Below are 55301 nucleotides of genomic sequence, written 5' to 3'. Positions count from 1 at the left end.
GGAGCGAAACGAGCGAAGACAGCGACGGCACGACTGGCGGGGCAATGCCCGCGGCGGCGTGGAAGAAGTGCTCGACCGGCGCGACGGCGTCGGCCAGCGGCAGCCCGAGTGTGGGAACGAGAAGCTGCCCGAACAGATCCAGGGTCGCGCGCTGCGGCGGGCCGGAGAACTGCTGGCGGTCCTGCTCCGCGCGGAACACCGCGCCCGCGTCGGCCAGCCGGGACTGCAGCCGTGTGTGCCGGCGGATGCAGTCGCCGACGATGTCGACGAGCTCGGCCGCGCGGCGCTTGCGGTCGAGGTCCTCGGTCTCGTCGCGGGCGGTGGTGATGTTCTTGAGGATGGCGTTCTCGGCGCGGAACCGGGCCTCGATGTGGCTCAACGCGCTGTCGAGCAGCTCCGGGACCTCGCGTTCCCAGTCGACCGACCGGACGTCGCGGCGGGTGGCGTCGAGCTTCGCGCGCAGCGTCTCGCCGTACTGGACGGTCCGGTAGCGGGCCTGCTCGGCGGCCAGCTTGGCGTCCGCGAGACGGCCTCGGTTGATGAGGTTCTCCAGCTTGACCTCGGCGGCGATCTGCGCCGACTCGACGTCGGTGTCCAGGGCCCCGACGAGGACGTTGATCGCCTCGTCGGTCGCGCGCAGGTAGACCTCGCCGTCCCGGGCCGCCAGTTCGACGAGCAGCTTGAAGTCGAACTGGCGCCGCTGGTAGCCGCCCGGGCCCATCGAGCCGTAGACGCGCCGGAAGCCGCGGTCGGTGGTGCCGACGTTGATCAGGTTGTCGAGGACCCACTTGGCCACGCGGACGTGCTCTTCGGGCATCCGCGACGGCGCCTGCGCGGCGATGAACGGCAGCAGCCGGTCGATGACCTCGTCGTGGCCGGCGCCGGTGTCGAAGTCCATCGCGATGGTGACCTGGTCGATCGTGTGCAGCGCGATCTCGGCCATCTGGTAGATCGTGGCGTCGGCCCAGTCGAGCTTCGCCTTCCGCGCGTCCAGGTCGTGCAGCGGCGCGGTGCAGGCCAGCGCCTTGAGCCGGCGCGTCAGCCCCTCGTCGGCCAGTCCCATCGCGGCCCTGTCGTCGTCTCGCACAGCAGGCCAGGCTAGTCGGCCACCCTCTGCACACGCGCGGGTGACGGGCTAACGTCGCTCACATGCGTGAGATGAGCCGTTCAGAGTGGTGGCAGTTCGCGTCCGAGGGCACCCGGACGGGCAAGCTCGGCCTGGTGCGGGCCAACGGCGCCCCGATCGTCACCCCGATCTGGTTCCTGCTGGACGAGACCCCGGACGGTGACGAGCTGGTCTTCACCACCGGCACCGACACCCTCAAGGGCAAGGCGATCGCCCGCGACCCGCGGATCTCCCTGGTCGTCGACGACCAGGAACCGCCGTACTCCTACATCCAGTTCACCGCCGAGGCGCGGCTGACCCACGACTACGACGAGATGCTCGCCTGGGCGACCAGGCTGGGCGGCCGGTACATGGGCGCCGAGCGCGCCGAGGAGTACGGCAAGCGCAACGCCGTCCCCGAGGAGTCGCTGGTCCGGGCGAAGATCACCAAGGTGATCGCGCGGGCCGAAATCGCCGGCTGACCTCGTTTTCGCGGTATCCTCGCCCGCGGGGGTGGGGGTCATGCTTTCGGGTGAGGACAGCAGACGTGACGCCGTCAAGGCGATCATGAGCTCCGGCCGGCGCGAGCTGGTCGCGGAGCTGGAACGCCTCGACGGCGGAGCCCGGTTCGGCCGGGGCCGCGCGAGCCTGCTGGAAGACGGCGACGTCTTCGAGCGCGCCGGGATCAGCGTGACGACCGCGGACGACGGCGGGTTCTTCACCAGCGGGCTGTCGGTCGTGGTCCACCCGCGCAGCCCGTACGTTCCCGGGTTCCAGGCGCACTTCCGGTACTGCGAGTCCGAGGACACCTGGTGGTTCGGCGGCACCGTGGAGCTCCTCCCGTGCTACGGCTTCGCCGAGGACGCGGCGCACTTCCACCGGGTGCTCAAGCAGCACTGCGACACACTCGACCCGGCCTTCCACGCGCAGGCGAAGCGCACCGCCGACGACCGGTTCCGGCTGCCGCACCGCGACGAGCCGCACGGGCTCGGCGGCATCGCCTTCGACCACCTGCGCCCGGCCGGCCCGCACGGCTGGCGGCGCGGAGCGGCGTTCACGGCGGCGGGCATCGCCACGATCGCCCCCGCGTACCTACCGATCGTGCGACGGCGGCGGGACCTGCCGCACGGCGACCGCGAGCGGCAGTGGCAGCTCCACCGCCGCGGCCGGTACGTCGAAGCCGCGCTCTTCCGCGCCGCGTCCGCCGGGCGCGCCGACGCCGAGGCGATCCTGCTGGCACTGCCGCCGATGGCACGGTGGGAGTCCGGGTTCACGCCGGAGCCGGGGAGCCCGGAAGCGGAGCTGGCGGCGTTCCTCGTACCGCGCGACTGGGCGGGCGAAACCGCCGCGACGGTCGGCTGACGCTCCGGCTCCGGCTCCGGCTCCACCGGACGGACAAGGCACCGCTGAGCGGGAAACCCTTCTTCACCAAGGGTGAGCGCCCGTGTCGAGTATTGACACGGCCCGCTCGAAGGGTGTGAGATCCCTCCTATAGATAGGAAACTTTCCTAACTATTAGGTCCGATTCCGGTGGTCCGCCGACCAGTTCCGCCCCGGTCACCCCCTGTCCCCCGACCCACGCAGGAGGCTCCCAGTGGCACCCCGTCCACCGTGGCGCGTGGTACTGGCCGGTACCGCCGTCGCGGCGCTCGGCCTCACCGCGCTCAGTCCGGTAAGCGCTTTCGCTGCCGATACCGACTACGAGTCCGAGAGCGCCGTCATTTCCCAGGGCGTCGTCGAGTCGAACCACGCCGGCTACTCCGGTACCGGGTTCGTCAACTTCGACAACGTCGTCGGCAGCTACGTCGAATACTCCGTGAACGCCGCGCAGGCGGGCACGCACACCCTGACCTTCCGCTACGCCAACGGAACCGCCGACAACCGGCCCGTGAAGCTGGTCGTCGACGGCGGCGACAAGGGCACCGTCGACTTCCCCGGCACCGGCGCGTGGACGACGTGGAAGACCGCCACCGCGAGCGTGCAGCTGACCGCCGGGGTCAACAAGATCCGCACCACGGCGACCACCGCGAACGGCGGCCCGAACGCCGACAAGCTGACCGACACCTTCGTCGCGCCGACCGACGGCGAACCGCCGACGCCGCCGTCGAACCTCAAGGCGAGCGACATCCTCCCCACCGCCGCGACGTTCTCCTGGACCGCCGCGACCGACAACGTCGGCGTCGTGCGCTACGAGATCAACCGCGGTGGCAACATCCTCAAGACCGTCGACGGGAACACGACGTCGGCGACGGTGACCAACCTGACCCCGAACACCGCCTACGACATCTCGGTCGGCGCGTTCGACGCGGCGGGCAACCCGTCGCAGCAGAGCAACGTGGTCACCTTCACCACGCCGCCGAGCGACGACACCACCCCGCCGAGCGTGCCGGGCAACCTGCGCTCCACCGGCGTCACCGCGAACAGCGTTTCCCTGGCGTGGAACGCTTCCACCGACAACGGCGGCACGGTCGCCGGGTACGACGTCTTCCAGGGCGCCACGAAGGTCGCGACCACGACGTCGCTCGGCACGACCGTGACGAACCTGAACCCGAGCACCTCCTACACCTTCACCGTCAAGGCGCGCGACCCCGACGGCAACAGCTCCGCGGCGAGCAACGCGGTCACCGCCAAGACGTCCGCTCCGGGCGGCGCAGGGGGCATCCCGGAGTACGACAAGGACATCGCGAAGGTCGACCTCGGCTGGGCGGTGGACTTCCTGCCGAACGGCAACGCGCTGGTGACCGAGCGGGACCGGTTCGAGGTCCTGCTGGTGACGCCGTCCGGCCAGAAGACCACGCTGGGCAAGGTGCCGGGCGCGGTCGGCACCAACGGCGAAGGCGGTCTGCTGGGCCTGGCGATCTCGCCGAACTGGTCCACCGACCACGCGATCTACCTGTACCACACGGCGTCCGGCGACAACCGGATCGTGAAGATGACCTACGACGGCACCACGCTCTCCTCGACGTCGACACCGGTGCTGACCGGGATCGCGAAGAACCGCTACCACAACGGCGGGCGGATCAAGTTCGGTCCGGACGGCAAGCTGTACGCCACCGTCGGCGACGCGAAGAACAGTGACAACGCGCAGAACAAGAGCTCGCTCAACGGGAAGATCCTCCGGCTCAATCCGGACGGTTCGGCGCCGAGCGACAACCCGTTCTACGCCACCGGCGGCAACGCCCGGTACGTCTGGAGCTACGGCCACCGCAACCCGCAGGGCCTGGCCTGGGACTCCCGCGGCCAGCTGTGGGCGGCGGAGTTCGGCGAGAGCAGCCAGGACGAGCTCAACCTGATCCAGAAGGGCGGCAACTTCGGCTGGCCGAGCTGCGAGGGCACGCAGGGCAGCTGCAGCGGCTTCATCGCCCCGAAGAAGACGTGGTCGACGTCGCAGGCCGGGCCGTCGGGCGTCGAGATCGTCAACGACTGGATCTACATCGCCGGCGTCACCGGCGAGCAGATGTTCGCGACGCAGATCAACGCGGCGGGCACCGGCGTCGGCACCGTGTCGACCCTGTTCTCCGGCCGCTGGGGCCGGCTGCGCTCGGTCACGAAGTCCCCGGACGGCGGGCTGTGGCTGACGTCGACGAACAACGACAAGAACGGCGGCACGCCGTCGGTGCTGGACAACGTGATCGTGCGGCTGAAGTTCCCCGGCGGGACCACGCCGGGTGGCTTCAAGCTGACCAGCTCCGCCTTCGCCGACAACGCCACCATCCCGGACAAGTACACCTGCGCCGGGGACGGCACGGCGGGCCAGGACCCGTCGCCGCCGCTCGCGTGGGGCGAGTCCACGGGCGCGAAGGCCTACGCCATCGTGTTCGCCGACGTCGCCAACAGCGGCAACAAGCTGCACTGGGCGATCTGGGACGTCCCGGCGGCCACGAAGTCGCTGCCGGAGGGTCTCGGGGCGGGCTACACCGTGCCGAACCAGGGTGGCGCCAAGCAGAAGGCGATGGGCAGCGGGGCGAACGCGCAGAAGTTCTTCGGCCCCTGCCCGGGCGGCTCCAGCCACCCGTACACGTTCACGCTCTACGCCCTGAACACCGCGACGGTCCCCGGCCTGAGCTCGTCTTCGACGATGGCCCAGGTGGAGACGGCGATCAAGGGCGCGTCGACGGCCAGCGTGGTGCTGCGCGGCAAGTCCAGCGCGGCTGCGGCCTAGAAGCCGCGGCAGGGGTGACCGGAGCGGCGCCGGTCACCCCTGCCGCCCTCACCCCTGTTCGGCGACGCTGCGCAGGTGGGCGTCGACGTCGAAGCCGTGTTCCTCAAGCCGCCGACGGGCCAGCAGGAGCTCGTCGGGGGTGAACAGGTCGGCGTACTCCGTGCGGAGCATGGTCGCCTCGGAGCTGCGGCCGAGCTGGTTCTTCTCCCAGAGCACGGTGAACCCGCCCGCGGTGCCGGCGCCGCGCAGCAGCAGCCGCGCCGCCTCGACGCCGCCGTGCTCGCGGACCATCCGTTCGAACTGGGCCGGCCGGTATCCGTAGTCCTTCGCCAGGACCCGGCAACCGTCGAGCAGATCCTCGGTGAACCGCGCGGCCAGGCGTGGATCGGCCGGGACAGGGACGGCGGGCTCGGGCATGGGACACCTCTCGACGGGATGGCTTCCCTGATTAATCGCGAACCGAATCGGTTTCGCTACGCCGTTCGGGAAACCCGTCGGGGAATACCACTCTGCGTGTCATGAACAACGGACAAAAGCCGCAAACGGCAATTGTCGACGACCCCCGCCAGGGTCACCAGCCGAACAGGCCCTCCATGATGCGCGCACACCGGGAAGTCATCGCCACGGCGTCTTCGTCCGGACGGTCGATCCACCAGCTGATCAGCGAGTCGACCACGCCCGTCCAGACCTGCGCGATGGCTTCGATGTCGACGGGGTCGGCGAGCCCGCGCGACGTCATCAGCTGCGTCGCGCCGAGCAGGGCGAACGCGTCCAGGCGCCGCCGGTAGTCCGCCGCCGCGGTCGCGATGCCGCCCGTCGCCGGCACCGTCGCGTCGCGCAGCAGGCGCCACGCGTACCGGTCGTGGTCGAACGTCGTGAAGATCGCCGAAAGCACCTTCAGCGGCATCTGGTCGGGGTCGCCGCCGGCCGCCATGGTCGTCGCGACGCCCTCGGTGAGGCGGTCGCCCGCGCGGTGCAGGCAGGCCAGGTAGAGGCCGTCCTTCGAGCCGAAGTACTGGTACAGCAACGGCTTCGTGACTCCGACCCGGCGCGCGATCTCGACCATCGACGCGCCCGCGTAGCCCGCCCGGCCGAACTCCTCGGTGCCGGCCACGACGAGCTGGGCCTCGCGCTCTTCGCGGGGCATCCCCTTGGTCCCGACCGCCCTTGACTCCGTCACGCCGGAGAGCCTACCGTGCGTAAAGTGACTCTGGGGTAAGTTACCGTCAGGTCAGATCAAAGGAGACGACGTGGCCGAGTTCCTGGCGCACCTGCGCGACCCCGTGCTGTTCGCGATCCCGGTGTTCGTGCTGTTCGTGGCGATCGAGATCGTCGCGGTGCACGTGCTCGGGCACGACGACAACGTCCTCGGCTACAGCCCGGCCGACACCCGCACGAGCATGCTGATGGGCACCGTCGCGGTCGGCGTCAACGCGCTGTTCCGGCTGGTGATGCTCTTCGTGTTCGCCGCGCTGTTCGAGCTCGCGCCGGTCAAGCTCGACCCGCGCGACTGGTGGACGTGGGTGCTCATGCTGCTCGGCCAGGAGCTGGTCTTCTACGCCTACCACCGCGCCAGCCACCGCGTGCGGCTGCTGTGGGCCGGGCACCAGGTGCACCACTCCAGCGAGCACTACAACTTCTCGACAGCGCTGCGCCAGAAGTGGACCCCGTACTTCCAGCTGCCGTTCTGGTCGGTGCTGGCGCTGTGCGGGATCCCGCCGTGGATGATCCTGACCGGGCTCTCGATCGACCTCGTCTACCAGTTCTTCGTGCACACCGAGAAGATCGGGAAGCTGCCGCGCTGGTTCGAGTACGTCTTCAACACCCCGTCCCACCACCGCGTCCACCACGGCAGCGACGCCGAGTACCTCGACGCGAACTACGGCGGGATCTTCATCGTGTGGGACCGGCTGTTCGGCAGCTTCGTGCCCGAAGGCAAGCGCCCCACCTACGGGCTGACGAAGAACATCGAGACGTACAACCTGCTCCGGGTCGGCTTCCACGAGTACGGCTCGATCCTGCGCGACCTCCGCGCGGCCCGGACGTGGCGCGAGCGCGCGGGCTACCTGCTCGGCCCGCCCGGGTGGCAGCCCGCCGGGACCCGCGCGCTCGCGAACGCCGAGTGACCACCCGGGTGTAACACGGTGACCGGCTGTCCGACTGGAGGAGGTGCGACCCGCCGGGCCCACGGCGGGCTCCGACGAGACGGCAACCGGGAGCACAGTGACGATCGCCATCACCTTCGAAGGCAGTACCGGCCCCGACGATCTCCCGGGATGGCTGGCCCTGGAAGAGGATCTGCGCGGCCGGCTCCGGACGACGTCCGGCCGGGCGACCCCCGAAACCATGGGCTGGGACGTGGTGGTCGCGGCGGCGGTCGCCGCGGTGCCCGTCCTGGCGCGGTCGGTCTGCGGGTACCTGGTCGAACGCGACCGGCTGCGGAAGGGTGACCTGCTTCTCTCCTACACCACCGAAGACGGCCGAGAGGTGCACGTCCGCCTCACCCGCGCCACCGAGCCGGCCGCGCTGGCCGAGACCCTCCTGGCGCACCGGTCGGTGACCATCAGCGAGAACGCCGATGCGCCTTCCCGTTCCTGAGTCCTCGCACGCCGTCCTCATCGGCACGACCACGTACTCGGGCTCGTTCGCCGAACAGCCATTGCCGGCCGTGGCCAACAACGTCGCGGACCTCGCGGCCGTGCTCACCGACGAGCAGTACGGCGGTTTCCTCGCGGAGAACTGCACGCCGGTGCTGGACGAGGACGACCGCAACGCGATCCTGCGGGCGGTCCGCGCCGCCGCGGCGCGGGCCACCGACGTCCTGCTGGTCTACCTCAGCGGGCACGCCGCGCCCAAGGAACTGTCGAGCAGCGAGCTTCACCTGCCCCTGCCGAGCACGGACGACCTCGGCGAAGACTTCTGGTGGAACCACGCGCTGCCGTACTCCGACATCCGCCGGATCGTCCGGGACAGCCAGGCGGCGTGCCGGATGATCATCATCGACACCTGCTTCAGCGGCCGGGCACTGGCCGAAGCGATGGGCAAGGCGGACGGGGAGGCGTTCGTCATCTCCGGCTCGTACGTGCTGGCCTCGGCCGGCAGCAACATCCACGCCGTCGCCCCGGCCGGAGCCCGGCACACCGCGTTCACGGGCGTCCTCATCGACCTGCTGACCAACGGCATCGACGACCCGTCGCCCGAACTTTCGCTGCCCCGGATCTTCCCCCGGCTGCGCCAGGCCCTGCTGGCGGCCGGGTACCCGGAGCCGGACCACACCGCGACCAAGACGGTCGACCAGAAGGCCGTGGTCCGCAACCGGGCCGCGCTCATCGCGCGCGACCTGGCGCCCGACGTCGTCACCGACCTGGGCAGCGACGTCAACACGATCATCGTGCGCGGCCTGCGGCGCCTGGAAGACCTCTACGGCCAGGGCACCCGCTCGGTGCGCGACCGGGTCCGGTCGGAGGTCCTGCGGTTCCTCGACCACGACAGCAAGATCGTCTCGCAGGAGGCCGGGCGCCTCTACGACCTCATCCGCGCTTGGGAGGACGCCCCGGGCGCGGACGACGAGCCGAAGCGCCCCGGGCGCGTACGCCGGGCGCTGGCCGACCCGTGGCTGGGCGCGTCGGCGGTGGTCCTGGCGCTCGTCGCGGGCACGGTCCTGTGGTTGACCGGCCTGTCCGCCGGGCTCGCGGGCGCGGTGGCGGCCCCGCTCGGGCTGCTCGGCTACGCCACCGCGATCGCGGTCGCCGTGGTCTCCACTCCTCCCGAGAAAGACTGACACGAATGCACAAACGCTCACTCGCCCTGACTTCGGCGGTGCTGGCGATCGCGGCGGCCACGACCACCGCGGCGATCACCTTGCACCCCGGCTCGGCCCCCGACCCCACGCCGACCGCCGCGGCCCGGCCGTCGGCCGCGCCCCTGGTCGCCGTCTCCGGACCCGAACTGTGGCCCGTCGCCGGCAAGACCCTGCGGGTCGGGTTCAACGGCGAGATCCCGGGGTGGAGCTACCCGGGCACCGACCCGAAGGGGTTCGACGTCGACCTGGCGGACTACCTCGCCGAGCAGTTCCACTTCACGGTCGTGCCGGTGGCGCTCACCCCGTACGACCGGGAAGGCGCCCTGCTGCGCGGCGACGTCGACCTGGTCATCGCGAACTACTCGATGGACGGGACCAGCACGACCGACCCCACGAAGAACCGCCGGGACCTCATCGACTTCGCCGGGCCCTACTTCGTCGACCGGTCGGGTCAGATGGTCGACCGCGACAAGCTCGCGGCCATCACCGGCCAGACCAGGCTGCTCGACTCCGAGCACACCTGCGTGACCAAGGGGACCACGGCCGCGGACAAGCTCGGCGCCCGGGCGAAGGACACCCTCGCCGAGTGCCTGGACCCCTTCCTCGACATCGACGACCGGCAGTTCGACGCCGTGGAGACCGACGAAGCGATCCTCCTCTCCGTCGCCAACTTCAAGAAGGCCAAGGTCGACCCCGCCTACTGGGAAAACGGTTCCCTGGTCAACCCGAAGGAGTTCTACGGCGTGGGCATGCGCAAGAGCGACTCGAAGGCGTGCATCCAGTTCACCACGAAGATCCGGGAATTCGTGGACTCGGCGGCCTGGCAAGCCTCCTACGACGCCCTGCACATCGAGACGACCATTCGGCACCAGCCGGAGCGCACGGACCACGCGTACTGCTGACGGCGCCGGCGTGGCGATCGCCCGCCGCGAGGGTTCCCGCGGCGGGCGACCACCAGACCTCGCTACGCGGTGTCCTGCAGGTCCAGCTCGTTCTCCGGGCGCAGTGTCACCGGCAGGCTCGCCAGTGGCGGGCGCTGCGGGGACGTCAGGTCCGTCAGCACCAGTTCCCGCTCGACGCCGTCCGCGGACGTGCCGCGCTGGAACTGGGCCAGGATCGTCGCCGGCGGGATGGCCGTCACCAGGCGGCCGTAGCGTTCCAGGCGGTCGAACAGGGTTTGCATGATCTGCCCCGACATCCGGCCCAGTGCCTGCGTGCTCTGGTGGCGGTGCACGCGGTGGCCCAGGTCGACCTGGGCGAGCGCGTCCAGGCCGCGCAGTTCCAGCAGGTCGATCAGGTGGCCGATCTCGACGCCGTAGTTCACGACGAACGGGATGCTCTCGAGCACCTCGCGCCGGCCCGCGTACTCGCCCGCCAGCGGCTGGACGAAGCCCGACAGCTCGGGCCAGAACATGTTGATCAGCGGCCGCGCGACGAGCTCGGTGACGCGGCCGCCACCCTCGGGCTCGCTGCCCGCCGCGCCGTTGAGCGGGCGGTGGTAGAAGCCCTTGACGTAGGCCACCGACGGGTCGGTGAGCAGCGGGCCGAGCAGCCCGGTGACGTAGTCGGTGGTGAAGTCGTAGAGATCGCCGTCGACGAAGACCACGAGGTCGCCGGTCGTCGCCGCGACGCCCTTCCACAGGGCCTCGCCCTTGCCCTGCAGACCGTCCAGGGCCGGGAACACGGCGTCCTGCGCGACGACCCGCGCGCCGGCCGCGGCGGCCACCTCGGCGGTGGCGTCGGTCGAGTGGCTGTCGACGACCAGGATCTCGTCGACGAGCCGGTGGTGTTCGCAGAGTTCTTCGCGGATGGCGGTGACGATCGCGCCGACCGTCGTTTCCTCGTTGCGCGCGGGGATGACCACCGAGACGGTCGTGCCGCGTTTGGCCTCGACCAGCTGGTCCGCGGTCCAGTCGTCGGCCCTGCTGCTGCGCCGGGCGAGCCAGGTGCCGACCTCCGGCGACACCTGCAGCTGCGCGCGGTCATTGCTGTTCCGGCTCGTGCGCATGCGTTCCCCTTCCCTCGTTCGGCGTACTCCCTCCCGACCGAGGTTCGACGCGCCGCGTTTCGGCGACCACTCCCCCGCGCTACCGGGGTGTTACGAGTTGGGCCGGACGGCACCGATCCCGTTAACCGCACCGACCGAAAACCGGCTGACCAGCAGGGCCGGCTCCCTTAGGCTCACCACCGCCGAACCCGGCGAGACCGAGGGAGAAACCGTGATCGAGCCGGTCCGGCCGTTCCGCTGGGACCTCGTACGCCCGGACCACCTCGGGTCCCTTCTGGACGGCGTGCCCGAGCCCGGCCTGTGGTTCCTCGACGACCTCGCCGACTGCGCCGCGAAGGTGCTCGCGCGGTCCGGGGATGGTGAGCTGTACTTCGTCGGCCGGTCCGGCGACTCCGTGTTCGACCTGCTCGGCGGCGCGCTGCCCGACCCGGGCCGGCTGCACCTGCTGCCGCTCTCCACCGGGCTCGTGGGCGGCCTGTGGGGCGGCCTCGCCGCGACCGAGGTCGCGCAGCTGCGGGCGAACCTCGCCGCGCACGGTCTCGCGCCGGACCTGCTCGCCCGCGGCGCGAAGCCGATCGTCCTCGTCGACGTGGTGTCGTCCGGGCGGACGTTCGAACAGCTGCTGGACATCCTGCGCGACTGGGCCGCCGACGAGCGGGCGGACTGGCCCGCGATCCGCCGCCGGCTCCGGATCACCGGCCTGACCCGGCGGACGCACACCAGCCCGAACACCCGGCGGTGGCAGCAGCACACCGCCTGGGCACACGAGGTGACGATCCGGAACGTGTCCGTCGAGCCCACCTTGTTCGGCTACCTCGCGGACCACCAGCAGAAGCTCACCCGGTCGTTCGGGCGCTTCTCGTGGGCGGCCGGAGACGTGCGCTCCCCCGGCCACGACCACCGCACCCGGCGAGCCCTCGCCGAAGCGGTCGCGATCGTCGAGGCCGGCCGCTCACCGGCGGTGCGAGCACAGCTGGCTCATGCGCTGAGCCGCGAACCCGCGATCGCCGAACCCTGGCTGCGGGACCTCGTCAGGCGTCTTCCTCTTCCTCGAGCATCTCCGGGGTGACCGCGGACTCCGTGTCCGGGATGTTCAGGTCCTTGGCGCGCTTGTCCGCCATCGCCAGCAGGCGGCGGATGCGGCCGGCCACCGCGTCCTTCGTCATCTGCGGGTCCGACAGCTGGCCCAGCTCCTCCAGGGACGCCTGCCGGTTCGACAGGCGCAGCTTGCCCGCCGCCAGGAGGTGGTCCGGGGCCGTGTCGCCGAGGATCTCCAGTGCTCGCTCCACCCGGGCCGCCGCCGCCACCGCGGCGCGGGCCGAGCGGCGCAGGTTCGCGTCGTCGAAGTTGGCCAGGCGGTTCGCCGTCGCGCGGACCTCGCGGCGCATGCGCCGCTCCTCCCACTGCAGGACGCTCGTGTGCGCGCCCAGGCGGGTCAGCAGCGCGCCGATCGCGTCGCCGTCGCGGACCACCACGCGGTCGGCGCCGCGGACCTCGCGCGACTTCGCCTGGATGCCCATCCGCCGCGCCGCGCCGACGAGCGCCAGCGCCGCCTCCGGGCCCGGGCAGGTCACTTCGAGCGACGACGAGCGGCCCGGTTCCGTCAGGGAGCCGTGCGCGAGGAACGCGCCTCGCCACGCTGCCTCGGCGTCGGCCACTCCCCCGGACACCACGGCCGCGGGCAGCCCGCGCACCGGACGGCCGCGCTGGTCGATCAGCCCGGTCTGGCGGGCCAGGCCCTCACCGTCCTTGACCACGCGCACGACGTACCGGGTGCCCTTGCGCAGCCCGCCGCTGGCCGTGATGACGTGGACGTCCGAATGGTGGCCGTACAGCTCGTGGATCTCCTTGCGCAGCCGTCGCGCGACCGAGCCCGTGTCCAGCTCCGCTTCCACGACCACGCGGCCGGCCACGATGTGCAGGCCGCCGGCGAAGCGAAGCAGCGACGCGACCTCCGCCCGGCGCGGCCCGATCTTCGTGATCTCCAGCCGGCTCAGCTCGTCCTTCACCGCGGCGGTCATCGCCATTACTGCCCCTCCCTGCCTTTCGCTCCTCCCCCGTGCTCCCCGCCCCTGCCGAGACCGAGAGCCTCCCGCATGCATCGCGCGAGCGCATCAGGATCATGCCGTCCCGCCACTTCCGGGTCGCCCACCGCCCCCAGGTGGGCGCGCCCGCCGAGCCGTTCCGCCGCGCGCCGGAGATTTGCCGGGTCGGGGACGGAATCGCGGTCCGCGATCACGGCGTCGACCCGCAGATCGGGCGCGTGCTCGAAGAGTACGTCCAGGTGCCGCTCCGGCGAGAACCCCGCGGTTTCCCCCGGCTGGGGGACAAGGTTGAGCACCAGCACCTTCGTCGCGGCGGTTTTCACGAGCGCGTCGTGCAGGCCGGGAACCAGCAGGTGCGGGAGGACGCTCGTGAACCAGGAGCCCGGGCCGAGGAAGACGACGTCGGCGTTCAGCACCGCCTCCACCGCTTCCTCGCACGCCTGCGGCGGCCGCCCCGAGTGCCCGGGCGAGTGCAGGCTGACGCGCTGGACCTGCCCCGGCGTCGACGCCACCGCGACCTGCCCGCGGATGGTGCGCAGCGCCGCCGGGTCCTCGCTGTCGAGGCCGCTGACCTGGCCGACGATCTCCAGGGGCTCCGGCGACATCGGCAGTACTCGGCCCGAGACGCCCATCAGGCGGCAGGCCTCGTCGAGCGCGGCGACCGGGTCGCCGAGCACCTCGAACAGCCCGGCCAGCAGCAGGTTCCCCACCGCGTGCCCGGCCAGCGCGCCGTCGCCGCCGAAGCGGTGCTGGAACACCTCGGCCCACAGCGTGCCGCCGTCTTCCGCGGCGAACGCGGCGAAGGCCTGCCGGAGGTCGCCCGGCGGCAGCAGCCCGAGCTCGCGCCGCAGCCGGCCGGACGATCCGCCGTCGTCGGCCACGGTGACGATCGCGGTGACGTCGGGGGTCACCCGCCGCACCGCGGACAACGTGGCGTGCAGCCCGTGGCCGCCCCCGAGGGCGACCGCCCGCACGTTATTCACGACCAAGGTCGCGGTGCACCACCTTCACGGCCATACCGTCCTCTTTGGACAGACGCTGGGCGAGCTCCACGGACAGCGCCACGCTGCGGTGCTTGCCGCCGGTGCAGCCGACGGCGAGCGTCAGGTACCGCTTGCCCTCGCGCTTGTAGCCGGCGCCGATCAGCCGCAGCAGCTGGTGGTAGCGGTCGAGGAACTCCTCGGCGCCCTCCTGCGAGAGGACGTAGTTGCGGACCTCACCGTCGAGGCCCGTGTGTTCGCGCAGCTCCGGGATCCAGAACGGGTTCGGCAGGAACCGGACGTCCATCACCAGGTCGGCGTCCATCGGCAGGCCGTACTTGTAGCCGAACGACAGCACGGTGACCCGGGTCTGGGTGCTCGCCTCCGACCCGAACGCGTCCTCGATCTTGGCGCGCAGGTCGTGCACCGACAGCGACGAGGTGTCGAGCACCAGGTCGGCCTCTTCGCGCAGCGGCTCCAGCAGCGTCCGCTCCGCGGTGATGCCGTCGGCGAGCCGGCCGTCACCCTGCATCGGGTGGCCGCGCCGGACGGCCTCGAAGCGCCGGACCAGCACCGCGTCGGTCGCCTCCAGGAACAGCACGCGCGGCTTGTAGCCCCGGGCGTCCAGGTCCTTGATGACCGAGGCCAGGTCGTCGGTGAACGCGCGCGAGCGCACGTCCATGACGACGGCCACCTTCGTGATCGCGCCGCGCGCCTGCGCGCCCAGCTCGACCATGGTGGCGATCAGCTCCGGGGGCAGGTTGTCGACGACGAACCAGCCCAGGTCCTCAAGGCACTTGGCCGCGGTGCTGCGGCCCGCCCCGGACAGACCGGACACGACCGCGACCTCCATGCCGGACCCGCGGATCTCCTCTTGCGCACTCACTGTGTTTCCCTACTCCCCTGCTTGCGTGCCGTTGCTCGCGCCGGACTCCCCGGCCAGCGCGGCGACCACGGCCTCCGCGGTGCGCCTGCCGAAGCCGGGCACCGCCTCGATCTCTTCGATCCTGGCCTGCTTGAGCCTCTTCACCGAGCCGAAGTGCTTGATCAGGGCGGTACGGCGAGCCTGCCCCAGCCCGGGCACACTGTCCAATTCGGACGCCTGCAGCCGCTTGGAGCGCTTCTCGCGGTGGTAGGTGATGGCGAACCGGTGGGCCTCGTCGCGCAGCCGCTGGAGCAGGTACAGCCCCTCCGACGTCCGCGGCAGGATCACCGGGTCGGGGTCGGCGGGCAGCCACACCTCTTCGAGCCGCTTCGCCAGCCCGATCACGGAGATGTCGGTGATGCCGAGCTCGGCCAGCACGTCCGCGGCGGCGGTGGCCTGCGGGCCCGCGCCGTCGACGACCAGGAGGTTCGGCGGATAGGCGAACTTCTTCGGCCGGCCGGTCTCCGGGTCGAGGCCCGGCTTGGACGAGTCTTCGGCCGCACCTTCGGCGGTTTCCTTCAGGTAGCGGGAGAACCGCCGGCGCACGACCTCGGCGATCGAGGCGACGTCGCCCTCTTCGGCCGCCTCGCGCAGGGCGAAGCGCCGGTACTCGGACTTGCGCGCGAGCCCGTCCTCGAAGACGACGAGCGACGCCACGACGTCGCTGCCCTGGATGTGGCTGATGTCGATGCACTCGATGCGCAGCGGCGCGGTGTCCAGCGCCAGGAACTCCTGCAGCTCGGTGAGCGCCGCCGAGCGCGCCGTGAGGTCGCCGGCGCGGCGCAGCTTGTGCTGGGTGAACGCCTCCCCCGCGTTGCGCTGCACGGTCTCGGCGAGGGCCTTCTTGTCCCCGCGCTGCGGCACGCGCAGCTGGACCCGCGAGCCCCGCAGCCCGGTGAGCCACTCCGTGACCGCGTCGGCGTCCGCGGGCAGCTCCGGGACCAGCACCTCGCGCGGGACCACCGGCCCCGCGTCGACGTCGTCACGGGCGTCCAGGTCGGCCTCGTCGCCGTAGAACTGGGTGAGGAAGTGGTCGACCAGTGCCGGGACGTCCATCTCCTCGGCCTTGTCGATGACCCAGCCGCGCTGGCCGCGGACCCGGCCGCCGCGCACGTGGAAGACCTGGACCGCGGCTTCGAGGTCGTCGTGGGCGAACGCGACGACGTCGGCGTCCGTACCGTCGCCGAGGACCACGGCCTGCTTCTCCATGGCCCGCCGGAGCGCGCCGAGGTCGTCGCGCAGGCGGGCGGCGCGCTCGAACTCGAGCTCTTCGGAGGCGGCGGCCATCTCGTTCTCGAGGCGCTTGATCATGACGTCGGTCTTGCCGGCGAGGAAGTCGCAGAAGTCCTCGACGATGGCGCGGTGCTCGTCGGCCGAGACGCGGCCGACGCACGGCGCCGAGCACTTGTCGATGTAGCCGAGCAGGCACGGCCGGCCGATCTGGCCGTGCCGCCGGAAGACGCCGGCCGAGCAGGTGCGGGCCGGGAAGACGCGCAGCAGCAGGTCGAGGGTCTCGCGGATGGCCCACGCGTGCGCGTACGGCCCGAAGTACCGGACGCCCTTCTTGCGGGCGCCGCGGTAGACGTGCAGGCGGGGGAACTCCTCGGTCAGCGTCACCGCGAGCATCGGGTAGCTCTTGTCGTCGCGGTAGCGGACGTTGAACCGCGGGTCGAACTCCTTGATCCAGTTGTACTCGAGCTGGAGCGCTTCGACCTCGGTGGTGACGACGGTCCACTCGACGCTCGCGGCCGTCGTGACCATCTGCCGGGTGCGCGGGTGCAGGCCGGAGAGGTCGGCGAAGTAGGAGTTCAGCCTGCTGCGCAGGCTTTTCGCCTTGCCGACGTAGATGACCCGCTTGGTCGCGTCGCGGAACTTGTACACGCCAGGGGCCTCCGGGATGCTTCCCGGAGCGGGTCGGTAGGTGGTCGGGTCAGCCACCTCCCAAGACTATGGGTCGGCACCGACAGTTCTCGCACGCCCCCGAGTGCCCCGCCGGAAGTAGGGTGTTAGTCCGGTTCCGACTTCGGTAGGTGTCGCCCGGGATGAGGCGGTGGTTACTTTCCGACCGGCCCGATCGGGCCCCGTCCGAAAGGATCACCTCCGTGAGCTCTCTTCGTATCCTCGGCGCCGCGTGCACGGCCGCCGTCGCGCTGACCCTCGCGGGTGGCGCCGTCGCTTCGGCCGGCGTCCAGCCGAACATCGTCGGCGGCACCACCGCCCCGGCCGTCTCCTGGGGTGCCCAGGTCTACGTCAACACCCCCGGCCGCGACTTCCAGGGCTTCAACTGCTCGGGCACGGTCGTCGCCGCGCGCTGGGTGATGACGGCGGTGCACTGCCTCGACCAGGACGGCTCGGGCATGCACGTCAAGGTCGGCAGCAACACGCTGTTCTCCGGCACGCAGATCGCGGTCGACGGGAAGTACGAGTCCCCGAACGGCGACATCGCCCTGCTGCACCTCGCCTCGGCGACCAGCGCGGCGCCGATCACGCTGGGCGGCGCCGACCCGTCGACGGGCAGCACCAACCAGCTCTACGGCTGGGGCCGCACGACCCCGACCGGCCCGCCGGCGTCGGCGCTGAAGACGGCGAACGTCCAGGTGACCGGCCGGTCGTCGGACGCGTACGGCGGCCGCGCGATCCAGAGCGTCGGGATCAACGGCTCGGCGTGGAAGGGCGACTCGGGCGGGCCCCAGGTGTCGGGTGGCGTCCAGGTCGGCGTCGCGTCGACGGTCCAGAACCAGAGCGGGACGAACACGCGCGGCACGAACAACTACGCGAGCGTGGCGTCGAGCCGGTCCTGGATCCGGACGACCGCGGGCGTCTGACGTTCCTTCGGGGCGGCGCGGTTCTCGCGCCGCCCCGAAGTTGTCGGTGGGGTGTGGGATGCTCGCGGGCATGCGGATCGCCACCTGGAACGTGAACTCCATCGTCCCCCGCCTGCCGCGCGTGCTGGAGTTCCTGGAGCAGACGGCGCCGGACGTGCTGTGCCTGCAGGAGCTGAAGAACTCGACGGAGAAGTTCCCGGCCGCCGAGGTCGAGGCGCTGGGCTACGAGGTGGCGGCGTACGGGCTCGGGCGCTGGAACGGCGTCGGGATCGTGTCGCGGGTGGGGCTGTCCGACGTGGTGCGCGGGCTGCCGGGCGAGCCCTCTTTCGAGGGTGCGGCCGAGGCGCGTGCCGTGGGCGCCACCTGCGGTGGGGTGCGGGTGTGGTCGGTGTACGTGCCCAACGGGCGCGAGCCGGACAACCCGCACTACGCGTACAAGCTGGAGTGGCTCGAGGCGCTGCGGTCGCTGGTCGCTTCGGAGGTTTCCGGCGGTCCGTTCGCGGTGCTGGGCGACTTCAACGTGGCGCCGACGGACGCGGACGTCTGGGACATCGCGGTGTTCGCGGAGTCGACGCACGTGACGAAGCCGGAGCGCGACGCTTTGGCCCGGCTGCGGGATCTCGGGCTGTCGGACGTGTTCCCGCGGCCGTTGAAGTACGACCACCCGTTCACGTACTGGGACTACCGGGCGGGGAACTTCCCGAACAACAAGGGGATGCGGATCGACCTGGTGTACGGCAACGATGGCTTCACGTCGGCGGTGACGGATTCCTATGTGGACCGGAACATGCGGAAGGGCAAGGGCCCGTCGGACCACGCGCCGATCGTGGTGGACCTGGACCTCTAGCCGGGCCCAGTGCTCACGAGGTGGCCGTGCTCACGAGGTGGCCGCGCGGTGGAGCTTTCGCAGTGCTCGCACCGCTTCCACCGCCCGGGCCCGGTCCACCGCCTGCACCGCCATCACCGCGTGGTACTCGTCCTCCGGCAGCTCCAGCCGCGCCCACGAGGCGCCGTCCGGGAAACTCACCGAAAGCACTTCGCTCCAAGCGAAGCGCCGGGTCATCAGCACGTTGCGGACTTCGATCCCGGTCTCGTCCGCGCGCACCCTGGCGATCGCGAACAGCATCACGCCGCACGCCAGCAGGATGCCGATGCCGATCATCGCCGCCTGGTCGGAGCGCTGGAAGCGGACGCCCGTGTTGCCGTTGCGCAGCAGCACCGCCACCACCACGAACACCGCCAGCAGCGCCACCGCCAGCACGCTGCACATGATCAGCGCGCGCCGCGGGCGGATCACCAGGGTCTCGGTCGAAGTAGCCACGCTCACACGAAACCCCGCTCGGTCCACGGCTGGCGCAGGGCCCGCAGCACGTGCGCGCTGTCGAGCGCCGCGACGGTCGCCTCGTACCCCTTGTCCTCCTTCGCCCCGGGACGCCCGGAGCGGTCGAGGGCCTGCTCCTCGGTGTCGCAGGTGAGGACGCCGTTGCCGACCGGGGTGCTCTCGTCGAGCGCCACCCGGGTCAGGCCCGCCGTGACCGCGTCGCACACGTACTCGAAGTGGGGGGTGCCGCCGCGGATGACCACGCCGAGCGCGACGACCGCGTCGTGGTTGCGGGCCAGCGCCTGCGCGACCACCGGCAGCTCGATCGCACCGGCGACGCGGACGACCGTCGGCTCCTCCTCCAGCTCCGCTTCCTTCGCCGCGAACAGGGCCCGCTCCAGCAGGACGTCGGTGATGGCGGCGTTCCACTTGGTGGAGACGATGCCGAGCTTCAGCGACTTGCAGTCGGAGAGGTCCAGCTTGAGGTCGGGCCGGCCGTCGCCGCTCACAGGATGCCCCCTTCGGGGTGCTCGGAAGCCGCGCCGACCTGGTCGTAGTGCTCCAGCTGGGCCAGGTCGTGGCCCATCCGGTCGCGCTTGGTCCGCAGGTAGCGCAGGTTCTCCGGGTTCGGCGAGATCGGCAGCGGGACCCGCCCGGTGACGCGCAGGCCGTAGCCCTCCAGGCCGATCCGCTTGGCCGGGTTGTTCGACAGCAGCCGCATGGTGCGGACACCCAGGTCGCAGAGGATCTGCGCGCCGGTGCCGTAGTCGCGGGCGTCGGCCGGGACGCCGAGGGCGAGGTTCGCGTCCACCGTGTCCGCGCCGTCGTCCTGCAGCTGGTAGGCCTGCAGCTTGTGCAGCAGCCCGATGCCGCGGCCTTCGTGTCCTCGGATGTAGAGCACGACGCCGCGGCCTTCGGCGGCCACCGCTTCCAGGGCCGCTTCCAGCTGGGGGCCGCAGTCGCAGCGCAGCGAGCCGAAGACGTCGCCGGTCAGGCACTCGGAGTGGACGCGCACGAGGATGTCCTGGCCGTCGCCGATCTCGCCGTAGACGAACGCGACGTGCTCGATGCCGTCCAGGAGCGAGTCGTAGCCGACCGCGCGGAACGTGCCCGCGGCCAGCGGGATGCGCGCCTCGGCGACCCGCTCGACCTGCTTCTCGGTGCGACGGCGGTAGGCGATCAGGTCGGCGATGGTGATGATCGCCAGGTCGTGGTCGGCCGCGAACACCTCCAGCTCGTCGCGCCGCGCCATGTCGCCTTCGTCCTTCTGCGACACGATCTCGCAGAGCACGCCCGCGGGCGCGAGCCCGGCCATCCGGGCTAGGTCGACCGACGCCTCGGTGTGCCCGGGGCGCCGCAGCACGCCGCCGCCCTTGGCCCGCAGCGGCACGACGTGCCCGGGACGGCGGAAGTCCTTCGCCGTCGACGCCGGGTCGGCCAGCAGCCGGATCGTGTGCGCGCGGTCGGCGGCGGAGATACCGGTGCTGATGCCCTCGGCGGCGTCGACCGTGACGCTGTACGCGGTGCCCCGCGCGTCCTGGTTCGTGTGGTACATCGGCGGCAGGTCCAGCCGGTCGGCCTCGGCCTCGGTCAGCGCCACGCAGACGTAGCCCGAGGTGTAGCGGACCATGAACGCCAGCAGCTCCGGCGTCGCCTTCTCGGCCGCGAAGATGAGGTCGCCCTCGTTCTCGCGGTCTTCGTCGTCGACCACGACGACCGCACGGCCCGCCGCGATGTCCGCGATCGCCCGCTCGATGGCGTCGGCGTCGAACACCGCCCCGGTGCCGCACGGGGTCCAGCCCGCCTCGGGCTCTGCCGCACTCGTCTCACTCATGACCGCTCCTCCGTGCCGCCGTCCCGATTGTGCACCTGGTCGCGGATGTGTGCCTCGGCCAGCTTCTCCACGTACTTCGCGACCACGTCGACTTCGAGGTTCACCGGGTCGCCGGCCTCCCGGCCGCCGAGCGTGGTCACCTCGAGCGTGGTCGGGATCAGCGCCACCTGGAACCGGTCGTCGGTCACCGCCGCGACGGTCAGGGAGATCCCGTCGACCGCGATCGACCCCTTCTCGACCACGTACCGGGCCAGGTGCGCCGGCAGCGCGAACGTCGTGACACCGTTCTCGTCGCGGCCGAGGAACACGCCGGTCCCGTCGACGTGGCCCTGCATGATGTGCCCGCCGAGCCGGCCGCCGGCCGGGGTGGCGCGCTCCAGGTTGACCCGGTCGCCGGTCGCGACCTTGGCCAGGCTCGAGCGCTGCAGCGTCTCGTTCACGACGTCGACGGTGAACTCGCCGCCGCCCACCTCGACGACCGTGAGGCACACCCCGCTGACCGCGATCGAGTCGCCGTGCCCGGCGTCGCTGGTGACCAGCGGGCCGCGTACGCGCAGCCGTGCCGCGTTGGTCAGCTGTTCGACCGCGGTGACCTCGCCGATCTCCTCGACTATGCCGGTGAACACGTCCGCTGCCTCCTTGTGAGCCGGTTCTTCCATCCAACACCCGACGCGGCCCGGAGGCTTCCCCGGTGCCGTCGCGGGGTCAGCCGGCCCGGCCGCGGGCGGCCTGCTCGCGCAGCGCGGCGACCGCCTTGCCCGGGTCGCCGGCGCCGTAGACGGCGGAGCCGGCGACGAAGCAGTCGACACCCGCCTCAGCGGCCTGTTCGATGGTCTCGGCGTTGATCCCGCCGTCGATCTCGACGATCAGCTTCAGGTGCCCGGTGTCGACCAGCCGCCGCGCGGTGCGGACCTTCTCCAGCACGTCGGCGATGAACGACTGGCCGCCGAAGCCCGGCTCGACCGACATGACCAGCAGCGTGTCGTAGTGCTTGAGCGCGTCGAGCCACGGCTCGAGCGCGGTGCCCGGCTTGAGCGACAGGCCGGCCTTCGCCCCGGCGGCGCGCAGGTTCTTGGCCAGCGCGATCGGGTCCTTCGCGGCCTCGGCGTGCACGGTGACGTTGTAGGCGCCCGCCTCGGCGTACCCGATGGCCCAGCGGTCCGGGTCGTCGATCATCAGGTGGCAGTCGATCGGCACGTCGGTGCTCGCGAGCAGGGACTTCACCACCGGCAGGCCGAGGGTCAGGTTGGGCACGAAGTGCGCGTCCATGACGTCGACGTGGACCCAGTCGGCGCGGGTCTCCCCGCCGTCGGCCACGGCGGCGATCTCCTCGCCGAGCCGGGCGAAGTCCGCGGACAGGATGCTGGGGGCGATCAGGGGTCGGTCTGCCACGTCCCGAGTGTAGGAGGCCCGCGCTAACGGTCGCTAACCGGTTGTGACGGATCTGGCGTACGACCAGGATCTGGCTCCGGAGAGGGAGGTCCGGGGTGGCCCGGCCGTCCTACGCTCGCCGCATGCCCGGATTCCTCCATTCCCTGACCCGGATCGGCAGCTACCGCAGCCTGCTCCACGCCGCCGCGGGTGCTGCCGTCGCGGTCCCGGTCACGCCCTTCGCGTTCGCCGCGGCGGTGTCCGTCGAAGTCGACTCCCGGGTCCGCGCGCTCATCGCGTTGCTCGCCCTGGCCGTGCTGATGGGGCTGCTGGGCCTGCTGGGACCGGTGCGCCGCCTCGGCATCGGCCTGGCGAACTCCCTGCTCGGCACCCGCGTCCCCGCGCCCGAGGGCCGGCCGGGCGTGGCGTCGCGGCTGCGCTCGGGGCTGTGGCTCGCGCTGCACACGGCCGCGAGCGGCGTCCTGTTCACGCTGCTGGCCTTCCTGGGGCTCGGGCTGCTCGTCCCCGCGGTGTGGCTGACCGGCGGCCAGGACACGATCAGCCTCGTCTGGGACGGCGTCCCGCTCGGGGCGTGGACGATCCCGTTCGGGCTGGTGGTGGCCTTCGCGGCCCTGGCGCTGACCGCGGCCGCCACCCTCGGCCTGCGGACGGCCGCGACCGCGCTGCTGGGCCCGTCGGACGCCGAACGGGCGGCGCTCGCCGAACGCCGCGCCGCCGTGCTCGCCCAGCGCAACCGGCTCGCCCGCGAGCTGCACGACTCGATCGGGCACACGCTGACGACGTCGACCATCCAGGCGGCGGCCGCGGCGGACCTGGTCGAGGCCGACCCCGCCCAGGTGCGGCGCGCACTGGGCACGATCGAAGAAGCGTCTCGAAGCGCCCTCGAGGACCTCGACCACGTCCTGGGCCTGCTGCGCGAGGAACCCGCGACCAAGGAGCCGGCGCGCACGCTGACCGAGGTGGATGTCCTCGCCGTCCGGGCCCGCGACGCCGGGCTCGACGTCCGGCTGACCGTCACCGGGCCGGTCGCGGCGCTGCCCGCCGCGGTGTCGCGCGAGGGCTACCGGATCGTCCAGGAGGGCCTGACCAACGCGCTGCGCCACGCCGGCCCGGGCGGGGTCGACGTCCGCGTCGAGGCCGGGCCCGAGCGCCTGGCGATCGCCGTCGTCAACGCCCTGCCGGGCGTGGGCCCGCGGCCCGGACGACGCGGGCTGGCCGGGCTCGCCGAGCGCGTCGAAGCCCTGCGCGGCGAGCTCGACGCGGGGCCCGACGGGGAGCGGTGGCGGCTGCGCGCGACCATCCCCTTGAGGGCGGGCGCGTGACGCCGACCGTGCTCCTGGCCGACGACGAGCCGCTGGTCCGCACCGGACTGCGGGCCCTGCTGGAGCAGCAGGGCATCACCGTCGTGGGCGAGGCGGCGGACGGTGCGGAGGTGCTGCCCGCGGTCCGCCGCACCCGGCCGGACGTCGTGCTGATGGACGTCCGGATGCCCGGCACCGACGGCATCGAGGCCACCCGGCAGCTGCTGGCCGGACTGGCCGAGCCGCCGAAGGTGCTTGTCGTCACGACGTTCGACAACGACGACTACGTCCACGAGGCGCTGCTCGCCGGGGCGAGCGGGTTCCTGCTGAAGCGGGCGCGCAAGGAGGAGATCGCGCACGCCGTCCGGACCGTCGCCGCCGGCGAGTCGCTGCTGTTCCCCGAAGCGATCCGGCGGCTGGTGGGCGCCCGGCTGCCGAGCGGGCGGTACGCGCGGGCCGCGAAAGCGCTCACCCGGCGCGAAGCCGAGGTGCTCCGGCTGGTCGCCACCGGACTGTCCAACCAGGACATCGCGGCCGCACTCGTGATCAGCCTCGAGACGGTGAAAACCCACGTGGGCAACATCTTCGGCAAGCTCGGCGCCGCCAACCGCAGCCAGGCCGTGGTCATAGCGTACGAATCGGGCATCGTCGCGCCGGGCCACCTCGCCGGTCAATAACCGACGTGCTCCCGGTCACCTCCGTGAAGCCATGAGTTCGACCAGCGGCCACCCGGCCGTCATCCCGCGGCCCTCCCCGGCACACATGCAAAGGGACTAATAACGCGTGTCCGGAATCCGGGCTCTTACCTCCCGAAGTCCCCGAAGAGGAGAAACATGGCTTCGCTGCTCACCGGCCGCCGCCGGTGGCTGGTCGCGGGCGCGCTCGGCGCCGCGCTGGTCGCCGCCGCCCCGGTCGCCATCGCCGCCAACGGCTCCGACAGCGACAACGCTCGTTCGTCGGCCGGCACCGGTGACCGCACCACCGACGTCCGCTCCGCGATCCAGGGCGGCACGGCGCGCAACGTCATCCTGTTCCTGGGTGACGGCATGGGTCAGTCCGAGATCACGTCCGCGCGCAACTACGAGCGCGGCGCCGCCGGCCGGCTCGCGATGGACGAGCTGCCGCTGACCGGCGACTACACCACCTACGCCGTGGAGCAGAACAACCCCGGCAAGCCGAACTACGTGACCGACTCGGCCGCGTCCGGCACCGGCTGGGCCACCGGCGTCAAGACCTACAACGGCGCCATCTCGGTCGACGCGTACGGCAACCCCGTGCCGACGATCCTCGAGCTGGCCAAGCGCGGCGGGCTGCGCACCGGCGACGTCACCACCGCCGAGGTCCAGGACGCCACCCCGGCCGTGCTCGGCTCGCACGTCGTCAGCCGCGACTGCAAGGGACCGGTCGAGACGACCGCCAAGTGCGCGGTCAACGCCAAGGAGAACGGCGGCGCCGGCTCGATCGCCGAGCAGCTCGTCCAGACCCGCCCCGACGTCCTGCTGGGCGGCGGCGCGAAGTACTTCAACCAGAAAGTGACGGCCGGGAAGTTCGCCGGCAAGACCGTGCTGGACCAGGCGAAGGCGGCCGGCTACAACGTCGTCAACACCGCGGCGGACCTGGCGGCGGCGAAGAAGGGCAAGCCGGTCCTCGGCCTGTTCGCCGACGGGAACATGCCGGTGAACTGGACCGGCCCGGCGGCGGTCCACGGCGGCACGGCGCCGTCGCGCTGCACCCCCAACCCGGCGCTGCCGAAGACCCAGCCGAAGCTGGCCGACCAGACCCGCAAGGCGCTCGAGCTGCTCGACGACCGCCACGCGGACAAGGGCTTCTTCCTGCAGGTCGAGGGCGCGAGCATCGACAAGCAGGACCACGCCGCCGACCCGTGCGGCCAGATCGGCGAGACGATCGACTTCGACGCGGCGATCGCGGCGGGCACGGCGTTCGCCCGCAGCCACCCCGACACCCTGGTGCTGGTGACCGCCGACCACGGCCACAGCTCCCAGATCGTCGAGCCGACCGTCACCCCGGGCCTCACCGCGACGCTGATCACCAACGAGGGTGCGAACATGACCCTCGCGTACGGCACCGCCGAGACCGGCGGCTCGCAGTCGCACACGGGCACCCAGGTCCGCATCGCGGCCATGGGCCCGCAGGCGGCCAACATCGTCGGCCTGACCAACCAGACCGACCTGTTCGGCACCCTGAAGCGCGCTCTTCGCCTGCGCTGACGTTGGGTGGGGCAGGCCCCCGGACGGTTCCGGCGGCCTGCCCCATACCCCCTGGTTTCGCGGCTCCCTAGGTTGGGGAGCACCACGACACCAGGGGGTTCTTTCATGCGGAAGTCATTGCGCGGCAAGCGGATCGTCGCCGTCGGGACGCTCGTCGCACTCCTCGCGGCGACCACGGCGGCGCCGGCGCTCGCCACCACCAGCCCGCTCCAGGGCGCGCTCGACACGGTGACCGCCCAGGACGGCGTCCCGGGCGCCGAAGCCGTCGTCCAGGACGGCGCCCGCACGCGGGTGACGCGCAGCGGCACAGGAGATGTCGCCACCGGGAAACCGTTCCCGCGCAACGGGTCCTTCCGCGCGGGCAGCGTCACGAAGTCGTTCGTCGCGACGGTCGTGCTGCAGCTCGTGGGCGAGGGCCGGGTGAAGCTGGACGCGCCGGTCGAGCGGTACCTGCCGGGCCTGCTCCCGGACCGGCGGATCACCGTGCGGCAGCTGCTGCAGCACACGAGCGGGCTGTACAACTACACCGACGACCTCGCGTTGAGCGATCCGGAGTCACTGCGCCACCGCGGCGCGGAGCCGGCCGAGCTGGTGGCGATGGCGCTGAAGCACCCCGCGCTGTTCCCGCCCGGTACGAGCTGGTCGTACTCGAACACCAACTACATCGTCGCCGGGATGCTCGTCTCACAGGTCACCGGCCGTTCCTTGGGCGACGAGATCGCGCGGCGGATCACCCGGCCGTTGGGCCTGCGCGACACGTACCTCCCCCGCCGCGGCGATGAGAAGCTACCCGACCCCCACGCCGTCGGCTATGTGCCGCTTGGCGGGAAGCTGGTGGACTTCAGCGACTACGACGCAACGATCGCGGGGGCGGCGGGCGGGCTGGTTTCGACGCCGGCGGACCTCGACCGGTTCTACGGCGCCCTGCTCGCCGAACGGCTGCTGCGCCCGGCCGAGCTGGCCGAGATGAAGCGCACGGTCCCGGCCGACCTGGGCGTCCCGGGCGCGCGCTACGGCCTGGGGCTGGGCAGCATCCCGCTGTCGTGCGGGGAGTTCTGGGGCCACGAAGGCGGGATTCTCGGCTTCACGAATTTGGCGGGGGTCGGGCCGGGTGGCCGTCGCGTGACGGTGGTGCTGAACGAGAATCCCTCGCCGGCGGAGACGAGCGGGCACCTGCTGGCCGCCACCGACGCGGCGGCGTGCTCGTAGATCCGGAGGCCGCGTTCGCCCCCGGCCGGCGTTCGCCGTTCGCGAGCCGCGCCATCGCCTGCGCGCGCGGCTCGTGGCCCGGAACTGTCGGTGCTGCCCGGTAAAGTCGAAAACGGGGGGCGCCCCGGCGCCCGGCTCAGGGAAGCAGGTCCAGGGCCTCGGTCCACGGCCGGCCGATGTCCAGCCGGTGCAGCGTCACCCCGGCCTCCGCGAGGGTGTCGAGGTGGCGCTGCCACGCCGGGTGGTGCACCCGGGTGTCCTGGATCTGGTACGCCACCACGATCCTGATCCCCGGTGCGCCGAGGACGTCGCCGAGCACCGTCAGCGCCTGGTTGTCCGCGATGCCCAGCGCCAGCTTCGCGACCGAATTGGCCGACGCCGGCGCGAAGAGGAACACCGCCGGGTCCGGGTGCGGCCGCGGTTCCCCCGGCAGCCGCGAGACGCTGCGCACCGGCAGGTCGGTCGACAAAGCAACCTCGGCGAGCGCGCCCGTCGACTCCAGCCAGCGGTGCGCCGTCGGCGTCAGGGTGATCGCCGGGCGCCAGCCGCGCTCGGCGGCGGGCCGGACCAGCTCGGCGGCGAACCGGACGTCCAGTCCGCCGCACGAGCCGGCGACCAGCCCGAGATCTCTCACGGCTTGCGCAGCACGGCGCAGAACATCGCGTCCGTGCCGTGGCGGTGCGGCCACAGCTGCACGTACGGCCCGTCGCCGAGCTCCGGCACCCCGGGGAAGAACTCGCGCGAGTCCAGCACCTGGGCCTTGAGCCGCCGCGCCGTCTCGCCCAGCACGCCCTCGGTTTCGGCGAGGTGCGGCGAGCAGACGACGTAGGTGAGCGCCCCGCCCGGCCGCAGCAGCGCGTAGGCCGCGGTGATCAGCTCGCCCTGCAGCTTCGTCAGGTCCGCGACGTCCGACGGCTGCCGCCGCCAGCGCGCCTCCGGCCGCCGCCGCAGGGCACCGAGCCCGCTGCACGGCGCGTCGACCAGGATCCGGTCGTAGCCCGGCTCCAGACCGCTTTCGCGCCCGTCGGCGACGTGCACCTTCACCGGCAGGCCGGTCGTGGCCTTCTCGACGAGCTTCGCGCGGTGCGGCGCCTTCTCGACGGCGTCCACGGTCGCCCCGCTCAACGCGGCCAGCGCGCCGAGCAGCGCCGCCTTGCCGCCGGGACCGGCGCAGAGGTCGAGCCAGCGCTCGTCGGTGCCTTCGACCGGCACCTTCGTCGCGGCGATCGCGCACAGCTGGCTGCCCTCGTCCTGCACCGCGGCCAGCCGCTCGCGGATCGGCTCGGCGTCGGCCGGGTCACCGGCACCGGCGGGCAGCCGGACGCCGTAGGGCGAGTACGGCGCGGGGTCGCCGCCGGTGATCGCGGCCAGCTCGTCGGCGCTGATCTCGCCGGGCCGGGCGACCAGGTGCACCTCGGGCCGCGCGTCGTCGGCTTCGAGCGCGGCCTTGAGGCCCTCGCCCTTGTCCCCCAGCGCTTCGGCGAACGAGCGGGCGATCCAGCGCGGGTGCGCGGTGCGCAGCGCGAAGGCCCCGATCGGGTCGGTGGCCTCGTCCGGCGCGACCTCGTCCAGCCAGGCCGCTTCGTCCTTTTCGGACACCTTGCGCATGATGGCGTTCGCGAAACCCGTTGCCCACGAACCGGCTTCGGCTCGCACGAGGTCCACAGTGGACGTCACGGCGGCGTGCTCCGGGATACGCGTGCGCAGCAGCTGGTAGACGCCGAGGCGCAGCGCGTCCAGCACCACCGGGTCGGTCTTGGCCAGCGGCCGCTCGGCGCAGGCCTCGATGACGGCGTCGAGCAGGCCCTGGGCCCGCGACGTGCCGTACGCCAGCTCGGTCGCCAGCGCCGCGTCCCGGCCGCTGATCCGCCGCTCGCGCAGCAGGTCCGGCAGGACGAGGTTGGCGTAGGCGTCCTTCTCCCGGACCGCGCGCAGGACGTCGAACGCGGCCTGCCGGGGCCCGTCGACCTCCGGCGGCCGGCGCGGGCCTTCCTTGCGCGGTGCCGGACGGCCTCGCTGCGGCCGTGACGGACGTCGTTCCCTGTGGTCGTTCACCGGAGGCGCTCTCCCTGGTCGATCCTCGTACCTCGCGCCCAGTCGGTGGCCGCCATCCGTTTCTTGCCGGGCGCCTGGACCTCGCCGAGCCGCAACGGTTTCGTCGCCGTCCCGACCAGCACCCGCTTGCGCTCGACCACGATCTCCCCCGGCGGCGGACCGGGCTCGTCGACCACCGTCACCGGGCCGAGCTTGAAGCGCTCGCCGCGGAACTCCGCCCATGCACCCGGGTCGGGCGTGACCGACCGGATCTGCCGGTCGACCGCCGAGGCCGGGTCGGCGAAGGACACGCGCGCGTCCTCGACGGTCACCTTCGGCGCGTAGCTCAGCCCTTCGGCGGGCTGCTCGCGCGCGACCAGGCTGCCGTCGGCCAGACCGTCCATGGTGGACAGCAGCAGCTTGGCGCCGGACTCCGCCAGCCGGCCGAGCAGGCCGCCCGCGGTGTCGGTTTCGCCGATCGCCTCGGTCACGACGCCGAACACCGGGCCCGCGTCCAGCTCCTTGACGATCCGGAAGGTCGACGCGCCGGTGATCTCGTCGCCGGCGCGGATCGCGGCCTGGACCGGCGCCGCGCCCCGCCACGCGGGCAGCAGCGAGAAGTGCAGGTTCACCCAGCCGAGACGCGGGATGTCGAGGGCGGCCTGCGGCAGCAACGCACCGTAGGCGACGACCGGGCAGGCGTCCGGCGCGAGCTCGGTGAGCCGGGCGAGGAAGGCCGGGTCGCCGGCGCGCGCGGGCGTCAGCACCTCGATGCCGTGTTCGTCGGCGAGGGCGCCGACCGGGGAGCGGACGACCCGGCGGCCGCGGCCGGCCTGGGCGTCGGGCCGGGTGACGACGGCGACGATCTCGTGGCGGCCGGAGTCGAGCAGGGCGCGCAGCGCGGGGACCGCGGGCTCGGGGGTGCCGGCGAAGACGAGCTTCATCGGCCCACCTCCGGCGGGAGCAGGGAGGATTCACGTGACTGGAACATCGCGCCCGAGTCTAGAAGGCCCGCATGATCACGGCGCGCCCGCGCCCGCCTGAAGCGCCGGTAAACAACGCGACAGCTCCCGCGGCCGGGGATTAGCGTCACCCGCATGCCCGGACGATCTTCTTCCCCGACGTGGCGCCCGCTGACCCGCGAGGACGCCCAGGCCTCGGCCGACCTGCTCAACGCCATGGAAGCGGTCGACGGCATCGGCGAGCACTACACCGCGGAGGACACCCTCACCGAGCTGGTCGACCCCGGTGCGGACCTGGAGCGCGGCAGCCTCGCGGCCTTCGACGGCGACGCGATGATCGGCTACATGAAGATCCGCTTCAAGCCGGCCGCCGACGAGGTCCACCGGGTCTTCCTGGACGGCGGCGTCCACCCGGCCCACCGCCGCCGGGGCCTCGGCACCCGGCTGGTCGAAGCCGGGGTCGCGGCCGCGAAGGTCCTGCACGAGCTGCACCACCCGGGCCTGCGGCTCGCGGTGGACGTCCACCGCCCCGAGCACATCGCGGGCCTCGCCGAGCTGATGCGGTCCCGGGGCTTCACGCCGGTCCGGTACTTCCGGCGGATGGAGCACCCGCTCGGAGACGTCCCGCCGGTGGACGCGCGGATCGAACCGTGGTCGGCGGCGACCGACGAAGACTTTCGGCGGGTCCGGAACGAGGCGTTCGCCGACACCTGGGGCGCGGCGCCGATGCCCGCTGACCTCTGGCGGAACAAGATCGTCAACCAGACCTTCCGGCCCGAGGCCAGCTTCCTGGTCCGGGACGCGGCCGGGGTCCCGGTGGCGCTGCTCGTGACGATGTCCTGGGACGCCGACACCGAGGCCACCGGGATCCGCGACGCGCACTTCATGATCGTCGGGACGCTGCGCGAGCACCGGAAGCAGGGCATCGCCGGCGCGCTGCTCGCTCACGCGTTGCGCGCCGCCGCTGAGCAGGGTTACGACCGGGCGAGCCTGGTGGTGGACTCGGCGAGCCCGTCCGGCGCCTCCGGGGTGTTCGAACGGGCGGGGTTCGTCCCGAAGGCGCCGTACATCCGCTGGGCTCTCGAAGCCTGAGCTACCAGCGCGTGGGCCACACCACCTGGGCCGCGCCCTGACCGCGGCGGACCGGTTCCGCCGCCGCCAGCCAGCGGCCGTCACGCAGGCGCTCCACCCCGGTCGCCGCGCCGATCTCCGCCGGCGCCGTCGAGAAGCCCTGGCCGCGGGCCTTCAGGTCCGCCGTCTCCGGCTGGTCCAGGAACGCCTGCTCGACCTGGGCGGCCGCCGAGTTCCGCTGCGACGCCCGCGGCGCCGCGATGGCGTCCTCCAGCGACAGCCCGCGGTCGAGGCGGCCGAGGATCACCTGCAGGACCGTCGTGATGATCGACGCGCCACCCGGCGAGCCGGTCGCGAAGAACGGGCGGCCGTGGTCGAGCACGATCGTCGGCGCCATCGACGAGCGCGGCCGCTTGCCCGGGCCGGGCAGGTTCGGGTCGGGCACGCCCGGCGTCACCGGCGTGAACGAGAAGTCGGTCAGCTCGTTGTTGAGCAGGAACCCGCGGCCCGGCACGACGATCCCGCTGCCGCCCTCCTGCTCGATCGTCAGCGTGTAGGCGACGACGTTGCCCCACTTGTCGGCGACGGTCAGGTGCGTGGTGTTCTCGCCCTCGTAAGGCGTCGGCGCGGCCGTCGTGCCCGCGGCGCAGGGCGTGGGGTGCTTGGGGTCGGCCGGGGCGACCGGGCTGGTCGCGGCCTTGTCCTTCGAGATGAGGCACGCCCGCGAGTCGGCGAAGCGCTGGCTCAGCAGTTCCTTGGCCGGGACGTCGTTGACGGCGGGGTCGCCGATCCAGCGGTTGCGGTCGGCGAAGGCGAACCGCGTCGACTCCAGGAAGTACTGCAGGTAATCGGCCTTGCTCGCGTGCTTCAGGTCGAAGTTCTCGAGGATGTTGAGCGCCTCGCCGACGGTGAGCCCGCCCGAGGACGGCGCCGGCATGCCGTAGACGTCGAGGCCCTCGTACCGCGCGTGGGTCGGGTCGCGCTCGATGGCGCGGTAGGCGGCGAGGTCGGACGTGCTGAGCTTGCCGGGACGCACGTTCAGCGTCGAAGCGGGATCCTTCGGCGGCTGCTGCACGGTCTTGGCGATGTCCGCGCCGATCGGGCCGCGGTACAGCGCGTCGACGCCCTGGCGCTCTAGCTGCGCGTACGTCGCGGCGAGGTCGGGGTTCCGGAAGACGGTCCCGGGCGACGGCGGCGCGCCGCCGGGCAGGTACAGCGACCGCGTCGACGGGAACGCGGCGAACCGCGCGGCGTTGTTCGCGATCTGCGTCTGGAACGTCGAGTCGACGACGAATCCCTTGCGCGCCAAGTCTTCCGCGGGCTTCAGGGACTTCGCCAGCGAGCGCGTCCCCCACTTGCGGAGGGCCTCGGACCACGTCGCGGGCGTGCCGGGGACACCGACGCCGAGCCCGCTGGTGACGGCGTCGGCGAACGGCAGCGGCTGGCCGTTCTCGACGAAGAGGTTCGCGTCGGCGGTCTTCGGCGCGGTCTCCCGGCCGTCGAGGGTGTGGACGCGGTGGGTCTTCGCGTCGTAGTAGACGAAGAACCCGCCCCCGCCGACGCCGGCGGAGAACGGGTCGGTGACGCCGAGCGCGGCGGCGACCGCGACGGCCGCGTCGACGGCGTTGCCACCGTCGCGCAGGACCTGGGTACCGATCGCGGTGGCGTCGGCATCGATGCTGGCCACGGCGCCCCCGAAACCGACGGCGACCGGAGACTTCGGCGTGGGGGTGGCGGCGTCGGCGGGCGCGGCCGCGACGGTCGTGGCGAGCACGGCGGTGGCGGCGATGACGAGGGCCCGGCGGCCTCTGAGCGACGACATGCGGGCGAGTCTGCCCCCTGCGCGAAACGGCTTCAAGCCGCCAATCCGACTTACGCCTCGTGCGGACGCCGAGCCACCTGCGCGAGCACTACGCAGAGCTACCGAGGCACTTCACTTGGTCAGCGGTAGAGGTGACCACTTGATCGCCCCATAGTGGAATTTCTGCCGGTAAGGGGGATGAATGGGGCATTACCCGAACTGCGAACGCGCTCAGAGCCGAAGGTGCCGGTGCACCATGTGCTGGGGTACACAGCACGGCTGGAAGGACGCCGTCAAACTCGCCAAAGATCCCGATCCCGCGGTTCGCCGCGATTTCCGGATAAAGGTGGACGACGCATGGCGAGCCGCCTTCGTGGGGAAACGGAACGCGAACCAGCGCCCCTCGCAGCGGATCAGCTACCCGAAGAAGATCGCGGGTATCGACTCGGCGATCGCCGACCTCGTGGAGTGGCTGGCACAAGATCTCGCGGCCGCGGGCACCGTTCCCGCCGGGACATCACCAGCGATCGACGGAGAACCCCCTCGGCATTCCGAGGAAACCCGGCAACACCGAACGTCACCTGACGATCCGGCCGACGACGCGGCACCTTCCGGCGGATCATCCATCGACGGGACATCGGACACGCGAACGGCGCCGGACACCACTCACCCGCAGGCCGTTCTGTCGAACGAGGGACCGGTCGTCACCCGAGTGGAAGAGCTGGGCGACGTGCTGGCCGAGCACGTCCTCAAGGACATCGAACGAGCGGTGGCCGGCCCGGTATCGAAGGAAGTCAAGGTCGCGCTCGCGGATCATTTCTGGTGCGACTTGTTCGCGCAACTGGCCCACGTGCTCGACGAAGGTGTCAAACTGTTCGACAAGGTGCCGGACAAGGTCACCGACCTCATCATAAAGTCACGTCGAGCGTCCGAACGCCTTCCACTCGAAGACTTGATCATCAAGACCGCCGTCAAGAGCGTCTGGAAATTCGTACAAGGACTTTCCTTGTTCGGCTGGGTCATTCAGGTTCGCAAGTTTCTGCCGGTGGTTCGCGTTCTCGCCGTGTTCATCTGCAAGGCTCCCGAGCGACACAAGGCAGTCGTGGAGTACTGCCTTGACCCATTGCGGGAGCAATTGACTTCGGAAACGAAGGAGCGATTGGCGAAAGTCCTGCGGGAGTGGCTCCCCGAGATCACCGCCGAAGTCGCCCGACGGAAGAAGGACCTGCCGCCCGGGTGACGTACGGCGGCAGCGTGTCTTACCCACCGATCAGCCCGGACCGGACTGGATGAGTTCCACCGGGTCCGGCTGGATGCGGATCGGTCCTGGCCGCCCACCGGTGCGGCCGCCCACCAGCGACGCCAGGCGTTTCACGACGCCGAAGGGCGCGGATCGGGCAGGCGCACCCGGCTCGTCAGAATTTTACGAGTTTCCCCAGACTTCGAAATTGGATCACATGGCGGAGTGACGGCGCCCACATCACTGTCACAGAATCGTCCCGCGCGGCCCTGCACAGCCGCGCACAGCGAGGGCAACCGAAAGGACAACTGAAGATGACCGCACCACGCAGATGGCGCCGCCTGCTCGGCGCCGCTGTCGCCGTCTCGACCTCCCTGCTGGTCGTGACCGCCCCCGGCGCCTCGGCCGCGCCGGGTCAGGACGGGTCGGACAACCACGAGATGGGGGCCTCGATCCGCGCCCACGACGGGGTGGCCCCGGCGGGCCTCGCGCCGGCGTCGGTGGACGCGAGCGTCCCCGGCATCGACGTCAGCTCCTACCAGGGCAACGTCAACTGGGCGTCGTACTGGAGCGCGGGCAAGAAGTTCGCCTACGTCAAGGCGACCGAGGGCACCGGCTACCAGAACGCGTACTTCAGCCAGCAGTACACGGGCTCGTACAACGTGGGCATGATCCGCGGCGCGTACCACTACGGCCGCCCGGACACCTCGGGCGGCGCGGCCCAGGCCGACTACTTCGTCGCCCACGGCGGCGGCTGGTCGAAGGACGGCAAGACCCTCCCGGGCACGCTCGACATCGAGTGGGGCCCGAACAACGCCTGCTACGGCAAGACGCCGGCCCAGATGGTGGCGTGGATCAAGGCGTTCAGCGACGAGTACCACGCGAAGACGACCCGCTGGCCGGTGATCTACACGGCGACGAGCTGGTGGAGCCAGTGCACCGGCAACACGGGCGACTTCAGCTCGACGAACCCGCTGTGGGTGGCGCGCTACGCGTCGTCGGCGGGGACGCTGCCGTACAACTGGGGCTTCTACACCTTCTGGCAGTACAGCTCTTCGCCGATCGATCAGGACCAGTTCAGCGCGGACATCTCACGCTTGAAGGTGCTGGCGACGGGCTGAGCCGAGCGGGAGCACGCCACGCGCCGGGCGTGCTCCCGTTCTTCGGTTCAGCGAGTCTTCCCGAGGTGATCCCGCACCGGGGAGCGGGACGCGTGCCACGACGCCAGGAGCCGCAGCCGGTCCTCGTCGGTGCTGCCCGGCTCGGCCGTGAACACCAGCATCACCGGTCCGGGGTTGCCGGGCAGCGGATAGGTGTCCCAGTCCAGGCGGATGTCGCCCACCTCGGGCACCGAGAAGGTCTTGGTTCCGCTCACTGACTCGCGGACGTCGTGGCGGGCCCACAACCGGCGGAACTCGGCGCTGCGGATGCTCAGTTCGCCGACGATCGCGGTGGCGCGGGGGTGGGTGGGGTCCGCGGCGACGGCGGCCCGCAGCATGCCGATGTAGTCGAGGGCCTGTTCCTCCCAGTCCGGGCAGCTCCGCCGGCCGGTCAGCGCGTCGTCGAACAGCAGCAGGAGCATGTTGAGCCGGTCCGGCGGGTAGGCGTCCGGTTCGCCGAGCAACGCCTCGGCCATCGGGTTCCAGTCGAGCAGGTCCAGGTGCCTGCCCAGAACGACCGCGGGGGTGTCGATCACCCGCAGCAGCCGGCGGGTGCGGTCCCGCACCCGCTCCGGCTCGCGATCCACCGGGGCCGGCGCCGGACGACGGGCGGCGTGCCCCAGGGTGAACAGGTGCCGGCGTTCCTCGTCGCCGAGGCCGAGCACGCCGGCGAGCGCCGCCAGGACGTCGTCGGACGGGCGAACCTCGCGGCCTTGCTCGATCCGCTGGTAGTAGTCGGTGCTGAGCCCGGCCAGCAGCGCCATCTCCTCGCGCCGGAGCCCGGTGACCTTCCGCCGGCTGCCCGGTTCCAGGCCGACGTCGCGCGGACTCAGCCGGGTGCGGCGGGCGCGCAGGAATTCCCCGAGTTCGCGAGCGTAGGGATGCGGACTGCTCATGCCACCAGTGTGACTCCTCCGCGGCGGCCCAAGGTAGGTCTCGCAGTCCCAGGCAACCGAAAGCGACCGAGCCCGCCCGGATCGCTCCTAACGTCGTCGGCACAGCGCACCGACCCCTTCAGGAGCAGCAGATGACCGGATGGACCGCCGACCGCATGCCCGACCAGAGCGGCCGCGTCGCCGTCGTGACCGGCGCGAACTCGGGCCTCGGCCTGGTCACCGCCACCGAACTGGCCCGCCACGGCGCCCACGTCGTCCTCGCCGTCCGTGACACCGCCGCCGGCGAGCGGGCCGCCCGCCGGATCGACGGCGACACCGAGGTGCGCGAGCTCGACCTGGCCTCCCTCGACTCGGTACGCGCGTTCGCCGCGAAGCTGGTCGTCGACCACCCGGCGATCGACCTGCTCGTCAACAACGCCGGCGTGGTCCTGCTCGGCCCGCGCCGCACCTCGGCCGACGGTTTCGAGCTGCAGTTCGCCACGAACGTGCTGGGCCACTTCGCCCTGACCGGCCTGCTGCTCGACAACCTGGCCGCGGCACGGGAAGCCCGCGTGGTCAGCCTCAGCTCGATCACCCACAAGAACGCGAGCCTGGACTTCGACGACCTGGAGTTCGAACGCGACTACCGGGCCGCGGCCGCCTACGGCAGGTCCAAGCTCGCCACGACGATCTTCGGCCTGGAGCTGGACCGCCGCCTGCGTTCCGCCGGATCGCCGGTCGTCAGCGTGCTGGCCCACCCCGGGGTCACCCGGACCAACTTGACCCCGCGCGCCTGGGAACACCGTGGCCGGGTGGGGCGGGTGATCGCGCGGGTCGGCCTGCTGGCCACCCAGCCGGTGGAACGGGGTGCGCTGCCGCAGCTGTACGCCGCGACCTCGGACGGCGTGCGGGGCGGCCAGTTCTTCGGACCCGCCGGGCTCGCCGAGACGCGCGGCCGCGTCACCGAAGCCCGGCTCAACCCGCGAGCGGCCGACCCGGCCGCCGGCCGGCGGCTCTGGGCGGCGGCCGAAGAACTGACCGGCATCGGCTACCTCTGAACACCCTTCCCAGGCACGGAGGCGGTGCTCAACGGGAATGACAGGTCTTCAGGTAGCTCAGAAACGAAGCCTGCAGCCCGGTGAGGTGCGTCTCGTGCAACATCTCCGTCGTGACATCCCGCGATCGCCCCTTGGCGTGCAACCGTTCCACCACCGCGAGAGCGTTGCGCGCCACCGCGCGGTAGAGCGGGACGGCTCCCAGCAGTTCGGCTTCGTTCAGCGTGACGTGCAGAGCGGCTGAGTCTTCACTGGGTGCCGGCAGGTTCTCGACCAAGGTGAAAACCTGGCTGTCCTCGACCGCGACGCCGGGACTGCCCGCGCCGAAGGCCGCGAACGGGGCTGCCTCGCGCAGCCACGCGTAGAGGGTGAAGAGGCCTCCGTAGGAGTAGCCGAACAGGCCGTGCCCGGACTCGCTGACCCGGAGCCGCGACCGCAGGTGCGGGTGGAGCTCGCCGGTCAGGAAGTCGAGGAAGACGTCGGCGTGGGAGTCCGCCAGCTCCGCGAGGTAGGCGTCCATGTTCTCCTGGGTCATCGCACCCGAGTCGCGCGCCGCCGCCAGCACGGCCACCATCTCGTCGCCGACGCGTTCCCCCGGCGGCACGAGATCGCGGTTGCGGAGCCGCGCCCAGTCCGCGGCCTCCTCACCGGCGTAACCGACGCTCACCTGGATGTACGGCGCGATCGTCAGGTACGGGTCCGCCTGGACGACGATGAGGGGCGAGGTGAGGCCGACGGCCCAGTTGCCGTCCACCACGTAGATCAGCGGCAGGGGGTCGGTGGAGTCCTCGTACCCGGGGGGTGTGGTCACCCAGACGCCGTAGCGGTGCCCCGACCGCGCCGTGATTTCGAGGTACTCCGTGTCCGCGAAGCAGCCGTTCAGCATTGCGCTCATCGAGCTTTCCCTTTCATGACGCGGCCGTCCTTCACGACGAGAACGGCCATCTCCGGATCGGCGAACACCTTCGCGTCTCGCAGCGGGTCCCGGTGCCAGGCGACCAGGTCGGCCCGCATCCCGACGCGGATCGTCCCGACGGTCTCGCCCAGGCCGAGGATGCCGGCGTTGACGCTGGTGGCCGAGACGAGCGCCTCCATGGGTGACTCCAGCTCGGCGCGCAGGCGCAGTTCCTCGCCTCGGCGCCGTTGGTGCGGCCCGATGAGGTCCGAGCCCAGTCCGATCCGCAAGCCCGCCGCGCGAGCGATCCCGAGCGCCGAGGCCATGCGCTGACGGACGCCGGCGACGCGGTCCCGCGCCTCGGGGTCCAGGTCCATGCTTTCGGTGTCCGTGAGCTGTTCGATCACGGCGAAGGTGGGGACCAGCGCCACGTCGTGCTCCCGCATCGACCGGGCCGTCGGCTCGTCGATGCCGGTGCCGTGTTCCACGCAGCGGACGCCGGCCCGTACGGCGTTGCGGATGCCCGCGTTGTTGTGCGCGTGAACCGTGACGTAGGTGCCGCGCGCGGCCGCTTCCTCCACGGCCACGGCGATCTCTTCGGTCGAGAACTGGGTGTCGGCGAGGCGGTCGTGTCCCCCGACGACACCGCCGGTGACGCACAGCTTCACGAACGTCGCACCGCGGCGGAACGACTCGCGGACGTTGCGCCGCAGCTCGTCGGCATTGCCCGACATCAGCGACAAGGCGCAGAGCCCGGGGATGTGGTGGGCGTTCCACAGCTCGGTCGGTTCCCACGCCGCCCCGTAGTAGCCGTGCCCGCCGGTCTGGCACTGCACCGGACCGCACGAGAGGACCCGCGGACCTCGCACCTTGCCGTTCGCGATGACGTCGACGACTCCGGCGTCGATGCCGCCGGTGTCGCGCACCGTCGTGAAGCCCGCGTCGAGCGCGTGGCCCGCGGTGGCGAAGATGTCGGCCGCGAGTTCGGCGGCCGAAAGCTGGAACCCGAACTGCGCCCGGATCGGGCTGGAGAGACCCAGGTGGACGTGCGCGTCGATCAGTCCCGGGGTCAGCAGCATGCCGTCGAGGTCGACCGTCGTCGCGCCCGCCGGCGCCCGGCCGATCGCGGTGATGATCCCGTCCGTCACGCACACGTCGGCCGCGGCCGGGTCGGCGCCCGATCCGTCCGCCACCACGCCGCCGGCGAACCACACGTCGGTCAACGAACCTCCCGGACCTCGTCCTAAACGGTGGTGAATTCGACCTGCGGTAACGTACTCAACAGTGGTGAACTCGTCAAGGGAGGCAGTGTGCGATCGCCGGTCGGGGAAGGACGGGAGCGCCTGTTGCAGGCCTTGTTCGACGAGTTCGGCGAGGGTGGCCCCGGGCCGAACCTCTCGATGCGCCAGGTGGCGGAGCGGCTCGGCGTGCACCACACGCTGCTGACCTACCACTTCGGATCACGGCCGGGGCTGCTGGGCGCCGTGCTTTCGGAAGCACGCCGCCGCGACAACCGCGTCATCGCCGCGACCGGCGACGCACCCGGGTTCGCGACGTTGTGCGAAGCCATCTGGAACTTCTACGCGAACGACGCGCACGAAGATCGGACTCGCGCCTTCTTCCGCCTGGTCGGACTCGCGGTCTACGAGCCCGGCGCATTCCGGGAATTCGTCGCCGACCTCGACGACCTGACGCGCCTCCTCGAAGCGGCGGCTCTGCGTGAGGGGTCCACGGCGACGGAGGCGCGGCAGCGAAGCGTCATCGCCGTCGCGGCTTTGCGAGGGCTGTTGCTGCAACGGTTGCTCACCCCGGCCGCCGAGGTCGACGCGGCGGCCGAGCACTTCATCGCCTCCTTGGCGGCGCCTCCCGCGTGAGGCCGAGCGGCCCCGGCCGGCGTCCGCCGGTCAGGGCCGGATGCCCGCCGCGCGGAGCCACACCACCCGGCAGGTCTCCGACGCCTGGTCGAGCGCCGCCGGGGACACCGCCGACGCGTGGTAGAACGTCCTCTCGATCATCCAGCACAGCGCGCCCGCGATCGCCCGTGCGCCGTCGGGGCCTTCCTCGTCCGGGACACCGGCACGGACCAGGATCGTCGTGATGGCGGCGATGAAGATGTCCGCGGTCTCCATCCACAGCGCACCCAGCTCGGGAATGGCCGAGGACTGGTCGATCGCGACGCGCATGATCAGGCCGTGCTCGTGCCAGCGTTCGCGGGTGCGGCGCAGGGCCGTCGCGATCGCGTCGCGAGGCGCCGCCGGATCGTCGGCCGCCGCCCGGGACTTCTCGTGCAGCGCCTCGACGGTCTTGGCGAAGAGCGCGACCAGCGCCTCCTGTTTCGAGCTGAAGTAGAAGTACATCGACGCGCGGGACAGCCCGGCCCGCTCGGCGATGTCGTTGGTCGTGAGCGCGTCGAAGCTCTTGACCGCCAGCAGTTCCTCGAGGACTTCGAGGAGCTTCGCCTCGCGCAGGTCCCCTTTGGACGGTGCGGCGCGCCGGCGTCCAGGTTCAGGCATCGTTCGCTGCGATCTGGTGCCCGTCCGGGAAGTCCGTGGACCGCGAGAGCTCCTCCCACGCTTCGATGTCCGCGGTCACCGCGGCCCGGCCGCTCGCCACCAGCCGCAACGCGTCCGAGCCGAGCACCAGGTGCACCGGCGGCTTCTCCGCCTCCACCACCGCCAACACGGCCGCGGCGGCCTTCGCGGGATCGCCCAGCTGGTTGCCGCTGGCCGCCTGGCGGGCCGCGCGGATCGGCTCGAACAACTCGTCGTAGTCGGCGATCGACCGCTCGCTGCGGACCATCGAACGGCCCGCCCAGTCCGTCCGGAACGAGCCGGGTTCGATGACGGTCACCCGCACCCCGAACCCGGCGACCTCCTTGGCCAGGGTTTCGAGCATGCCCTCCACCGCGTACTTGCTGCCGCAGTAGTACGCCAGCCCGGGCACGGTCATCAACCCGCCCATCGAGCTGACCGCGAAGATGTGTCCCGAGCGCCGCTTCCGCATCCCCGGCAGGACAGCGTGGACGGTGGCCGCCACCCCGAACACGTTGACGTCGAACTGCGCGCGCAGTTCGGCCATCGGGGACTCCTCGAACACGCCCTCGTGCCCGTAGCCGGCGTTCGCGATCAGCACGTCGATCGGGCCGACGCTGCGCTCGACCTCGGTGACCACGGCGACGACCGCGTCGTCGTCGGTCACGTCGAGCTGCCGCGCGTGGGCGCGCCCGGGCGCCAGTTCTTCGAAGGCCGCCAGATCGGCGGGCTCGCGCACGGTGCCGACGACGGTGTGACCGGCCGCCAGCGCGCCTTCGGCGAAGGCACGGCCGAGGCCGCTGCTCGCGCCGGTGATCAGGAAGGTTCGCTTCGTCATGAACTCGACTCTACACCTCGTCGATAAAATTCGACACCGTGTCGACTACCGCGCTCACGGGCGGGTGAAGACCGGCTTGCCCGGCGGCGGGTCCAGCAGCACCTCGACGGCGTCCTCGTAGCCGAACGGGCCCGCCAGGACCGGCGACGGATCCAGGGTTCCGCCGTCCATCAGCTTCAGCACGTCGGGAACGTGCGGACTGGCGTGGGGCGGCCCGACGACGAGGGTGATCCCCGTGCCGTACAAGGAGAAGTACGGCAGCCGCGGCTCTCCGAAGTAGACGGACCGGATGACGCACGTGCCGCCCGGGCGGGTCGACAGCAAGGCGCACCGGAAGCCCGCGCTCGCGGCCGAGGCGTCCACGACCAGGTCGAAGGCGCCGTCGAGCCGGTCGGGGTACTCGGCGGCAAGAGTGACGGTCGCTCCCGCGGCGGCGGCCTTGGCGCAGCGGGATTCGTCGACGTCGAGGTAGGTGACGCTCCCCGCGCCCAGCGCGACGGCGCTCAGGACGGTCAGCAGCCCGAGGCTGGCCGTGCCGCCGACCACGAGCACCGCGGCGCCGGGCTGGGCGTCGAGGGTCGGCCGGACGGCCTGGAAGGCGTCGGTGAGGTTGTCGGAGGCCGACGCGGCCAGGACCGGATCGACGGCCGGCGGCAGCGGCGTGAGGGCGTACCGGGCCCACGGAACCCGCACCAGCTCGTCGAACAACCCGCCCCACAGCCCGCCGGCGCTCGTGCCGTACGACGCCAGGCGCGGCACCGAAGCGCAGGCGCCGGGCAGGTCGCGCCGGCAGTTCCCGCACGTGCCGCAGCTGATGTGCCACGGGACGACCACGCACTGGCCGATCCGCAGCGGGGAGTCGTCGTCGGCGAGGTCGACGATCTCGCCGACCGCCTCGTGGCCGAGCGCGAACGGGGCTTCGAACGGCGCGGGCGACACCATGAGCCGCCGGTCGAGATCGCACGCGGACGAGGCGATCGGCCGCACCAGCGCGTCCCCGGACGCCGAGAGGCCGGGCGCCGGCCGGTCCTGCCATTCCAGGCCGCGGGGACCGGTGACGACGAGGCTCCGCATGGCACTCCTTAGATGATGCTCTCTAGAGAGCTGACTCTAGAAGGTGCGTTCGGTACCGTCAACCCATGCCCCGCCTCGTGCACGACACGTCGACGATCCTCGACGCGGCCGCCCGGCTGCTCGCCGCGGGCAGCGCCGACGCGATCACCATCGCCGGCGTGATCCGGGAAGCCGCGGTGTCCAGCGGCTCCGTCTACCACCGGTTCCCGAACCGCGCGGCCCTGCTGGCCGCGGTCTGGAACCGGGCGGTGCAGAGCTTTCACGCCGAGCTGTACCCGCTCTTCGACGACGAACCGGTGGCCGCGGCGGTCGCTCTCGGGCGCCGGACCGTGTCCTGGTGCCGCGCCAACCCGGCCGACGCCCGGGTGCTGCTGACCGGCCTCGGCTCCTTCGAGCCCGCGGCCTGGCCCGCGGAGAGCCGGGACGCGCGCGAGGCCGACCAGTCCCGCTGGGACCAGAACATCCGCCGCCTGGTGGCCGACCTCAAAGCGGCGACCGGGCGGCGAACGGCGGAGATCCTGCTCATCGTCGTCGACTTGCCTTACGCCGCCGTCCGCCGCTATCTCGGCGCCGACCGGGCCATCCCGGCGACGCTCGAGGACATCGTCGAGCGCGCCATCCGGGCAGCACTCACTGCGGACTAGCGCGGACTAGGCAACGACATCAGTCCGCTCCCCCGCACCGGCGGGGAGGTGGGGCGGCGGCGCTGCCGTTGAACCTCGCCAGCAGCGCGGCGAACGTCCGGACCTCCTCCTCGGTCCAGGACCCGAGCAGTTCGCCCAGCCGTCCGCCGCGCGCCACCCGGACCTCCTCGACCCGGCGGTGCCCCGTACCCGTCAACCGCACCAAGTACGCCCGCCCGTCGTCCGGCGCCTCGACCCGCTCGATCAACCCGAGCGCCTCCAGGTGCTGGAGCCGGCGCGAGATCGTCGGCGACGTCACGCCGACGTGGCACGCGAGTTCGGTGGGGCGGCGCGGACCGCGCTCCGCCAGGTGGGCCAGCAGGCGGTAGGCCGCGACCTTGAGGTCCGGGTGCGCCTCCCGGCCGAGTCGTCCCAGCGCCGCGCGGTCCTGGCGGACGAAGACGGCGAACTCGCGTTCGAGGCCGGCGATCGTTTCCTCGGCCGGCGTCATCGCGGGCCCGCGGGCACGGCGTTGGTGGTCCGCAGCGGCACTTCCCGGATGAACAGCACGCACACCAGCGCGACCAGCGCCAGCGGCACCGCGTACTGGAAGAGGGTGCCGGTCGCCTGGCCGTAGGCGTCTTCGACCACGGCCCGGACCGGCGCGGGCAGCCCGGCCGGCCGGGACAGGGCATCGCCGGTGGCCGAGCCCAGCTTGTCCGCGAGGTGGTGTCCGACCTGCGCGGCCAGGACCGCGCCCAGCGCCGAGACGCCGATCGTGCCGCCCAGCGTGCGGAAGAACGACACCGACGAGGTCGCCGCGCCGAGTTCGCGTGGACTCACCTGGTTCTGCACGGCGAGGACGAGGTTCTGCAGCAGCACACCGAGCCCCAGTCCGAGCGACGTCATCGCCAGGGCCAGCAGCCAGTACGGCGTGTCCCGCTCGGTGAAGCCGAGCAGCGCGAGCCCGGCGGTGATCAGCACGGCCCCGGTGACCAGGAGCGGCTTCCAGCGGCCGGTGGCGGAGATGATCCGCCCGGCGACGCTGGACGCGAGCGCGAGGCTGAGGATCTGCGGCAGCGCCAGGATGCCCGCCATCGTCGGCGACTTTCCTTCGGCCAGCTGGAAGTACTGGCTCACGTAGGTCGCCGCGGCGTAGAGGGCGACGCCGACCGCGAGGCTCGCGATGACCGCCAGCACGACGGTCCGGGTGCGGAACAGCCACAGCGGCAGCACCGGGGCCTCGGCTCGCCGTTCGACGGCAACGAACGCGAGGGTCAGCAGCAGCGTGCCGCCGAGCAGGACGGCGGTCGGCCAGGACAGCCAGGCGTACCGGTCGCCGGCGAGGGTCACCCAGATCAGCAGGAGGGACGCCGCGGCCGTCAGCAGCGCGGACCCGGCCCAGTCGATCTTCACCGAACCCTTGGTGACCGGCAGGTTCAGCGTCTTCTGCAGCACGACCAGCGCGACGACGGCGAACGGCACGCCGACGAAGAAGCACCAGCGCCAGCCCAGCCAGTCCGTGTCGACGATGAGGCCGCCGATCAGCGGACCGGCGCTGGTGCCCACCGCGAACACCGCGCCGAAGTAGCCGGAGTACCGCCCGAGCTCCCGCGGCGGGATCATCGTCGCGATGATCACCTGGATCAGCGCCATCAGCCCGCCCGCGCCGATCCCCTGCACCACGCGCGCCGCGATGAGCAGGCCCGCGTCGGCGGACAGGCCCGACAGCACCGAGCCCACGGTGAAGATGATCAGACCGGCCTGGATCAGCAGCTTCTTGCTGACCAGGTCGGCCAGCTTGCCCCAGACCGGGCTGGACACCGTCGTGGACAGCAGCGTCGAGGTGATCACCCAGGTGTAGACGCTCTGGCCGGCGTGCAGGTCGGCGACGATCGTCGGGAGCGCGTTCGTCACGACCGTCGAGGACAGGATCGCCACGAAGATCCCCAGGTACAACCCGGACAGGGCCTGCAGGATCTGCCGGTGGGTCATCGGCGCCGCACCGGCCGGCGCGGCTACTCCGGCCGTCATCGTGCGGCTTGCTCGACGAGCTTGGTGACGACGTCCGGACGGCTGAGCATGACCGCGTGGGAGGCGTCCACCTCGGTGACCCGGGCACCCGCGCGCGTGTCCATGAAGCGTTGCAGATCCGGGCTGATGGCTCGGTCCTGGCGGGTGAGCAGGGCCCACGACGGGATCGTCCGGAAGCCTTCGGTCACGCTGGCTTCGGTGACGGCGCGGGTGTCGGCGGGCCGCTGGGTGGTGGCGAGGTCGGCCGCGAGGGCCGGGTCGAGGTCACCGGCGAAGGCCGCGCGGAACCGCGCCGGGTCGATGGTGACCTCCGCGCCGCCGGGCACCGGGGTGGTGATCAACGGCAGCGGCGTCGACGAATTCGCGGCCAGCTCGCCGATGGTTTCGCCCTCGACCGGGATGAACCCGGCGATGTAGACGAGCGACTGCACGCCGGTGACCGCCGTGGCGGCGTTGGTGATGACCGCGCCGCCGTAGGAATGACCGACCAGTACCTTCGGTCCGTCGATTGTGGACAGATAGGCGGTGACGTACGCGGTGTCGCTGGTCAGGCCCCGCAAGGGATCGGCGATGGCGCGCACGGGGTAGCCGTCCCGGCGCAGCCTCTCGATGACGGGTGCCCAGCTCGAGGAGTCCGCCCACGCGCCGTGGACGAGGACGATGGTCGGCTTCGGACCGCCGGTGCCCGAGGCCGTGGCCGGTGCGGAGGTGGCGAGCAGGGCGAGTGCCGCGACGCCGGCGACGGCGAGGCGGGAGAAGCGGAAACGCATGGCGGAACCCCTTTCGGGGGAAGGAAGGCGTGCCGGTGCCCCGCCGGATCGCGGCGGGGCACCGGGGTGGGTCAGCGGCCGTAGGCTTCGAGCAGCCGCAGCCACACCTCGCTGACGGTGGGGAAGGCCGGGACCGCGTGCCAGAGCCGGTCGATCGGGACCTCGCCGGCGACCGCGATGGTCGCCGCGTGGATCATCTCCGCGACGTCGGGGCCGACGAGGGTGAAGCCGACGATCACCTTGCGGTCCTCGTCGACGACCATCCGGGCGTGGCCGCGGTAGCCCTCGGCGTGCAGGGCGGAGCCGGCGGTGGCGGCCAGGTCGTAGTCGACGACCCGGATCCTCAGCCCGGCCTCCTCGGCCTTGGCCGCGGTCAGGCCGACCGACGCGATCTCCGGGTCGGTGAAGACGACCTGCGGGACCGCGCGCTCGTCGGCGGTCGCCGCGTGCCGGCCCCACGGGGCGTCGTCGACGGGTTCGCCCTTCGCGCGCGCGACGATGACGTCGCCGACCGCCCGGGCCTGGTACTTGCCCTGGTGCGTCAGCAAGACGCGGCGGTTGACGTCGCCGGCAGCGTAAAGCCAGCCGTCGACGCCGTCGACGCGCATGGTGTCGTCGACCGTGAGCCAGGCACCCGGCGTCAGGCCGATGTTCTCCAGGCCGAGGTCCTGGGTGTTCGGCGTCCGGCCGATCGCGACCAGCAGTTCGTCGGCTTCGACCTGCTCGCCGTCGGTGAGGGTGACCGACACCGTGCCGTCGTCGTTGCGCTTGACGGACCCGGCTTCGGCGCCGATGCGGACCGAAACTCCCTTGTCCTGCAAGGAAACAGCCACCATCTCGCCGACGAACGGCTCCTGCATGTGCAGCACGCCGTCGCGGGCCAGCATCGTCACCGACGACCCCAGCTGACTGAACGCGGTCGCCATCTCCGAAGCCACCACCCCGCCGCCGATGATGGCGAGCCGAGCCGGAACCTCCTTGGCCGCAACGGTTTCGCGGCTCGTCCACGGCTTCGCGTCGCGGAGGCCCTCGATGTCCGGGACCAGCGCGCCGCTGCCGGTCGCGACGATGACCGCGTGCCGCGCGGTCAGCGTGGTGATGGTGCCGTCGGCGCCGGTCACCTCGACGACCCGGGCGGCGCTGATCCGGCCGTGCCCGCGGTAGAGCGGGATGCCCGCCGATTCGAGCCAGGACACCTGACCTTCGTCGTTCCAGTTCGAGGCGAAGGCGTCGCGACGGCGGAGCACGGCCGCCACGTCGAGGTCGCCGGTCACCGCTTCCCGCGCGCCGGGCACCTGCCGGGCCGCACGGAGTGCCGCGCCGCTGCGCAGCAGCGCCTTGGTCGGCATGCACGCCCAGTAGGAGCACTCACCGCCGACCAGTTCCCGCTCGACGATCGCGACGGTCAACCCGCCCCGCACCACCCGGTCGGCCGCGTTCTCCCCGACCGGACCGGCGCCGATGACGATGACGTCGAAGTCACTCACGTCAGTTCCCCTTGGCGGCGCGGCCGAGACGGATCGCCGAGACGAGGAAGAAGATGCCGCCGAGGACGGCGTAACCGGCCACATTGGCCAGCGACGGGTTCGCCGCCGAGGCACCGATGACGAAGTTGACGCCGGCCAGCACGGAGATACCGCCGCTGAGCATCATCGGCCACTGGCCGCCCATCTTGCGGCGGCGGATGCCGACGATCAGCTGGACCACCCCGGCCACGATCGCCCAGGCACCCCACACCCGCAGCACTCCCGGCACGCCGGACGCGGACGCGATGCCGATCCCGATGGCCGCGAGCAGGCTGATCGCCATGTTCACGTACAGCGCGGTCACCGACCCGCCGCCCTTCGACGACCGAGCGTCCACAATGGCCGATCCCACGTCGAACAGCGGGTACACGACGGCCAGGACGACGCCGACCGCCCCCAGCCCCGACTTGGTCGTCAGGAACACCAGGACCGCCCACACGATGGCGAACGCGAACCGCACGAAGTACAACCGGCGCAGCGCCGGAGCGAACCCACCTACGGCGGGCGAGTCGACAGTAGTCACCATGATCCCTTCAAGGCTGCGGGGATCTCCCCCGACAAGACCGAACGTTCTATCTCAATTCAGCATGGCCGCGTCGTCGGGGAAAGTCAAGACAGATCGTTCTATCTAGTTCTTACGAACCCGTAATCCGGCCCGACCAGCTCCGGTATTCGTCGACGGGCACCGGGTGGTCGACCGGCACCACACGGGAGTGGACCGCGGTCAGGCAGCCGGGGCACAACAACTGCCGGAACACGATCTCCGCGTCGACGTACTCCAGCGGGTCGTGCCAGATGTGCGGGCCTGCTTCGGTCGGCGCCGCGTCCCGGCGGGCGAGCCCGGCGACGAACGCGCCCCCGGCCAAAGGTCCGATCCCTGTTCCACAGTGGACGCACGCGACCGTCCCGTCGGCCAGGACGGCGAGGTTGTCGTCGAGCCGGCGCACCATGTCCAGGTCCGGCTTGCCGAGGGGCGTGAGCCCGGTGACTCCGGCGCCGGACGCCCGGTGACGCCGCAGCTTCGCGCGTCGCTCTTCGGTCGCGGTCACATCCACTTCGCCACCGCGGAGCACGACTCCGTAGACGTCCTCGGCCGCGTCCGCCGTCACCCGGACCTGCTGCACGTCCTCACGCACACTCTCGGGCGCGCGCAGCAGCGGGTCGCCGTACCCGCCACCGGCCTGCCAGTGCAGGTAAAGCGCGTCACCGGGGCCCAGGTCCGACTCGCCCTCGCAGGGCAGCACCTCGATCTCCCCGCCCAGCTCGCCCAGGTGGCCGGGGATGGTGACCGCCCGGGCGAGCTGGGGTTCACGGACTCCGCGCACGACGAGGTCGAGCTGGGAGTTGCCGGGATAACCGCCGGCCAGTCCGACGTTCTGGTTCGCCACCTTGCCCGTCCCGGACACGACGAGGGACATCGTCCCCGCCTGGTCCGGGTGCTGGACGTAGCAGACCGAGCCACTCATCCCGCCGCGCTGCCGGCCCGGGCCACCGGAATCGGTCTGCTCACGGCGCCACAGCGCGACGAGCGGGTAGAGGTACTCGGTCATCTCGACGTCCGGCGCCCGCGCGGCCGGGATGATCAACCGGCCGCCGGTGTCGACGCCGTCGTGGTACACCTGCGCGCCGTAACCGCCGGCCATGACGTCGAAGATGGGCGACACGAAGCCCTTGCTGCCGCCGCCGCGAGTGTCCACACCGGACACCACGCAGAGGTCGGTGGTGCCGTTGCAGATGGACTGCACGTCGGAGCGGTGGTCCGGCTCGGCATCCAGCATCTTGGCCAGCACCTCGGCGACGAGGTTGCCCGAGCCCCAGGCCGGCCCGAACGGTCCCTTCCCCACGGCGGCCGGGAAGGACGCGTTGGTGATGGTGTCCTCGTCGGTGATGATCTCGAAGCAGCGCATCAGCCCGCCCGCGGCCCACGGGATGTCCCCGGCCAGCAGGGGAAGCATCGTGAACACGATGCCCGCGCGCAGCCCCGGGTAGGGGCAGTTGATGATGCCGGTCTGCCCGGCGGTGCCGCGGAAGTCGAAGACGAGCCGGTCGGCTTCCTTGGTCATCGCGACCTTGATGGCGTGCAGGCCACGGTCACCGGTCCGCGACTGCTCCTGGTAGCCGACCGCGGACCACGTCCCGTCGGGCAGCGTCGCGAGCTTGGCCCGCAGCCGGCGCTCGGCGTCGTCCATCATCCGGTGCATCACGGACTTGACGGTGTCGGCACCGTACTTGGTGATGAGCCGCAGGATCTGCTCGGCCGCGTTCTTGTTGGCGGCGATCTTGGCGCGCAGGTCGAGGCCGACCAGGTGCGGCAGCCGGGAGCGGCGGACCCAGGCGTCGGCGATGTCGCGCTGCAGCACGCCGCCGCGGACCACCTTCATCGGCGGCGTCGGCACGGCCTCGCCGAAGACGTCCTGCGCGGACGGGCTGAACGAGCCCGGCCGCGGCCCGCCGAGGTCGACCTGGTGCGCGATCGCCGTCGTCCAGCCGAACAGCTTGCCGTCGTGGAAGATCGGCGCGAGGATCGCGGCGTCGTTCTGGTGCAGCCCGCCGCCGATCCACGGGTCGTTGCACAGGAACATGTCCCCCTCGGCGATGCCCGGGTTGTCGCTGCGGTGGCGCAGCGTCCAGGTGATGGCCAGGTCCATCGAGCCGATCAGGCCGATGTTGTACGTGCCGACCTGGACCTGCTCGCCGAGCTCGTCGCAGATGGAGAAGTTGAAGTCGTTGGACTCGGTGACGACGTGCGAGCCCGACATCCGCCGCAGCGTCTCCCCCATCTCCTGGGTGATCGCCCACAGCCGGTGCCGGACGACCTCGTAGGTCAGGGCGTCGACCTCACCGTCGCCCACCTGGTGCAGCGGCAGGGACGGCGAGATCTGCCGCAGCAGCTCTTCGCGGGGCATGGGACGGCTGGTGAACTCGTCCGCGCCGGGAATTCGGGAAGTCATGGTGTCCTCACTGGTAGCGCAGCACGAGGTTGCCGAGGTGGTCGACGCGACCGGTGACGCCGGCGGGGACCACGACCACCGTGGTCGGGACGTCGACGATCGCCGGGCCGGTAAGCTCGTGGCCCGCGCGCAGCCGTGCGTAGTCGTAGACGGGGGTCATCACGAAGCCGAGCTGTGAGTCGAGGCAGACGGACCGTTCCCCGATCAGTGCTTCCCGCGGGTCGGGGCCGTCGGCGTCCGGGATTTCCGGCAGCGCGACCGGGAAGCCGAGCCCGGCCTTGGCGCGGACGCGGTACGTGATCGCCTGCACGCCCGCCTCGCGGTACCCGGCACCGCTGCCGTTGATGCGCTCGTACTGCTCCTCGAAGCGCTCGAGGATCTCCTCGCCGGTGCGCTCGGTGAACTTCGCGTCCGGGACGGCCGTGGCGAGCTCGGTGACCTGCATCGAGTACCGCAGGTCGATCTCGCGGTGCAGCGACACGTCGTGGAACTTCACCTTCTGCCGGTCCAGCGCGCGCTGCAGATCGGCCTCCAGCCGGCCGAAGTGCGCCTCGAGCACCGCGGGCTCGACCGGGAACGACGACGGATCGGACAGCTCGGCGCTCAACGCGACGTCCGAAGCCGCGAGCCCGTAGGCCGAGAACGCGGACGCCACCGGCCCGAGCGGCACGACGACCGCGCTCACACCGAGGTCCTGGCAGTACCCGGCGCAGTGCGCGGGTCCCGCTCCCCCGAAGGCGTAGGCGACGAAGTCGCGCGGGTCGTAACCGGCCTGCACGACCGCCCGCCGCAGCAGGTCGCCCGCCTGCGCGTTCTGCACCTCGTGGATCGCGATCGCGGCTTCCTCGACCGTGAGGCCGAGCGGCTCGGCCACGTGCTCGCGGATCGCCTCCCGCGCCAGGTCCATCCGCAGCGGCTTGCGGCCACCGAGCAGCCCGCGCTCGCTGAGGATGCCGAGCACCAGGTTGGCGTCGGTGTTGGTGGGCCGGGTGCCGCCGTTGCCGTAGCAGGCCGGACCGGGGACGGCTTCGGCGCTCTGCGGGCCGAGCCGCAGATTGCCGCCGGCGTCCACGGAGGCGAGCGCGCCGCCGCCCGAGCCGATGGTGTGCACGCGGATCGTCGCCGCGTTGATCGGGAACTGGTTGACGATGGAGCCCGGAGCCATGACCGGTTCGCCGTCGACGATCAACCCCGCGAGGAACGTCGTGCCGCCGACGTCGGTGGTGATGACGTTGCGGTGTCCCAGTTGCCCGGCCAGGCGCATCCCGCCGATGACCCCGCCGGACAGGACCGAGCCGACCGTGGTGATCGCGTGCTCGGGGGCGCGGTCGGCGGTGATGGTGCCGCCTTCGCTCTGCATGACCAGCAACGGTCCCTTGAGCCCGCCCGCCTCCAGCTGCTTCTGCAGCGGCAGCAGGTAGGTGCGCAGCCGCGGCCCGACCTGGGCGTTCATGATCGTCGTCGAGGTTCGCGCGAACTCACGGATGCGGGGACTGACCTCCGAGGAGAGCGTGACGTACATGTCCGGCGCGATCTCGTGGATCAGCTCGCGCACGCGCCGCTCGTGGCCGGAGTTCTTGAACGACCACAGCAGGCAGACGGCGATCGCCTCGACCCCTTCGTCCACAAGGGACTGTGCAACGCGGCGCACCTCCTCCTCGTCCAGCGGTACGAGGACCTTCCCGGCGTGGTCGATCCGCTCGGTGACCTCCAGCGCCCGGTACTTCGGGATCAGCGGCGCGGGCTTGCGCTGCCGCAACGTGTCCTGGATTTCGTGCGCCGAACGGCCGAGGGTGCGGCCCTCCGCGTTCATGATGTAGATCGCGTCGCGGTGACCCTTGGTGGCGATCAGCCCGACGTCGGCCACCTGGCCCTGGACGAGGGCGTTGATCGAGGCGGTGGTGCCGTGGGCGATGTAGTCGGTCTGCGAGAGCAGCTCGCCGACACCGATGCCGAGCTCGCCGGCGAGGTCTTCGATCGCGCGCATGACGCCGACCTCGCGGTTCGGCGGGGTCGTCGGTGTCTTGGCCGAGACGATCCGGCCGGCGCCGTCGGAGGCGACCGCGTCGGTGAACGTGCCGCCGACGTCGATGCCCAGTGCGTATGGCATGTCCGTTCCTTACCGCTGGCGGGCGGTGACGCGCCCGGTGACTGTGTGCAGGAGTGCCGTGGGGTCCTCGTCCGCCGCGCCCATCCAGGCGACGTGCTGGTCCGGGCGCACGAGCAGCAGCGCGGCGGGGTAGCGGCCGGGCAGGTCCACGACGGCGAGCGGAATCCCGAGTTCCCGAGCCGCCAGCGTCCAGGACGTCGTCCCGGTTCCCGGGTCCGTGCGCAGCAGGGTGAAGCCGGGGCCGAGGAGGTCGAGCACCGACCGGCCGTCGTCGAGCCAGGTGTGCGGCAGCCGGAACCCGGGCCGCGCCCGATCCTGGTAGTCCCCCATGGTGATCTCGGCCTGGTCTTCCCCGCCGACCACCAGCGGCGAGCCCGCGTAGTGGTAGCCGAAGCTGAAGCCGTCGGGGGAATACCGCCGCGGCTCGGTGACCGCGAGCCGTTCGGCGAACTCCGCACGCGCCCGCTCGCCTTCGGGGCCCGTCAGGTGGATGTCCGGCGAGACGTCCGCGAACGACGTCCGGGCCTGGGCTCCCACCGCGGTCGCGAACTGCTCACCGACCGGCTTGCGCTCCGGTTCGTACGCGTCCAGCAGCTCCGGCGGTGCCCAGCCGTGGTGGACCGCCGCCAGCATCCACGCCAGCGCCGCCGCGTCCTGGATGCCGGCGTTCATGCCGAACCCGCCCACGGGGATCCAGATGTGGGCGGCATCCCCGGCCAGGAACACCCGGCCCTCGCGGTACCGCCGGGCGACCAGCCGTCGCCCGGTCCAGCGCACCACGCCGAGCACCTCGTGCTCGACGGGCCTGCCCACCGACTCCCGCAGCAGCTGCTCGGGGTCCTCGCCCCCGGTGTCGTGGCCGGGCGCGAAGGCGACGTGGTTGAGCCACAGTTCCTGGCCGTCGATGGCGATCAGCGACGCGATCCGGCGGCCGTAGGTCCAGTACGTCCAGGCCCGGTCTTTCGCGGCCAGCCGGCCCAGCTCGGGTGACCGGACGAAGGTCGACACGAACCGCTGGATCGCGTCGACGCCTTCGTACCGGATGCCCAGCTGCCGCCGGACGGTGCTGTGGGCGCCGTCGCAGCCGACGACGTACGCGCACCGCAGGGTGCGCTGCTCCCCGCCGGTCTCGACGACGGCCTCGACGTGGTCGTCGTGCTGCCGCAGCTCGACCAGCCGCGTGCCGCGTTCGAAGGTCAGCCCGGGCAGCTTGCGCGCGTGCTTTTCCAGGATGGGTTCGAGGTACAGCTGCGAGATCCGGTGCTGCGGCTCCGGCGTCGGCCAGCCGTCCTTGCCTTTGCCCGCCAAGACGTCGTGCGCGGTCGGCAAGTCGATGCGGAAGATCCCCTCGCCGTCCAACGTCGTCCGGTACTGGATCGACGTCGGGTAGTCCTCCGGCAGCCCGGCCCGGCGGATCTCGTCCGCCAGCCCGAGCCGCCGGAAGATCTCCATCGACCGCGCGGACGTCGTGTTGCACCGCGGGTTGACGGGCCGCTCGTCGGTCGCCTCGACGACGTGACAGGGCACGCCGCGCCGCGCGAGGTCGATGGCGAGGGTCAAGCCGGCCGGCCCGGCGCCGACGATCAGGATTTCGTTCATGCGCTCAGGAACTCCCCTACCAGCTTGGTGAACTCGTCCGGCCGGTCGACGTGGATCCAGTGCCCGGCGCCCGCGACCACGTGCAGGCGACCGTGGGGCAGGGCGTCGGCGAGGCGTTCGGAGACCTCGACCGGCTGGACCCGGTCGCGCTCCCCGTGCAGGGCGAGCACCGGGGTGGTGAGCTTGGCCGGGTCGACGGGCGGCGGGCCGCCCGCGGCGTCGGCGAACATGGCGCGGAACGCTCCCTCCGCGGCGGGACGAAGAGCTTGCCTCAGCCGGAGATCGGTGAGTTCGTCCAGGAGTCCTTCGTGGACGCTCTCGTCGGCGACCAGCCGGCCGAGGGTGGCCCGCATGGATTCCTTGGTCGGGTTGTCGTAGAAGGGAACCGCCGGCGGCAGCGGCCCGGTCCCGGCTCCGCCCATGACCACCGCGCGCTCGACGCGGTGCGGCGCCACGGCCAGCAGGGCGAGCGCGGCGGCGCCGCCGGCCGCCGAGTTGCCGACCAGGTGCACGCGGTCCAGGCCGTGGCGGTCGAGCAGGTCCAGCACCTGCCGGGCCCGGGCGATCGCCCAGGCGTGCGGCCCGCGAAGCCCGGCCGTGCCGGCGATCTGCGTGCCGAATCCGAGCAGATCGGGAGCGAGGCAGTCGAACGCGCCGTCGAACCCGGCCCGCACGCTCGCCCAGTTGCTCGCGGCGTCCACGCCGGGCCCGCCGCCGTGGAGCAAGACCAGGGCAGGCACGTCCGTCCTCCTTTGTGGATGGTACGTCGGTTCGCGGCTCACGGCAGCCGCCACGAGGGCTTCCCCGCAGGTACGGCAGCGTTCACGCGTCCGCCACCGCGCTTTCGGCCGGCCGGTCCGTGGTGGTCCGGGCGGAGCGTCCGAACCGGGCGAGCAGGAGCGTCGCGACCGCACCGATGACGCCGGGGATCGCGAAGAAGCGGAACATCGAGGCCGGCGCCCAGCCGGCCTGCAGCAGGAACCCGGCGAGCAGGGGCGCCAGGACGGCACCGAGC

53 protein-coding genes (2 of these 53 only partly in view) are annotated in these 55301 nt (G+C 71.8%); 20 read left to right on the top strand and 33 right to left on the bottom strand.

Going from position 1 to position 55301, the window contains the following annotated elements; all coding sequences use genetic code 11:
* A protein-coding gene (locus ABZ342_RS11840) for a hypothetical protein (protein ID WP_155544383.1) crosses the window boundary here: on the bottom strand, positions 1-1063 show its 5' portion. Its footprint begins 389 nt before the window's first position; only the first 1063 of its 1452 coding nucleotides appear in the window; its start codon is at positions 1061-1063; the stop codon falls past the left edge of the window.
* An 86-nt stretch (positions 1064-1149) separates the two neighbouring features.
* On the opposite strand from ABZ342_RS11840, the gene ABZ342_RS11835 reads away from it, so the two are divergent.
* From ABZ342_RS11835 to ABZ342_RS11825, 3 genes are all read left to right on the top strand, one after another.
* Positions 1150-1587: a PPOX class F420-dependent oxidoreductase gene (locus ABZ342_RS11835; RefSeq protein ID WP_360471721.1), complete on the top strand. Its 438-nt coding sequence runs from the start codon at positions 1150-1152 to the stop codon at positions 1585-1587.
* A 40-nt stretch (positions 1588-1627) separates the two neighbouring features.
* Positions 1628-2467 carry a coproporphyrinogen III oxidase gene (locus ABZ342_RS11830; RefSeq protein ID WP_155542480.1) on the top strand — a complete coding sequence of 280 codons (840 nt, stop codon included), beginning with the start codon at positions 1628-1630 and terminating at the stop codon, positions 2465-2467.
* Positions 2468-2699: 232 nt separating this feature from the next.
* Positions 2700-5267: a PQQ-dependent sugar dehydrogenase gene (locus tag ABZ342_RS11825; RefSeq protein ID WP_360471717.1), complete on the top strand. Its 2568-nt coding sequence runs from the start codon at positions 2700-2702 to the stop codon at positions 5265-5267.
* Positions 5268-5315: 48 nt separating this feature from the next.
* Here ABZ342_RS11825 and ABZ342_RS11820 read toward each other — a convergent pair whose 3' ends face one another.
* Both ABZ342_RS11820 and ABZ342_RS11815 read right to left on the bottom strand, forming a co-directional pair.
* Positions 5316-5684, bottom strand: a complete 369-nt coding sequence (locus ABZ342_RS11820) for a hypothetical protein (protein WP_155542478.1) — start codon at positions 5682-5684, stop codon at positions 5316-5318.
* 154 nt (positions 5685-5838) lie between these two features.
* Complete coding sequence (locus ABZ342_RS11815) at positions 5839-6447, bottom strand: TetR/AcrR family transcriptional regulator (RefSeq protein WP_230862427.1); 609 nt, start codon at positions 6445-6447, stop codon at positions 5839-5841.
* Positions 6448-6517: 70 nt separating this feature from the next.
* On the opposite strand from ABZ342_RS11815, the gene ABZ342_RS11810 reads away from it, so the two are divergent.
* The 4 genes from ABZ342_RS11810 to ABZ342_RS11795 all read left to right on the top strand — a co-directional run bounded on the left by ABZ342_RS11810 (position 6518) and on the right by ABZ342_RS11795 (position 9971).
* A complete protein-coding gene (locus tag ABZ342_RS11810) occupies positions 6518-7393 on the top strand; it encodes a sterol desaturase family protein (protein ID WP_360471714.1) in 876 nt (291 codons plus the stop codon).
* Between the two features lie 97 nt (positions 7394-7490).
* A complete protein-coding gene (locus ABZ342_RS11805) occupies positions 7491-7865 on the top strand; it encodes a hypothetical protein (protein WP_360471711.1) in 375 nt (124 codons plus the stop codon).
* Positions 7846-9048: a caspase family protein gene (locus ABZ342_RS11800; RefSeq protein ID WP_360471708.1), complete on the top strand. Its 1203-nt coding sequence runs from the start codon at positions 7846-7848 to the stop codon at positions 9046-9048. The genes ABZ342_RS11805 and ABZ342_RS11800 overlap by 20 nt, the downstream gene beginning before the upstream one ends.
* Before the next feature lie 5 nt (positions 9049-9053).
* Positions 9054-9971 (top strand): transporter substrate-binding domain-containing protein, encoded by a 918-nt coding sequence (locus ABZ342_RS11795; RefSeq protein ID WP_360471705.1) that lies wholly within the window; start codon positions 9054-9056, stop codon positions 9969-9971.
* A gap of 62 nt (positions 9972-10033) precedes the next feature.
* Here ABZ342_RS11795 and ABZ342_RS11790 read toward each other — a convergent pair whose 3' ends face one another.
* A complete protein-coding gene (locus tag ABZ342_RS11790) occupies positions 10034-11077 on the bottom strand; it encodes a glucosyl-3-phosphoglycerate synthase (RefSeq protein WP_360471702.1) in 1044 nt (347 codons plus the stop codon).
* A gap of 211 nt (positions 11078-11288) precedes the next feature.
* Here ABZ342_RS11790 and ABZ342_RS11785 point away from each other — a divergent pair, with 211 nt between their 5' ends.
* Positions 11289-12146 (top strand): hypothetical protein, encoded by an 858-nt coding sequence (locus ABZ342_RS11785; protein WP_360471699.1) that lies wholly within the window; start codon positions 11289-11291, stop codon positions 12144-12146.
* On the opposite strand, the gene whiA is transcribed toward ABZ342_RS11785, so the two are convergent.
* The 4 genes from whiA to uvrC are packed head-to-tail and all read right to left on the bottom strand — an operon-like array spanning position 12109 to position 16965.
* Positions 12109-13104 (bottom strand): DNA-binding protein WhiA, encoded by a 996-nt coding sequence (whiA, locus tag ABZ342_RS11780; protein WP_360471696.1) that lies wholly within the window; start codon positions 13102-13104, stop codon positions 12109-12111. The genes ABZ342_RS11785 and whiA overlap by 38 nt on opposite strands.
* The gene (gene yvcK / locus ABZ342_RS11775; RefSeq protein ID WP_155544381.1) at positions 13104-14096 is read right to left on the bottom strand and encodes a uridine diphosphate-N-acetylglucosamine-binding protein YvcK; all 993 of its coding nucleotides are present in this window, start codon (positions 14094-14096) and stop codon (positions 13104-13106) included. Before yvcK ends, whiA begins: the two co-directional genes overlap by 1 nt.
* A 1-nt stretch (position 14097) precedes the next feature.
* Positions 14098-14955: an RNase adapter RapZ gene (rapZ, locus tag ABZ342_RS11770; protein WP_003101350.1), complete on the bottom strand. Its 858-nt coding sequence runs from the start codon at positions 14953-14955 to the stop codon at positions 14098-14100.
* A gap of 42 nt (positions 14956-14997) precedes the next feature.
* On the bottom strand, positions 14998-16965 hold the full coding sequence (gene uvrC / locus ABZ342_RS11765; RefSeq protein WP_360471693.1) for an excinuclease ABC subunit UvrC: 1968 nt from the start codon (positions 16963-16965) through the stop codon (positions 14998-15000).
* Positions 16966-17129: 164 nt separating this feature from the next.
* On the opposite strand from uvrC, the gene ABZ342_RS11760 reads away from it, so the two are divergent.
* Positions 17130-17852 carry a trypsin-like serine protease gene (locus ABZ342_RS11760; protein WP_360471691.1) on the top strand — a complete coding sequence of 241 codons (723 nt, stop codon included), beginning with the start codon at positions 17130-17132 and terminating at the stop codon, positions 17850-17852.
* Between the two features lie 70 nt (positions 17853-17922).
* Positions 17923-18699: an exodeoxyribonuclease III gene (locus ABZ342_RS11755; protein WP_360471688.1), complete on the top strand. Its 777-nt coding sequence runs from the start codon at positions 17923-17925 to the stop codon at positions 18697-18699.
* 30 nt (positions 18700-18729) lie between these two features.
* Here ABZ342_RS11755 and ABZ342_RS11750 read toward each other — a convergent pair whose 3' ends face one another.
* The 5 genes from ABZ342_RS11750 to rpe form a co-directional block, all read right to left on the bottom strand.
* Positions 18730-19122, bottom strand: coding sequence for a PH domain-containing protein (locus ABZ342_RS11750; RefSeq protein ID WP_360471907.1), 393 nt, complete (start codon positions 19120-19122; stop codon positions 18730-18732).
* Positions 19123-19175: 53 nt separating this feature from the next.
* The gene (ribH, locus tag ABZ342_RS11745) at positions 19176-19682 is read right to left on the bottom strand and encodes a 6,7-dimethyl-8-ribityllumazine synthase (RefSeq protein ID WP_155542468.1); all 507 of its coding nucleotides are present in this window, start codon (positions 19680-19682) and stop codon (positions 19176-19178) included.
* Positions 19679-21007 (bottom strand): bifunctional 3,4-dihydroxy-2-butanone-4-phosphate synthase/GTP cyclohydrolase II, encoded by a 1329-nt coding sequence (locus ABZ342_RS11740; protein WP_155542467.1) that lies wholly within the window; start codon positions 21005-21007, stop codon positions 19679-19681. Before ABZ342_RS11740 ends, ribH begins: the two co-directional genes overlap by 4 nt.
* A complete protein-coding gene (locus tag ABZ342_RS11735) occupies positions 21004-21633 on the bottom strand; it encodes a riboflavin synthase (protein WP_360471684.1) in 630 nt (209 codons plus the stop codon). Before ABZ342_RS11735 ends, ABZ342_RS11740 begins: the two co-directional genes overlap by 4 nt.
* A gap of 79 nt (positions 21634-21712) precedes the next feature.
* Entirely contained in the window at positions 21713-22384 is a 672-nt protein-coding gene (rpe, locus tag ABZ342_RS11730) for a ribulose-phosphate 3-epimerase (protein WP_155544379.1), read from the bottom strand.
* A 137-nt stretch (positions 22385-22521) separates the two neighbouring features.
* On the opposite strand from rpe, the gene ABZ342_RS11725 reads away from it, so the two are divergent.
* The 4 genes from ABZ342_RS11725 to ABZ342_RS11710 all read left to right on the top strand — a co-directional run bounded on the left by ABZ342_RS11725 (position 22522) and on the right by ABZ342_RS11710 (position 27137).
* On the top strand, positions 22522-23721 hold the full coding sequence (locus ABZ342_RS11725; protein WP_360471682.1) for a histidine kinase: 1200 nt from the start codon (positions 22522-22524) through the stop codon (positions 23719-23721).
* A complete protein-coding gene (locus ABZ342_RS11720) occupies positions 23718-24377 on the top strand; it encodes a response regulator transcription factor (protein WP_360471679.1) in 660 nt (219 codons plus the stop codon). Before ABZ342_RS11725 ends, ABZ342_RS11720 begins: the two co-directional genes overlap by 4 nt.
* A gap of 156 nt (positions 24378-24533) precedes the next feature.
* Positions 24534-25928 carry an alkaline phosphatase gene (gene phoA / locus ABZ342_RS11715; RefSeq protein ID WP_360471676.1) on the top strand — a complete coding sequence of 465 codons (1395 nt, stop codon included), beginning with the start codon at positions 24534-24536 and terminating at the stop codon, positions 25926-25928.
* Positions 25929-26033: 105 nt separating this feature from the next.
* On the top strand, positions 26034-27137 hold the full coding sequence (locus tag ABZ342_RS11710) for a serine hydrolase domain-containing protein (RefSeq protein ID WP_360471673.1): 1104 nt from the start codon (positions 26034-26036) through the stop codon (positions 27135-27137).
* Positions 27138-27273: 136 nt separating this feature from the next.
* Here ABZ342_RS11710 and ABZ342_RS11705 read toward each other — a convergent pair whose 3' ends face one another.
* From ABZ342_RS11705 to fmt, 3 genes are read right to left on the bottom strand one after another with little or no spacing between them, the layout of a single operon-like run.
* Entirely contained in the window at positions 27274-27771 is a 498-nt protein-coding gene (locus ABZ342_RS11705; protein WP_360471670.1) for a flavoprotein, read from the bottom strand.
* Positions 27768-29192: a transcription antitermination factor NusB gene (locus ABZ342_RS11700; RefSeq protein WP_155542460.1), complete on the bottom strand. Its 1425-nt coding sequence runs from the start codon at positions 29190-29192 to the stop codon at positions 27768-27770. Before ABZ342_RS11700 ends, ABZ342_RS11705 begins: the two co-directional genes overlap by 4 nt.
* The gene (gene fmt / locus ABZ342_RS11695) at positions 29189-30115 is read right to left on the bottom strand and encodes a methionyl-tRNA formyltransferase (RefSeq protein ID WP_155542459.1); all 927 of its coding nucleotides are present in this window, start codon (positions 30113-30115) and stop codon (positions 29189-29191) included. Before fmt ends, ABZ342_RS11700 begins: the two co-directional genes overlap by 4 nt.
* Positions 30116-30268: 153 nt before the next feature.
* Between fmt and ABZ342_RS11690 the strand changes: the two genes are divergently transcribed.
* Positions 30269-31225 carry a GNAT family N-acetyltransferase gene (locus ABZ342_RS11690; RefSeq protein WP_360471667.1) on the top strand — a complete coding sequence of 319 codons (957 nt, stop codon included), beginning with the start codon at positions 30269-30271 and terminating at the stop codon, positions 31223-31225.
* 1 nt (position 31226) lies between these two features.
* Here the strand turns inward: ABZ342_RS11690 and ggt are convergent, their stop codons facing one another.
* Positions 31227-33026 carry a gamma-glutamyltransferase gene (gene ggt / locus ABZ342_RS11685; RefSeq protein ID WP_360471664.1) on the bottom strand — a complete coding sequence of 600 codons (1800 nt, stop codon included), beginning with the start codon at positions 33024-33026 and terminating at the stop codon, positions 31227-31229.
* A gap of 235 nt (positions 33027-33261) precedes the next feature.
* Here ggt and ABZ342_RS11680 point away from each other — a divergent pair, with 235 nt between their 5' ends.
* Both ABZ342_RS11680 and ABZ342_RS11675 read left to right on the top strand, forming a co-directional pair.
* Positions 33262-34245 carry a hypothetical protein gene (locus ABZ342_RS11680; protein WP_360471661.1) on the top strand — a complete coding sequence of 328 codons (984 nt, stop codon included), beginning with the start codon at positions 33262-33264 and terminating at the stop codon, positions 34243-34245.
* A 314-nt stretch (positions 34246-34559) separates the two neighbouring features.
* Positions 34560-35366, top strand: coding sequence for a lysozyme (locus ABZ342_RS11675; protein ID WP_360471658.1), 807 nt, complete (start codon positions 34560-34562; stop codon positions 35364-35366).
* Positions 35367-35413: 47 nt separating this feature from the next.
* On the opposite strand, the gene ABZ342_RS11670 is transcribed toward ABZ342_RS11675, so the two are convergent.
* A complete protein-coding gene (locus tag ABZ342_RS11670; protein ID WP_360471656.1) occupies positions 35414-36301 on the bottom strand; it encodes a helix-turn-helix transcriptional regulator in 888 nt (295 codons plus the stop codon).
* Positions 36302-36432: 131 nt separating this feature from the next.
* Here ABZ342_RS11670 and ABZ342_RS11665 point away from each other — a divergent pair, with 131 nt between their 5' ends.
* Complete coding sequence (locus tag ABZ342_RS11665; RefSeq protein ID WP_360471653.1) at positions 36433-37338, top strand: oxidoreductase; 906 nt, start codon at positions 36433-36435, stop codon at positions 37336-37338.
* Between the two features lie 28 nt (positions 37339-37366).
* Here the strand turns inward: ABZ342_RS11665 and ABZ342_RS11660 are convergent, their stop codons facing one another.
* Positions 37367-38230 (bottom strand): alpha/beta hydrolase-fold protein, encoded by an 864-nt coding sequence (locus tag ABZ342_RS11660; protein ID WP_360471650.1) that lies wholly within the window; start codon positions 38228-38230, stop codon positions 37367-37369.
* Positions 38227-39444: an amidohydrolase family protein gene (locus tag ABZ342_RS11655; protein WP_360471903.1), complete on the bottom strand. Its 1218-nt coding sequence runs from the start codon at positions 39442-39444 to the stop codon at positions 38227-38229. The genes ABZ342_RS11660 and ABZ342_RS11655 overlap by 4 nt, the downstream gene beginning before the upstream one ends.
* A 96-nt stretch (positions 39445-39540) precedes the next feature.
* Here ABZ342_RS11655 and ABZ342_RS11650 point away from each other — a divergent pair, with 96 nt between their 5' ends.
* Positions 39541-40104, top strand: a complete 564-nt coding sequence (locus ABZ342_RS11650; protein ID WP_360471647.1) for a TetR/AcrR family transcriptional regulator — start codon at positions 39541-39543, stop codon at positions 40102-40104.
* 30 nt (positions 40105-40134) lie between these two features.
* Here the strand turns inward: ABZ342_RS11650 and ABZ342_RS11645 are convergent, their stop codons facing one another.
* Genes ABZ342_RS11645 through ABZ342_RS11635 form a run of 3 tightly spaced genes read right to left on the bottom strand, consistent with a single transcriptional unit; the run spans position 40135 to position 42673 of the window.
* Positions 40135-40743, bottom strand: a complete 609-nt coding sequence (locus tag ABZ342_RS11645) for a helix-turn-helix domain-containing protein (protein WP_360471645.1) — start codon at positions 40741-40743, stop codon at positions 40135-40137.
* On the bottom strand, positions 40736-41599 hold the full coding sequence (locus ABZ342_RS11640; protein WP_360471643.1) for an oxidoreductase: 864 nt from the start codon (positions 41597-41599) through the stop codon (positions 40736-40738). Before ABZ342_RS11640 ends, ABZ342_RS11645 begins: the two co-directional genes overlap by 8 nt.
* 54 nt (positions 41600-41653) lie before the next feature.
* A complete protein-coding gene (locus ABZ342_RS11635) occupies positions 41654-42673 on the bottom strand; it encodes an alcohol dehydrogenase catalytic domain-containing protein (RefSeq protein ID WP_360471640.1) in 1020 nt (339 codons plus the stop codon).
* Positions 42674-42738: 65 nt separating this feature from the next.
* Between ABZ342_RS11635 and ABZ342_RS11630 the strand changes: the two genes are divergently transcribed.
* Positions 42739-43317 (top strand): TetR/AcrR family transcriptional regulator, encoded by a 579-nt coding sequence (locus ABZ342_RS11630; protein WP_360471638.1) that lies wholly within the window; start codon positions 42739-42741, stop codon positions 43315-43317.
* Positions 43318-43336: 19 nt separating this feature from the next.
* On the opposite strand, the gene ABZ342_RS11625 is transcribed toward ABZ342_RS11630, so the two are convergent.
* The 10 genes from ABZ342_RS11625 to ABZ342_RS11580 form a co-directional block, all read right to left on the bottom strand.
* Positions 43337-43807 carry a MarR family transcriptional regulator gene (locus ABZ342_RS11625; RefSeq protein ID WP_360471636.1) on the bottom strand — a complete coding sequence of 157 codons (471 nt, stop codon included), beginning with the start codon at positions 43805-43807 and terminating at the stop codon, positions 43337-43339.
* Positions 43804-45330: an MDR family MFS transporter gene (locus ABZ342_RS11620; RefSeq protein WP_360471633.1), complete on the bottom strand. Its 1527-nt coding sequence runs from the start codon at positions 45328-45330 to the stop codon at positions 43804-43806. Before ABZ342_RS11620 ends, ABZ342_RS11625 begins: the two co-directional genes overlap by 4 nt.
* Positions 45327-46100 (bottom strand): alpha/beta hydrolase, encoded by a 774-nt coding sequence (locus tag ABZ342_RS11615; protein WP_360471631.1) that lies wholly within the window; start codon positions 46098-46100, stop codon positions 45327-45329. Before ABZ342_RS11615 ends, ABZ342_RS11620 begins: the two co-directional genes overlap by 4 nt.
* 71 nt (positions 46101-46171) lie before the next feature.
* Positions 46172-47587, bottom strand: coding sequence for an NAD(P)/FAD-dependent oxidoreductase (locus ABZ342_RS11610; RefSeq protein WP_360471628.1), 1416 nt, complete (start codon positions 47585-47587; stop codon positions 46172-46174).
* Between the two features lies 1 nt (position 47588).
* Entirely contained in the window at positions 47589-48152 is a 564-nt protein-coding gene (locus ABZ342_RS11605) for a hypothetical protein (RefSeq protein ID WP_360471626.1), read from the bottom strand.
* A gap of 109 nt (positions 48153-48261) precedes the next feature.
* Complete coding sequence (locus ABZ342_RS11600; protein WP_360471623.1) at positions 48262-50577, bottom strand: hydantoinase B/oxoprolinase family protein; 2316 nt, start codon at positions 50575-50577, stop codon at positions 48262-48264.
* A 7-nt stretch (positions 50578-50584) separates the two neighbouring features.
* Complete coding sequence (locus tag ABZ342_RS11595; protein ID WP_360471621.1) at positions 50585-52687, bottom strand: hydantoinase/oxoprolinase family protein; 2103 nt, start codon at positions 52685-52687, stop codon at positions 50585-50587.
* A 9-nt stretch (positions 52688-52696) separates the two neighbouring features.
* Positions 52697-54286, bottom strand: coding sequence for an FAD-dependent monooxygenase (locus ABZ342_RS11590; protein WP_360471619.1), 1590 nt, complete (start codon positions 54284-54286; stop codon positions 52697-52699).
* Positions 54283-55026 (bottom strand): alpha/beta hydrolase, encoded by a 744-nt coding sequence (locus ABZ342_RS11585; RefSeq protein WP_230862422.1) that lies wholly within the window; start codon positions 55024-55026, stop codon positions 54283-54285. The genes ABZ342_RS11590 and ABZ342_RS11585 overlap by 4 nt, the downstream gene beginning before the upstream one ends.
* 82 nt (positions 55027-55108) lie before the next feature.
* Positions 55109-55301: the 3' end of an MFS transporter gene (locus ABZ342_RS11580; protein WP_360471615.1), read on the bottom strand. Its footprint extends 1124 nt past the window's final position; only the last 193 of its 1317 coding nucleotides appear in the window; its start codon lies beyond the right edge, outside the window; the stop codon is at positions 55109-55111.

Source organism: Amycolatopsis sp. NPDC005961 (genome assembly GCF_040629235.1).
GTDB lineage: Bacteria > Actinomycetota > Actinomycetes > Mycobacteriales > Pseudonocardiaceae > Amycolatopsis > Amycolatopsis camponoti.
Note: the sequence above shows the minus strand (reverse complement) of the source record. Positions and strands in the feature narration are given on the sequence as shown.

What these genes read in the sequence shown, in the direction of transcription:
- ABZ342_RS11640 (WP_360471643.1), bottom strand. Translation starts at nt 41,599, where the DNA reads ATGACGAAGCGAACCTTCCTGATCACCGGCGCGAGCAGCGGCCTCGGC.
- fmt (WP_155542459.1), bottom strand. Translation starts at nt 30,115, where the DNA reads ATGAAGCTCGTCTTCGCCGGCACCCCCGAGCCCGCGGTCCCCGCGCTG.
- ABZ342_RS11790 (WP_360471702.1), bottom strand. Translation starts at nt 11,077, where the DNA reads ATGCGCACGAGCCGGAACAGCAATGACCGCGCGCAGCTGCAGGTGTCG.
- whiA (WP_360471696.1), bottom strand. Translation starts at nt 13,104, where the DNA reads ATGGCGATGACCGCCGCGGTGAAGGACGAGCTGAGCCGGCTGGAGATC.
- ABZ342_RS11595 (WP_360471621.1), bottom strand. Translation starts at nt 52,687, where the DNA reads ATGCCATACGCACTGGGCATCGACGTCGGCGGCACGTTCACCGACGCG.
- ggt (WP_360471664.1), bottom strand. Translation starts at nt 33,026, where the DNA reads ATGTCGTCGCTCAGAGGCCGCCGGGCCCTCGTCATCGCCGCCACCGCC.
- ABZ342_RS11795 (WP_360471705.1), top strand. Translation starts at nt 9,054, where the DNA reads ATGCACAAACGCTCACTCGCCCTGACTTCGGCGGTGCTGGCGATCGCG.
- ABZ342_RS11665 (WP_360471653.1), top strand. Translation starts at nt 36,433, where the DNA reads ATGACCGGATGGACCGCCGACCGCATGCCCGACCAGAGCGGCCGCGTC.
- ABZ342_RS11590 (WP_360471619.1), bottom strand. Translation starts at nt 54,286, where the DNA reads ATGAACGAAATCCTGATCGTCGGCGCCGGGCCGGCCGGCTTGACCCTC.
- ABZ342_RS11680 (WP_360471661.1), top strand. Translation starts at nt 33,262, where the DNA reads ATGTGCTGGGGTACACAGCACGGCTGGAAGGACGCCGTCAAACTCGCC.
- ABZ342_RS11660 (WP_360471650.1), bottom strand. Translation starts at nt 38,230, where the DNA reads ATGAGCGCAATGCTGAACGGCTGCTTCGCGGACACGGAGTACCTCGAA.
- ABZ342_RS11635 (WP_360471640.1), bottom strand. Translation starts at nt 42,673, where the DNA reads ATGCGGAGCCTCGTCGTCACCGGTCCCCGCGGCCTGGAATGGCAGGAC.
- ABZ342_RS11835 (WP_360471721.1), top strand. Translation starts at nt 1,150, where the DNA reads ATGCGTGAGATGAGCCGTTCAGAGTGGTGGCAGTTCGCGTCCGAGGGC.
- ABZ342_RS11725 (WP_360471682.1), top strand. Translation starts at nt 22,522, where the DNA reads ATGCCCGGATTCCTCCATTCCCTGACCCGGATCGGCAGCTACCGCAGC.
- rapZ (WP_003101350.1), bottom strand. Translation starts at nt 14,955, where the DNA reads ATGGAGGTCGCGGTCGTGTCCGGTCTGTCCGGGGCGGGCCGCAGCACC.
- ABZ342_RS11605 (WP_360471626.1), bottom strand. Translation starts at nt 48,152, where the DNA reads ATGGTGACTACTGTCGACTCGCCCGCCGTAGGTGGGTTCGCTCCGGCG.
- ABZ342_RS11710 (WP_360471673.1), top strand. Translation starts at nt 26,034, where the DNA reads ATGCGGAAGTCATTGCGCGGCAAGCGGATCGTCGCCGTCGGGACGCTC.
- ABZ342_RS11670 (WP_360471656.1), bottom strand. Translation starts at nt 36,301, where the DNA reads ATGAGCAGTCCGCATCCCTACGCTCGCGAACTCGGGGAATTCCTGCGC.
- ABZ342_RS11625 (WP_360471636.1), bottom strand. Translation starts at nt 43,807, where the DNA reads ATGACGCCGGCCGAGGAAACGATCGCCGGCCTCGAACGCGAGTTCGCC.
- phoA (WP_360471676.1), top strand. Translation starts at nt 24,534, where the DNA reads ATGGCTTCGCTGCTCACCGGCCGCCGCCGGTGGCTGGTCGCGGGCGCG.
- ABZ342_RS11615 (WP_360471631.1), bottom strand. Translation starts at nt 46,100, where the DNA reads ATGCGTTTCCGCTTCTCCCGCCTCGCCGTCGCCGGCGTCGCGGCACTC.
- ABZ342_RS11830 (WP_155542480.1), top strand. Translation starts at nt 1,628, where the DNA reads ATGCTTTCGGGTGAGGACAGCAGACGTGACGCCGTCAAGGCGATCATG.
- ABZ342_RS11675 (WP_360471658.1), top strand. Translation starts at nt 34,560, where the DNA reads ATGACCGCACCACGCAGATGGCGCCGCCTGCTCGGCGCCGCTGTCGCC.
- ABZ342_RS11750 (WP_360471907.1), bottom strand. Translation starts at nt 19,122, where the DNA reads ATGTGCAGCGTGCTGGCGGTGGCGCTGCTGGCGGTGTTCGTGGTGGTG.
- ABZ342_RS11755 (WP_360471688.1), top strand. Translation starts at nt 17,923, where the DNA reads ATGCGGATCGCCACCTGGAACGTGAACTCCATCGTCCCCCGCCTGCCG.
- ABZ342_RS11740 (WP_155542467.1), bottom strand. Translation starts at nt 21,007, where the DNA reads ATGAGTGAGACGAGTGCGGCAGAGCCCGAGGCGGGCTGGACCCCGTGC.
- ABZ342_RS11800 (WP_360471708.1), top strand. Translation starts at nt 7,846, where the DNA reads ATGCGCCTTCCCGTTCCTGAGTCCTCGCACGCCGTCCTCATCGGCACG.
- ABZ342_RS11630 (WP_360471638.1), top strand. Translation starts at nt 42,739, where the DNA reads ATGCCCCGCCTCGTGCACGACACGTCGACGATCCTCGACGCGGCCGCC.
- ABZ342_RS11690 (WP_360471667.1), top strand. Translation starts at nt 30,269, where the DNA reads ATGCCCGGACGATCTTCTTCCCCGACGTGGCGCCCGCTGACCCGCGAG.
- ABZ342_RS11620 (WP_360471633.1), bottom strand. Translation starts at nt 45,330, where the DNA reads ATGACGGCCGGAGTAGCCGCGCCGGCCGGTGCGGCGCCGATGACCCAC.
- ABZ342_RS11820 (WP_155542478.1), bottom strand. Translation starts at nt 5,684, where the DNA reads ATGCCCGAGCCCGCCGTCCCTGTCCCGGCCGATCCACGCCTGGCCGCG.
- ABZ342_RS11645 (WP_360471645.1), bottom strand. Translation starts at nt 40,743, where the DNA reads ATGCCTGAACCTGGACGCCGGCGCGCCGCACCGTCCAAAGGGGACCTG.
- ABZ342_RS11600 (WP_360471623.1), bottom strand. Translation starts at nt 50,577, where the DNA reads ATGACTTCCCGAATTCCCGGCGCGGACGAGTTCACCAGCCGTCCCATG.